Below are 48,298 nucleotides of genomic sequence, written 5' to 3' on the forward strand. Positions count from 1 at the left end.
GGGGGAGAACTCCTCCCTACGCATAAATGACGAGGGTTTCCGTTCTCCCCCTTACCAACCCTAATTTCTGATGACTAACTTAATGCCAGCTAACTGACATTTATAGTCCAGCATCTCAATTAGCTTGCCGTCAAGTATTTGTACAAAATTCTGGTTATTGCGCTTCCCAATATTTACTTTCTGCTTCCATCCCTCGTTCTTTCCCACTACTAAAATATCGAGACCATTAGATTTGACATAATTGATTATGTCACTGTGGAACCGGTGAAAAATTATTTCTGCTAAAGGCTTTTTATAGATGGCTTTAGACCGTTTATAAAGAGCTAAAAAACTACCTTTAAGCTTGTCTTTGTACTTGGGTATTTTGGGGTTAGTTAAATATTTTTCTGGGTTAATCCTCAAATTATTATAGGCTTTAAAATAACCGCTCCAAGCCTGACATACCTGCCTAATTAAAGAGCAAGCTATCTTCGTCGATCGCATTTGCTGGTAGGCATCTGAATCGGCAACTAAGTGATACAGCTTGGTGTTAGAGCATACTTGACCCCTGTGGAAGAATCCTTGCCTCATGTAATAATTACAGAGGTGATAGAGGTTTTTGGCTTTAAAGCAGATAGCATCACACTGTCGCTAGTATTTATCAGTCTTCTTGATTAGATGCCTTTCCACTAACTGCATCTCGTTTTTTCCTCTGTGCTGAACGCCGTCCGTAGATTTTTGCTGAGAAGGAAGGCATTAGTGACTTTGACCACTTTATCAAGTTCCATTGTTTATTAATTAATCTCGGATTTTAGCATAACATCAAAGAGAATTGTCAAGTTTTGTCTAGGAGGGTGGATAATTTTGTTGAACTATTAAAAGCCCGCTAACATAATCAGTTGGAATCAGGATGAATTTTTTTCACGTCAAAGGGTACCGAGCGAATATCATGGACTGCAAAACAAGTCAACTATCGAAGGCCAGAAAAATCAGAAAAAAGCAGTGGGTCGGGGTGGCGATCGCCATTCGCGCCATTCGCGTCAGCGCGATTACCACCATTCACCTCCTGACGTTCGCTCCTCTCTCGATGTCTGCCCCTCTCGCCCAACTCCCACTCCCGCAAACCCAAACTCCTACAGAAGAATCCCCCGACACTTCAGACCCCAACGCCGAATCCGCGCCCGATTCACCGGAAGAGTCTCCCCCAACCTCCAACCCTTTGGATGGATTGTTGGACTTTGGTGCGAATCCCTCCACAATTCCCCAAACTCCGATTTACCTGGACGGACGCCAACTCTTTTCTGTGGCGCTCACGGAATCCTATCGAGATAACGCCATCGAAAATCAACTCAAAGAGCTGTTAAAAAAGGATTTGGATGCCGAACAACTGCAAGTGTTCCCCGCACTGCTCAATCGTTTACCAGTCATCTATGCGAAGTGGTCGCCCCAAGAAGACCCCATCAGTCTCTTGACGGTGACTACCTTAGATGCGGAACTCCAAGGTCTGCCTCCCGAAACCCTGGCACAACAGTGGTCAGAACAAATTCGGCAGGCGTTACTGCGCGCAGAACAAGAACGCCAACCCCAGTATCTCCTCGAACAGGCATTTTTGGGCGGGGCGATCGCCTGCGGTACCCTGGTGGCGAGTTTGGCTCTCCTGCTGGTGCAAAGACAGCTCGCTCGCAAACGCAATACCATCGCCTCGGAAACCTCCCCACCGGAAACCTTGCCTGATATTCAAGCGGTTCCGACTTCCAGTTCCCCGGAACCGAATCCCGTGGAGTCGGAATCCGCCATTGAGCGACAACAAACCGAATCCATCTCTGAGTTGCAACACAAAATGTCTCTGCGCCAGCAACTCAACCTCAACGATCTCGGTCGTCGGGTGGTTCAATTCACTCAAGTTGTGGTGTGGGGCGGTGGATTCTATCTGATTGTGGGCCTGTTTCCCTATACCCGCTGGATCCAGCCCGTGATGCTCTCTGTGTTGCCCCTCCCTTTGAAGTTGCTCGTGGTTCTCTTCGGCACCTATGTGGGGGTGCGGGTGAGCGCGGTGTTAATCGATCGCTTCTTTTCTGCCCTGCAAGATGGCACCTTCCTGGATGCGGATGCCTCTCGCCGCGTTGCTTTGCGCTTTTCCACATTCTCTGCGGTATTCAAAAGTCTCAGCGCTGCTACTTTAATCGGTATCGGCATCCTCATGGCAATGGGGGCGATCGGCATCGACCTCGGCCCGATTCTCGCCGGTGCTGGAATCATTGGTTTGGGCATTTCTCTGGCGTCCCAAAGCTTAATCAAAGACACCATTAATGGCTTTCTAATCTTGTTTGAAGACCAATTCGCTGTGGGTGATGTGATCGTGGTCGGCGATGTGGGCGGCTTGGTGGAAAATATGAACCTCCGGATTACTCAACTTCGCAATGGAGAAGGTCGTCTGATTACGATTCCCAATGGGGCGATTGCGATCGTACAAAATCTCTCGAAAGAATGGGCGCGGGTAGACCTCACTATCGAGGTGTCTTATGACAGCAATGTGGATAAAGTCCTGGCGGTTCTGCAAGAATTGGCGGATGACATTTACAGCCAGCGTCAATGGCGCGAGAAAATTATCGATCGCCCGGAAGTATTGGGCATTGACGATATCGACCACGCCGGCATTTTAATCCGCATCTGGATTAAAACTAAACCCCTACAACACTGGAGTGTCGGACGCGAGTTCCGCCGTCGGATTAAAATCCTTTTGGATGACATGCAAATCGACATCGGCGTGCCGCAACAATCGGTGGTGTTCCAAAGTTCCCTGGAATTGCTCAACAATGGCCGCAATGGCAATGGCGATCGCCCACAACATCTCCTCTCAGAATCTTCCGAATCTGAAGTAAAATAACTTCCACGGTAACGCCGAGAGAACCTCCGGGCGGTGGGTTCCACTCTTGCCGGCGGTGGGCGTTGCCCACCCTACCGGTGCTACGGACTTGTTATTAAATTGACGGAACATATTGCGTTGCTTTCCCTGAAATGAGGGACTAGACTTTGCCTAATCCCCTTCTTTAAGTCGCGATCGCCAATTCAATGCCAAGCGGCTTAACTGCCCTGTTTTTGTAAATAGTCTTGCAGTGCTTCTGACCCGCCAATGTATTCTCCGTCGATAAACACTTGGGGGACGGTATTTGCCCCGCTCATCGCCCGCAAAGACCGATTGGATACATCTTTGTTCAACAGCAGTTCTTCAAATTCAATGTTGCGCTCTTTTAACGCTTGCTTCGCCCGGGCACAATACGGACATCCTTCTTTGGTGATAATCGACACGCATTTTGGCTCTTTTGCGTCGGGATTGATGTAGTTGAGCATCGTATCGGCATCGGAGACTTCATACGGATCTCCCTCAACTTCGGGTTCGATAAACATCTTTTCGATGACCCCATCTTTGACCAGCATCGAGTAGCGCCACGATCGCTGACCGAACCCTAAGTTTTCTTTGTCCACCAACATTCCCATTTTGTCGGTAAATTCCCCATTTCCATCGGGCACAAAGGTGATGTTTTTGGCATTTTGTTCTTTCTGCCATTCATTCATCACAAAGGTATCGTTGACGGAAATACAAATAATGTCGTCAACGCCATTTTCTTCAAAAACTTGCGCTAATTCGTTGTAGCGGGGCACGTGGGATGAAGAACAGGTGGGCGTAAATGCCCCGGGAAGGGCAAAGGCAACGACGGTTTTCCCCCCAAACAAATCCTGGGTTGTCACCTCGCGCCATTCTCCATCCTGACGGATTTTAAACGTTGCCTCGGGCACTTTTTGTCCTTCTCGATTTTGTACCACGATTGATTCTCCTGCGATCGACGTCAATTGTTCAAACTGTACTCACTGGGCGTTTTTTTCAAAACCCCTGCCACAAGCGTACCAGACTCAGAAAGAATTGTGGATCCTGTCCTCACCATCGCCACAATTCCCGCCTCGCCCACTTCTCGGGGATAACGAATAACGAACTGACAATTACTGCCATCCGATTAAACTTCTTTGCTCCCAGACCATCAACACGCCGGCGATCGCCATTGAGGCAAAGACGATTTGGCGAAAGGTGTTTTCGTTCATCTTCCTGAGAATGTATCGTCCGAGAAGGTTAGCCGGTAAGGCAGCTAGCCCGATCGCCAGTCCGTACAGGAGATACTGCGGCGTTAATGCACCAAAGGCGAAATATGTCAACATCTTGGCGACGTGAATCACCACCACATGGGAGGCTTTGGTGGCAATCATTTCTTCTTTAACCAAACCATATTTCAAATAAAGTGGATTCAACAGCGGACCGCTACTGCCGATCGCGCCGGAAATAAACGCATAGAAAAACCCTCCGGGCAAAAAATGCCAATCGCGCACCTGCAAGGCACTCTCTTTTTTCTTCAACCAAAAGCCGACAATGCTAATCACCAGAAAAACGCCAATTAGCAATTGCAGCCATTCGAGATCCAAATGGGTAAAGGTATAGGCCCCAAGTACCGCACCGGCGATCGCGCCAGGAAAATACCACCGATTCACCGTCCAATTAATATCCCCCCAAAATAAACCAATGCGCTGCGAGTTCCCCACTAACATCCCGGTGGTAATCACTGGCGCGACCGCTAGTGGCCCCAACATGAAATTTACCAGGGGAATCAGCACAATGGGACTCCCACCACCCGCTAAGGTACTGATAAACCACGCCACAAAACTCGTCAGGATGAGGGGCATCAAAAACATGAGTCAAATTGGAAAAAATTATTAAGCTTCTTTTTTTATTGTGACATCTTTGGTAGAGTTATAGATTAACGATTGACAAAACTCCTGGCTTCCGAGGCGCGAAACATCAGTGAAGGGAAAAGCAAAGCATCGGTACTTCAGCGCGATCGCCCTCGCGCTACTGTGTTTTTTACTCGCGATCGCCATTCCTTCACCGCCATTGGCCCTGGCGATCGCTCATTACCCCAGTGACGAAATCCCAGGCACTCAAAACGTGACTTTTCCGGCCCTCCCCAATCCGTCTTCCGCCGAAAACACTCAACCCTCTTCCCCTAACAATTCCAACCCCCTGTTTGGCGCAATTGACTTTCACGTTCATTCTGCACCAGATATCATCAACCGCAGCATCGATGATTTTGAATTGGCGCAGATGGCGGCAAATGCCGGGATGAAAGCGATCGTCTTGAAAAATCACGTCACCACCACCGCCGATCGCGCAGTTTTAGCCAGCAAAATCGTTCCCAACATCGAAATTTTTGGCGGAATCGTGTTAAATCAACCGGTGGGCGGCATCAACCCGGATGCGGTGGAAGCAATGACCAAACTCGGGGGCGATCGCGCCAAAATTGTTTGGTTGCCTACTACCGATGCCGACTATCATCTGAAAGTGTTTGACAAACCCGGCCCCGGCATCAAAATCGCCGAAAACGGCACCCTTTCTCCCCAAACCGAAGGGTTGCTCAAACTCATCGCCGAGAAACATTTAATCCTCGAAACCGGCCACATTTCCCCCACAGAAGTCATGCTCGTCATTGACAAAGCACGTCAACTGGGCATCGAAAATATTGTCGTCACTCATGCAATGGCTGATGTTCCGGGATTATCCCTCGACCAGATGCGTCACTGTGCGGAAATGGGCGCGATTTTAGAACTAGCATTCGTCAATGAATTGATGGGAGAAAATGCAGTGGCGGCGGGCCATGACAAATGGCATCGGGTTTCTGTGGCTGAAATGGCACAAGCCATTCGCGCGATCGGGGCGCAGCATTTTATCCTCAGCACCGATTTGGGTCGCCCCGGCGATCCCCTGCCGGCAGAAGGCTACAAACGCTTTCTAGAAAAGTTGCTCGCCGCCGGCATTTCTCCCCGGGAAATCCAGATAATGAAACGGGAAAATCCCGCCCGTTTATTGGGAATCAAAAGCTAATTTCAAATCGGGGAATAATTCAGAATAACGGTGCTTGACGCCCCGGATTTCATCGGGTAATTTTCCCCTTCCTTGGTTGCGGGGCGTCAAGCACCATACGGTAGGCTGATTTACTCCAAATTGGCGAAAAATTAATCGAGCAAAGCCACAATATGCGGAATAATGTGCAGATGATGAGTAAACAAATAATCCAAGCGATCGCCAATTAAACTCAGAATCAAATCCTCATAACTCATCTGGTACTCTCCCAACCCTTGCACCACCAAACTGGTAACATTTTCCGTGGGACGTTTCAAATCCGGCTTAGGATTAGCTTCCAAGACGTGCAGCACGCCATTTTCATCCGCGCGAATATCAATTCGCACCAAAGTATTCAAACTAAAATCCCAGTAAATTCGCCGCGCTAGCTCGATTAATTCTTGCTTCAATTCTCCGTCATCATTTCCCACCAATCGCATTCGATTCACGGTAATTGCCTTTTTATCCATTGAGGTAAAAATGCGTTCGTCTTTTTCCAAAACGCGCTCAATGGTCGAGAAAGCAAAGGGTTGAGGATTTTTGTGAAATTCCCCCTTTTTGTGGGTGACATAACCACACACCGACACGCAAAACTCGCGCCCAGGGAGATAGGTTTCAATCAGGGCAGTATTGTGAGTCACGCGATGAACCTGTTGCACTGCAGGGGCGATCGCCTCCACAGTATCCACCACATGGATATTTAACGAAGCGCGACCAGAAATCGGTTTAACCAGAAAAGGACCGCGATAGTCACCGAAAGTCTGGGTCAAACGCTCTTGCAAGCGGCGATCGCCCAAGTCTTGGGACGGGTGCCAGGTCATAAATGGAGCGGTTTTAATTCCTAACGCTTGCAATTCCCGTTTGAAGGCATGTTTGTTATCCAGGGTAGAGCTATTAAGCGGGTTATGTCCCACATAAGGCACCCCCAGCATTTCCAATAAAGCCGGCGTGTGTGCCACGGGATTGTAGCCTTGCACTCCCCCGGTATTCAACCATGCCAAATGGATATTGTATTGCTTCAGTTTTGCCGGCAATGTCATATCATCCGCCATGACAAAAACATGCTGAAATCCGATCGCGCGCAGGGCATTGGCAATATCATGGGCCACTGCTTCATAGGTTTTCGTAGCTCGTGGATTGTGGGTTTTGTAAATAACTGCGCCTTCGCGGTTGGGATCGCCGCCATGAATCACGGCGATTCGCAAGCGCGAAAACAGTTTTTCCAGATAAGTTGGCAGTAACGTAATGTTGTAGTCGAAGTGGGTTTTCGGCAGGGTTTTTGCAGTCATTTGCAGTTTGATTGGCAATCCTAGATGGTGGATGGTTTTTTCGGAATGAATGGGCGAAAACTCTGGGGAAAATCCAGTTTTTCGCGCGGGAGTGAGAGGAGCGAAAACTTGTGGGGCGCGCTTATGCCTTCTGGGTCGATTGGCTGGATTTGGCGAGATAAATGCCCACTAACACCACGGCAAAAGCTAAGCCATTAGAAAATGTTAATTGTTCGGCAAAGAAAATCCAAGCTAAAATGGTCGTCAGAATCGGTTCGAGTAGCAGGGCGATCGCCACGAAAGCGGCAGACAATCGCTTCAGGCTATGCACCAGCAATCCTTGGCCGATCGCTTGGCAAATGACCGCCAGGGCGATCGCGCTCAACCATCCGGTGGGACTGGCGGGAAACACTCTCGTTTCGGTACACAGGACGATTGGCAGAGTTAACAGGGTGCCGATCGCGCAGCGCCACAGCAAAATCCGACTCGCCGGCAATTTTCCGCGCAGTTGTTCCACGATTAATAAATTAATCCCGTAAAACATCGCCGACACTAATGCTGCTGCATCGCCAAGAAAATTTTCCGTGGCAATCTGCAAGTCGCTGACACCCAGGGCGATCGCCCCCACTAGGGCGATCGCCATCCCACTTAAAAATCTGCCGTCAAAACGCCTCCCCCAAATCAACCACCCTCCCAAACAGGTAAAAATCGGGGTCAGGTTTCGCAGTACGGTAGAATTGGCAACCCTGGTTTGCGTCAGGGACCAGGCCCAAAATCCGAGAGAGGTAGACGCAACGGTGCCCACTGCAATTAACAACCAGAAATCCTCTCGGGTGAGCGATCGCTTCTCTCGCGTTAGCGTCTCATCCGTCAATCTCGCCCGTTGCTGATTCAGGGCGGTCCATCCTCCCAACACCACCGAAGCAATCCACAACCGATTAAAAATGGTGGCATTCGGACCGAGTTCGAGTTCCATCCAGCGGATAAAAATAGCCGCAAAAGAAACCGCAATTAATGCAATTGATAGGGAAAGGAATGCCATCAGCACCGAGGTTGGCTTTATCTGTAACTGCGGCAATTCCAGCTTATTGGTCATCGGGATTTTTTCATTAGAAGCGCATTTCTCATCATGCCACAGACCGTGGTATTTGCGCTGATTTCCTATCGGGCAAGTCAACGCTTTTTTTGAGGATTCCCCGCAGACGCAGGAAAGCTTGCTTGCGCCGCCACTTCTTTTTGTACTGGGGCTTTTTGCGATCGCTTTTTCACCGCCCCCACCCCTTCTGTGCAGGAAACAATCGGTTTCATTGTCGGAAAATCCCTGTCGCCAGACAGGGATTTTCCCCAGGTGAATCGTTGCCAAAATTTGCCAACCCAGTGCGGTTATTTTGCTCGTCTTTCAGTTGCACGGTAAAAGCCATACTCAGGTGAACTACCCCAATGTTCATGTCGGTTTTAACGTCGATATCCTCTACGGGAATGTCGCTTTCTTTAATGCGCTCTACAACGTTTTGAACGGTGGTAATGGCTCGATCTACCCCCATTTGAACGACTTGCTCGCTCAGTTCTGCACTTCCCTGTGCCATTGCATTCGCCTGTTCTGTCGCTTTTTCGCTGAGTTTGCCGATGTCTCCTAGGTTCATTGCTCTCCATTGCGATAAGTGGTTGTTTTCTATCATAGGGGCGATCGCGTTCTTTTTTCGCCTTAGGCGCTTAATTTTTTAGCGCTTCAATATTTCCCTCTATCGGTGTAACGCTCTTTTCTCTTTCATCTTCTAGCTTGAGCCGCTTTCGCTTTCCCTAAATTTTATTGCAAATTTTATGAAAAATATCCCTTAGCATTTGGCTCCTATCGCCCCTCGAAATCCGGCCAAATTGTTATGGTTTCCCGACATTTGCCCGGACAATCCCTCTTATCCGCAGCGGCGAGGTGGAGAATTGCCGGAAAGGGGTAACTCGGCGAAGCATTCACCCACTCTCCCCACCTCACCCGCATTCAAATTGACAAATTGACTCTCTCGCTGATGAATTGAGTCTCGCCATTTGAATACCACAAAAAAATCATTTCGTCAAGAGCATAAGGGAATAAAATTAAGAAAAATACCGCAACTGAGGACTCAGTTGGTCTCCAGAATACAGTTGTGAAAAGTTTTAAATTAGCCCCCATCGGAACCACTCTGTCCGCATTTGGCTCTCCCTTTCTCCGGTGCGGCTTTTTTTGCTCGATCGCCGCAATTCAAACACAAAAAAACCCTCTCCTGGGGTGAGGAGCAGGGTTTTTCAAGGAAGGTGTACCAGCATGTTTATCTTTCTGCTTCTATTGTGCCCATTAAAATGGGTTTTGACATCAGGAAAAATACGAGTTTTTCGATTTTAATCCTTCCGTAAATATGCGGAAAAATTGCCCCTCTTCTCCGCAGTTTTACTCAGGCGTTCTGCGCGCCTAGCCCCACCCGGGTGAGGGGCTAACCCCTTGACAATGCGCGGGGAAATAGCGGATTGTATTTAACAAAATCCCGACTAACAGAGCGATCGGGCGGGCAAAACCGATAAAATAACCGCCATCACCCTTTAGGGCGCATTTCCCCTCTATCCATTTTCCACCCTAAACCTTTGAATGTAACGATGATTTATGACTATATTATTGTCGGTGCCGGTTCGGCGGGTTGCGTCCTCGCCCACCGCTTGAGTACCGATGCCAATATCCGGGTTTTGTTATTAGAAGCGGGAAAACGCGATCGCCAGCTTGCCATTCACATTCCGGCTGGATTTTCCCAAGTATTTCACAGCGAATTGGACTGGAATTATTACACCGAACCACAGGCCCACATGAATCAGCGCCAACTGTATTGGCCCCGGGGCAAAGTCCTCGGGGGTAGCAGTTCTATCAATGCGATGATTTACATTCGCGGACACCAACAAGATTACGATAATTGGGCAAAATTAGGCAATTTTGGCTGGGGATTTTCCGATTTGCTGCCCTATTTCAAAAAAGCGGAAAATTACCAAGTCAGTACGGGTGAATTGTACGGAACTCGGGGATTGCTCAATGTGGAATCTTTACGCGACAAAAATATCTTGTCTCGCGCCTTTGTGGAAGCAGGGGTAGAAATGGGTTTGCAGCGTCGGGAGGATTTGAATCACCCAGAGGCGGAAGGGGTGGGATTTTATCCGGTGACGCAAAAACAGGGTCGCCGTCATAGCGCCGCCGCCGCCTATTTATCTCCCTGTCGCGATCGCAAAAACCTGCAGATTCGCACCGAAACCTTGGTGACTCGTCTGTTATTTGAAGGCACTCGAGTGGTGGGAGTGGAATTCGTCGGTCCGGGGGGAAAATGCGATCGCGCCTATAGCAACCGCGAGGTGATTCTCGCCGGCGGGGCGATTAATTCTCCTCAGCTTCTCATGCTTTCGGGAATTGGCGATCGCGATCGTTTGCAGTCTTTGAACATTCCCGTGGTGGTACATTTGCCCGGAGTCGGAGAAAATCTGCAGGATCATTTAATCGCTGGCGTGGTTTATCAATGCAAACAACCCATTTCCTTAGATAAAGCAAATACAGCGGCAAACTGGCTGCAATATTTGCTATTCAAACGCGGACCGCTGACTTCTAATATTGCCGAAGCCGGAGGATTTGTCAAAACTCAATCGGATTTGTTACAACCAGATATCCAATTTCATTTCGCGCCGCTTTATTTCTTGGAACATGGGTTGCAAAAACCCCGGGGACATGGGTTCAGTTTGGGGGCAACGTTGTTGCATCCGGAAAGTCGCGGTTCGATTCGTTTAGCTTCCTCTTCTGCATTCGATGCACCGCGCATTCAACCGAATTATCTGGCGAGGGAGGCGGATTTACGGGTGTTAAGCGCGGGGATAAAACTCTGTCGAAACATTCTGCAAGCATCGCCGTTCGATGGCTTTCGCGGGGGGGAGGTTTTTCCGGGATCCGAGTGCCAGGAAGAAGAAGAGATTGCCGAATTTATTCGCAATAGTGCCGAAACCCTTTATCATCCGGCGGGTACTTGTAAAATGGGAAGCGATTCCCTGGCGGTGGTGAATTCGCGCTTGCAAGTGTATGGGGTGGAAAATTTGCGGGTGGTGGATGCGTCGATTATGCCTGCGGTTGTTGGGGGGAATACTCATGCACCTACTGTGGCGATCGCGGAAAAAGCGGCAGATTTGTTACGCTCAAACTATTGATAGCTGTGTCAAGCGAAGTGAAAGGAGACGGGACAAAATGAGCGAAAAAATGAAATTGTTGCGGGCGATCGCGGGGAAAAATCGCGGGTTGCTCGCTTCGCCTGAAGAAAAAATCGAAATTCTTAATGCGATCGCCGATTTAGAAGCGCAAAATCCCACGGAATCCCCCACGGAAGCGAGGGATCTCTTGGGAGGGGACTGGCGTCTGCTTTATACCACCAGTGGCGATTTATTAAATCTCGATTTACCCCCTATCATTGGGTTGGGGCAAATCTATCAGTGCATTCGCCCCGCTACTGGGGAACTTTACAATATCGCGGAAATTCTCGGATTGCCGTTTTTGGATGGAATTGTGTCCGTTACGGCAAAAATTCAACCGCTTTCGGAACGTCGGGTGGATGTGAAATTCCAGCGCTGGATTGTGGGATTGCAAAATTTAATTGATTATCGCTCTCCCGCTGAATTTGTGGCGCAAATTGAAGCGGGAAAGGATTTTTCTGCCCTCTCGTTTCCTGTCGATCGCGCGGAGCAATACAATTGGCTCGATACCACTTATCTCGATGAGGATTTGCGAATCGGGCGAGGCAACAATGGCAGCATCTATGTGCTGACAAAATCTTAATTTCACCCGGGTTAAATTAGGGGTGGGGGCAGACTGCTGTCCGCCCCCACTGAAACGCTAAAAGCGCTTAAGTTCAACAGATAATCAGTTATCAAATAACTTCTATCATTTTTATGCCGATTGGCTAAATCCTGTGGCAGTTTATCTCCGGCTTACCCAGCGATCCCCTGCGGATTTTAATCGACATTACAGCGACTTGTAGAGGGGTGGGGAAAGATTTTGGCTAACATGTATTGTGCAGGAGCGTTGCTTCTCCCAGGCGAACTCTCTGGATCTGACCCTTTTTGCGGTGCGACGCAAATACCCGTTTGAGCGATCCCCGCCATCAGATCGCTGGTTCGTTTGATGATAATTTCGATGCGCTGGGTCAGTTCTTCAGCGATCGCCATGTTCGGTGCTAGGATGAAAAACGTCTGCACGCCCGTGGGACTGGGAGCAAGCCCAAATTGACAGTCGATGAGTAGGGTCTGAATGGGACTGTCAAAGGAATCGTAAAATCGGTTAAATAGGGCTTGGTAAAAGGAGTCGGCTAGTTCGCGATCGCCAAAGCCAGGTTTAGAAAGCATGGGAGTTCTCTCAAAAAACAACGTTTCGGGGTTCGGGTGATTTCTATATCTTTAGTATCGCCGATCCCGGCAGATTTGGCTGCGATCGCTGTCTATCCTCTATGTGACTGCGATCGGCGATCGGGAGCGATCTACATCCTCAATTCTTGTGTGGAGAATTAGGGCTGGGCGTGATGCAGATCTCTGACATTTTTCTTTCTCTATGCTATAATGTGCGTCCCTTGGATTTGCCTCAGCTAGGAATCTGTCGCCTCTGTCTCGGACTCGTGCAATTCTCTGGAAAGTCCCGTAGAATGGCGCGATCGCTTGCCGACTCCCCCGCAACCTGGGGAAGAAACACCGTCTCCCCCCCCCCAACTTTTTTTATGGGTGGGTTAAGCAAAACTTTATCACAAAAAAGGGCACGTTTGACGTGCCCGAGGTTCTCGTTAATTGTCCAGCTTGAAATACCCTAGGGGAGGAAGGGGAATCACTCTAGGCGAGGGGGTCGATTCCCATATCTACCACAATCTTGCGAAGCAGGGTGATTTGTTGGTTGAATTCGAGGGAGCAAATCTTGCCAAACAAGTTCGATGCTGCATCGGATAGTTTGTAGTAGTCCGGAACCGGGATGACTGTTCCTTCTTCCATCCAAACCGCCAACTGATACCAGAATGCCAGCTTGTTGTTCGCTGAAAGAACGCCATAGGCGCGCGTCAGCGGGGTATTAACCTGGTTGGCTAAATCTTGCATGAACTTTAATTGCTCGTTGGGAGCCATTTCTCTAATCTTGTCGAGCAACCCTTGGGCGAATTGCAGACGCGCTGCACCGGTGGCGGCGGGGGTGATGGAACGCCCCATTTCGGTGTAAATCACCCACAGCAAACCCAGTTGCTCGTCTGCGCTGAGGCGCTTGATGCTCTCTACGGTGGTGCTGACTGCATCCACGGGATTGAACGTTTGGGCGGCGAAGGTGTTGTCGGTGGTAAATGTCATTCGTGAAGTCCTCGTTTGTTCGTGGTTTTCGCTTCTTGTTAACAAATGTAACGAAGAATGACGTTTTGTGAATGCGATCGCGATCGGTTTCCTCGGTGATGTCGATCGCAATCCGGTTGATTTTTCGCCATAAATCGCCTAAAACCTTTTACCTGTAAGGTTTTCACGGATTGTAAACTTTTTTGAATTTATCCGAAAAAATACGGAAAACTCGCCGAGCCGCAACTTCCTCTCCCACCCCGACTTTTTGTTGACAAAATAAAGTTTTTGTGGTAATTAACCAGGAGGCTCTGTACTGCCTAGGAGACAATTTTTGGGGAAATATCAAATTTTAAATTACCAATTAACAACTCATTTAGACGCGATCGCCCGCCAGTTGGTAAAGTTTAAATTTAAAGAATCCATGATTTAACAAACCCACATATTAATGAGGAAAGATGATGGCTAACCCAGATATGCGCGGAGAACTCTATCGCGGGTGGATTCTCTTGCCCCTGGCGGTGGATGATATATTTTTTTACGAGATCCACAGTCCCGAGGGATATCGCAATTACAATCTCATGCCCTTTGACTCCCCGGAGTCAGCTCTCGACTATGCGAGAGGGGAAGTCGATCGCATCGTCGAGATATTTGAGGTGGCATAAGCAGCGCTAGTCACTCGCCCCAGGGAATTCAAACCCCCTGGGGCGATCGAGGGGTTGGTTGAAACCGACTAAAAGCCTTGCCAGATAATGTTTTCACTCGGCTTTTAACCCACTTCAGCGATGAGGCGGGGATTTTAATCCCCGCCGGACTTTCCCGGTTTCTAGCCTCTGCAGGGAGGCCCTACAACCCCAAATCCACTGCAATCCGATGGGCGCAGGCAAATCCGGAAAACGCCACCGCATTTAACCCTTGACCCGGGAAGGTACTATCGCCAACACAGTACAGGCCCGGAATCGAGGTGCGATTAAACGGCATTCCCAACAATCCCATTAACTTGCGTTGGGGAATCGGACCGTAGGTGCCATCCGCGCGATTTAAAAAGCGGCGGTGCGATCGCGGGGTGCCCACTTCCATGTAATCTAACCGTGCATCTAACCCGGGGAAAATCGCTTCTAAGCGATCGATAATCTGCCATCCCGCCTCCTCTTTCTTCGCTTCGTACTCGCCCGGGGTCATCCCCTGCCAATCCTCGATCCAACTGGGGGTAAACACATGCAGGATATGATAGCCTTCCGGGGCTAAGTCCGGATCGAGCAGGGTGGGAATCGAGACAAAAATCGTCCCATAAGGCTGTTCCATCTGGTTCCAGGATTCCACTACAATATGGTGACAAGCGGTATCCGGCGACAAGACAGAGGCTTCCACGCCTAAGTGCAAGCTGAGGAAACTGGGAGATTTTTGGTAGCGATCGCGCCATTTGCGTTCCGATCGCGGCAGTTGGCGATCGCCGAGTAACTTATCAAAGGTATCCCAGCGCGTGGCATTAGAGACGATGCGCCGCCCGCGATATTCTTCCCCCGTCGCCAACTTAACTCCAACCGCCCGATTGTTTTCCACGATAATTTTTTCCACCCGGGCTTGATAGCGAATCTCACTTCCGGCATTTTGCAATCCTGCCGCTAAGCGGCGGGCAATTTGCCCCACACCCCCTTTGGGATAGTTAATTCCGCCATAGTGGCGATCGGAAAACACCATTCCCGCATTAATCATCGGCGTCATCTGTGCCGGCACCACGGACCAACAATAACACTCGATATCGATAAATTTCAGCAATTGCGGATCTGAGATGTACTGGCGGGCGATATCCCCCACATTTTGGGGTAAATATTTCACCAATCCCAAACAAGCGAGGGGATGCTGGAAAAACACCCGCATCAAATAACGGGGTTCTTCTAAAGACAGCAACGGCATGGCGTTGAGGCAATTAAACACCTTCCAGCATTCGTCATAAAACTTGCGAATGCCTTCCCTTTCGTGGGGAAAGCGTTGGATTAATTCTTGTAAAAATCGTTCGTAATTGCGGTGAACTTGCAGGTCTAGACCGTTGGGCAGGTGATAGTGAATTTGCACCGGGTCGGGAATGGTTTCGAGGCTGACATTCACCGCCTCGAGGGCGCGGGTGAGGAGGTTGGTGGTGCCGCGATCGCCAAATCCGAAGATCATCGAAGCTCCTTCGTCGAAGCAATAGCCGTTGCGTTCAAAAGACCCGGAACTCCCGCCGGGAATCACATAGCTTTCCAGAACCAGGACTTTCGCTCCTTTAGCGGCGAGTTGAGTGGCGGTGACCAGTCCGCCAATGCCGGATCCAATGACGATCGCGTCAAAGGTTTGGGTTTGCGGTGGGCTAAGGGTGGAAGCAGATACCATCAATTTGCTGTGCGCGCGTACTTTTGTGCCTATTGTAATTGAGTTTACCCGGTTTTCGGTTACCGGGGGGGGAGGAGACGGGGGAATGGAGAATTGCGAATGGGGTTCGGGGGAGGCGCAGGGGTGGGCCTTTGGTGCGCGATCGCCCCCGGTGAAGGGCCGGTGATGCCAGTTGTGGGGGGCACCATCGAACGCCCAACCTGCCCGGAAACCCTTGCATCCCGACCTCAAAAAGAAATACGGGACCGGTCTGCCACTGCTGACCAATCCCGCCTGCCGATCCTTTTGAGAGGAGAACACTGTAAGCAACTATAGCCTTGTTGAAAATTTTTGTCAATACTTACTGAGAATTTTTTTCAAAATTTTTTTTGACGGTAGGGTGGCTTGCCTCGAAAGCCACCCGTTATTCTCCTGGTGACTGGGACGAGGAGCGCGCGTAAGTCCTCAGCAATGATAGATCTCGATGGCCAGAAAGCAGTACAATCGGACAGGTCTCCAACCTAGAAGAAGTGGGAATCGCAGCCGAAGCTTATGACCATACAAATGCGCGTTTACGTTCCGCCCCATCCGTTAATCCAGCACTGGCTGGGGATTGCCCGGGATGCGGATACCCCACCGGCGCTATTTCGCAGCGCGATGACGGAGTTAGGACGGTGGTTAACCTACGAGGCATGTCGCGACTGGTTGCCAGTGGTGGAAACCCAAGTGCAGACCCCCTTAGCCGAATGTGCCGCCACCTTTGTGAATCCACAGGTACCGATGGTGGTGGTGCCGATTTTGCGAGCGGGTTTGGCATTATTAGAAGGGGCGCTACCGGTGTTGCCCCTTGCCTCGATTTACCACATTGGGATGGAACGAAACGAAGAAACCCTAGAAGCGAAGTGTTATTTAAACAAACTGCCGGACCAATTCGAGCCACAGACGCGGGTATTGCTCAGCGATCCGATGCTTGCCACTGGGGGTACGATAAAGATGGCAATGGAAGAGCTGGTGAAACGGGGGGCAGATCCGGCGAACATCCGGATTATTGCCGTAGTGGCGGCACCCCCGGCCCTGCAACAACTGAGTCAGAGCTATCCGAGTTTGAATATTTACACCGCTTGCATTGATGAGACGCTAAACGAGCAAGGGTTTATCGTGCCCGGATTGGGGGATGCAGGCGATCGCGCCTTTGCCACCTAGGGGATGCCTCTGGATCGGGCCTAGCAAGCGCGATCGCCTGCACTGAACGCGCTATGCAGGGAGAATGAGCAAAGGGTAAGCTGAAAGCACAAGCAGCACACTCATTCAGGCTAAACTTATGAGCAATCGAGATAATTTTACTGGTGGATTCATCGTGGGAACCCTTCTGGGCGGAGCGATCGGGGGTGCGATCGGAGTCATCATCGGGTCGAAACTCTCCGAAGAAAGCCCGCCGAGCGAAAATGGCAAACCCAACGGGGAAAAACCCAGCAAGCTGAGAAAACGTCAGCTACAGCGAGACGAGAGTATGGAACCCGCGCGTCGGTCTTTGGAAAACAAAATCGCCCAACTCAATGACGCCATTGATGACGTGCGGCACCAGTTGAGCCACGTGAATGGCACTGCACTAGAGGAAACCCAACCCCAATCGGTTCGAGAAGAATCATAAGGAATCGGTATGGTGGCTTTCGGCGATCGCGGCGCAAAAGACCCCCATCCCTGAGCGATTGTGCCTCCGGAAACGGCGGCAATAGATTAGACTGAGAATAAGGCTTTAAAGACGCTCAGTCTAGCAAATAACCACGAGCAAAAAAACGATGAATCCAGCAATTGACTTAATCGCCACCAGTTTGGCTACATTTTTGCAATTTTATTTAGTGCTGTTGATTATTCGGATTCTTTTAAGCTGGTTTCCGAATGTCAACTGGTACGACCCACCTTTTTCCATCGTCAGCCAGCTTACCGATCCCTATTTGAATATTTTCCGCTCTTTCATTCCCCCCTTAGGCGGGATTGACTTTTCGCCCATCTTGGCGATTTTGATTTTGCAAGTCGTCGCCGGCTTTTTCGGGAGCTTAACCGGAGCCTCGATGGGGATTTAGGGCACTGGGCAATTCATGGGAGACTCAGGGGAAGCGATCGCTTCCCAGGCGCATCGCCCCCTCTCCCCCCATTGCCTTAGTCGCACCATTCCCGATGTGGGAGTCGCACCGGTAACACAGCTTCAATAATTCGGGAGCAGAGGCTTGACGCGAGCGGCAAACCCTCGGGCTTTAAAATTCTCCAATTGTAACGGAGTCGGCAAATTCGCCGCCACCGAGATTCTCAGTTCAAAATCACTTTCTCCGGGGGGGACTTCCTCCAGGCTGCCCAGGCGCGTGCGGTTGGGCAGCACGTTATTGTGATTCACATCGTAGATCCGACCGAATACATCGGCATCGTAAACGGTTTCCCCCGAGGGATTGTTGGCTTTGCCGATGACGATAAAGCAATTCGCCGCACTGCTAGAGCCGCTCGTCACAGCGCCCTCGGACAATTCAGTGGGGCAGCTTTGATAGTCTAAATCATACAGTTGAATGGTGGTCATTGCCCAGGCGGGGGGTGCAAACAACCACAGGGTTATTCCCAGCATGCAGCCCAGGACCATTCCTCTAAAACTCCGCAAGCCTTTGCTACTTGCCATCAAGTTGTGCATCATCAAGTTGAGCATGAAAACACCTCTGGAAAACTCGCAGGATTGTCAACAAAAGCTTATCGTGAATTGCAGCGTTGTCGATCGCGCTTCGAGGCGTCAGGAGAGAGGCGTCAGGGGAAAGGGGGAGTGGCGATCGCTCCTTGTGGGTGGGTCACTAACTCCCCCCGCCTGGGATTTTGCCTGCCGCTATAAGCCCAAATGGTGACGCAGAGACTGGCGCATCACCTCCACCGGCACCTCCCGTGACAGCCACAGTTGCAAAGCGGCGGCACCCTGCTGAACCAGCATTTCTAACCCATCGATGGCGATTAGCCCGAGATCCGTGGCTTGGCGCAACAGTTGGGTGGGGTTGGGGGTGTAAATCAAGTCATAGACAATTGAATTGGGGGGAAGTTTCGCCATTGCGGTGGCACTGAGGGGCGATCGCTGTGCATGGGGAGACATGCCCACTGGGGTAGCATTGACGAGCAATCCCGCCTCGGGAATCAGCAGGGGCAATTGTTCCCAAGGATGAATCTCTAGCTTCGCGGGCAAGGGAGAATTCTGCCAACTGCGCTCAAATGCCTGTAACTTTTCCCAGTTGCGCCCCACCACGCAGATGCGATCGCAGCCCAGGGTGGCACAACCGGCAACCACTGCCCGCCCTGCGCCACCTGCGCCTAACACCACCGCTACTGTTTCGCTCCAGGGTTGGGTCAATTCCTTGAGGGGCGCGAGAAACCCCTCCACATCGGTATTGGTGCCAGCCCAGCCGCTTTCCGTGGGCCATACCGTATTCACAGCCCCCACCGCTTGCGCCACCGGGGAGATTTCCGCCAACATGGGGATAATGGCTTGCTTGTGGGGAATGGTAAGGTTAAAGCCGCGCACCCCAATCGCAGCCAAACCGGAAACGGCCCTGTTTAATTCTGCTGGTACTACGGGAAAAGGCACGTAGAGATAATCCACTCCCAGTTGCGCGATCGCCGCATTGTGCATCACCGGCGAGAGGGAATGTTCTACCGGATCGCCCATTACCCCGAGTAGTTTCGTTTTACCTGTAATCGAGAGCATTCCAGTTGTTAAGTTGTTCTATATCTTTCCAGAATACGATTAGAAGGGGGCATCTGGCGAGTGCCACCGACTTCTATCTCATGGCACAATTTCCAGCAAGGGCGGTGACTGGTAGGGGACTTACACCCGCTGAACGCTGACGAATCTTCCTCTATTGAGTTTGCCTCCAGGGGTTGTTGCGAGTCAGTGCAGTGCATCTGTTGCTCATGGAGGTAGAGGTTCATTTTTTCATGCAAACGCTATTTCCCAACGATGGTACCCTTGCATCCTGAAACATGCTATGAAAAGACTGACTTACATTAGTAAATTCGAGCGCAATCTTTCCTCTGCAGATATTGAAGAAATCGGCAGAGTATCGAGTCGCAACAATCAAAGAGATGGGATTACTGGAGTTTTGCTTTGTCTCAGCGGGATATTTTTTCAAATCCTGGAAGGAGAAGAGTCCAAAATCGACCGACTTTATGATAAAATACTCGCCGACCCTCGGCATACGGATATTTTATGCTTGAAAATGGAAACCGATGTTCGTGAGCGCATGTTTCCGAAATGGTCGATGGAAACGATTAATTTAGATGAAAACCACGAGGTTTTGATACAGCCGATAAAAACGTTACTGCAAACCGTTACTAACTCTCATCGGATTTTAGAGAAATATACCCAGCCGACTATTTTTAAAATTGTTCAACAGGGAATCGATCCCCTTGCGGTTCGTCCGATTAATGTAGAGAAAATAATTTTATTTGGGGATATTGTCTCCTTTTCCACCTTTGCCGAAAAACTATCTGCTGAAGAGGTCATTTCTCTGGTGAATCATTATTTTACCATTTGCACGAAGATTATTACCCAAAAAGGCGGCGAAGTGACAAAATTTATCGGGGATTGCGTGATGGCCTATTTTGATGGCGATCGCGGCGATGAAGCTCTGCAAGCGAGTCTAGAAATCCTCAACGAATTGGAAATTTTACGCAATTGTGCCCCGGAAAATAGCCCCTTGCGCGCCCTCTACAGCGGGATCGGGTTGGCTAAAGGTCAGGTGATTGAAGGCAATATCGGCTCTAGCGTGAAAAAAGACTATACGATTTTGGGAGATGCAGTGAATGTTGCCTCTCGGTTAGAAGCCCTCACCCGCAGCTTATCGCGATCGCTCCTGTTTTCAGAAGCCGTGAAAAATAGCACGCAAATGCCGTGGGATTTTATCAAAGTGGATAGCTACAGCCCGAAAGGAAAGAGTACAGCGATTGAAGTGTATTCCATCGAAAACGCGATTACGCGAAAATCCAGGAAAGGGTTGGAGATTCCCTTGGAAATTGCCGCCTATCTCGATCGCATTTCCGATCGCGAACCGACTCAAGTTTAATCCCAACCTCGGCGAAGATGAGAGGGATCCGCTGCGCGATACTCCAACCTGAAAAGGGAGGCTTTTGCCCCGAGGGCAAGTGGTACAATAAAAAAATTTGGTTTGAACGAGCAAAGAGTGGGCTATGTTATCGGTCCTCGGGAAAGAGACCCATTCACGCAATGAAGAGTTAACAAACTGGGGAATGCTTTTTGCCCGCCAAGGTTGAGGGAAGGGGGGAATCCTCAGAAATTACAGCACTTCAGTTTATGAAGATTTGGTAAAGAAGACAATTATTTTGCCACCGGATGTTATTGTGGAAGGATGAAGAAACGAGGGTTCGCCGGGGAAAGGTTCGCCCAGTATAACCGCGTAGAAATCGGGTTCGCCCATCCCTAAAAATTGGATTCGGTTCGGACAAGGGAGAGGCGGCCCGGTTTGACATTGGCAAGCAGCGTGCAACCGTAAATTGTGAATGTTGAAAAACGAGAAAACTTAGAAGACTATAACGAGCGATCGCTGCGGAAATTGAGTCGGGCGATGCAGCTATCTCAGGGGAATTTTGCACTGATTCTGGTGCGGTGCAACTATCAACACTTGCGCGCGCAAATTTTGCCTCAGGTGCGAGAACAATCGCCGATGAAGCTGAAAGAAATTCGGGTTAGTGCGGAGGAAACCCAACTGCTACCGATGTTGCAAGAGGCGCAGACGCCGGAAGACCCCACCGCGTTCATGGTGTTGGGTTTAGAATCGGTAAGGGAATTGGAAGAGATGCTCAAGCAAACGAACCAAGTGCGCGATCGCTTTGGCAATTTGCCATTTCCATTGGTATTGTGGAGTACCGATGAAGTCCTGCAAAAGCTGACGCGCTTCGCACCGGATTTCAAAAATTGGGCTGGTCCTTCGATTAAGTTTGCGATCGCCACCGATGAGTTAATTGAGTTTGTCAAAGAAACCACCGAGTCCATCTTTGCTCACCTGCTGGAAGAACCGCCCGGGGCGCTGTTTCGATCGCCGCAGGGGATGGGATTGTTTCTAGATGCGCCAAAGCGATGGGAACTTCATGCGGCGAAACGAGATTTAGGCGATCGCGGCATAAAACTGCCGCCGGAATTGCATGCCAGTTGGGAGTTTATTCTCGGACAATACGAAAGAGCCTGTGACGCGGTTGAGAATGCTTTAACCCACTATCAAAACAGTTTAAAAGGCTTTCAAGAAATTAGCCACTGCCAAGAGCGAGAGCAGCCCGAAAGCCAAAAAAAGCTCGCGTCCGAGCGCTTTTCCCTGCCCCAAACTCCCTCAATTTGGAATCGAAAATCCTCCGGGTTACATCCCGATACATTACCGGGAGTGGTCTGCTTCCATCTTGGCGTATGCTATCGCGAAAAAGCGCAGAGCCAACCCCCCTTACAACAGAACGACTGGGAACAAGCCAAAGCATATTTTAAAGCCGGAATCGAATGGTTCGATCGCGCCGGACAGTTTGACATAGCGATGGAATTTATCCAAGCACTCGGAGAAACGATCGACGCCTTGGATATCGGGGAAGAATTGCAGGCGATCGCCGCTAAAGCACTCAACTTAAATCAACCCGAAAGCGATGGCATTGGGCGCGCATCCGACACCGCACAACCCGATGAAATCGACCCCAAAATGCGGGAAACCTCTAACGCGATCGAAAACTGGACCGATGCGCTGTAAGCGATTAAAATAACGGCTGAATAATCCCCCCAGGGGAAACCCATTGCCCTCCTAACTTTACCATCACCCGTACCGATTCACATCAGATGAAACGGACTCCTCGGAGGCATCGCCCTCGAGGAAAAAGCCCGCGATCGCCGTTGGCTCACCTCACAAATAACCAGTGCCTCGATCGCCTTTTTCAAAAATAATCAGAGCGAGAGGTTATACCATTTTTCGATAAGGAGGTTAAAGGCGGTTGAAGTGGGATTCCCTTAAAAACGCGCGCTTATCGCATCTCTACAATCCGGGGATGGGTGAGTCATCTCTAACCCGAATACATGAAAAACGGGATTAGAATTTGGATACTGCGCGTGAGTTCCTCAGAGACCTGTTGCGATCGAGGTTTCTAGAAGAGGGGATCGGGGAATCATCTCTAACCCGAATGCATGAAAAATGGTATTGGTGTGCCTAGGCGTAAGGATTGCTATGCCCGTAGACCCCCGAAAGGCGGCTGAGTGCAGGGTAGAGTTATGATAGCCTGGGTGGAGTGCCCTGAGACTCACCCTTGATTGCCACGGCGGGATTTCAATCGCCCGCCTTGCCGGCTCTAGATCTGAGTGCATATGAGGAGAAACGCGGTGGATGAATGGGGAAGAGGTGCAAATCTCATCTGGCTTTTTCTAATATGAATTGCGGCGAGACAAAGCAGTGCGGTGTCCCTAGAAATTGACGAAAGCCGAGGATTTTGGCAACCGAAACTTAAAATTCGGGGTTGACAAAAGAAGAAAGAAATGGTATATAACCGGAACTTGCTGGTGTTGCGTGACTGTGGGGAGGCGGATCCTCGGGATGGGGCGTTACCCGCATGAGCCGGGAACGAGTGAACGCCGCGATGCAGGTTTTTGCCGCTTTTGAGGGAAGCACCGCAAGGCTTAAGTAGCACAAACAGAAGAGTATAGCAACCGATCGCCGGTGGGGCTTCCGTAAAAATGCGGGTTGTCGAAAAAAAAGGAGTATGGTAATATACCAGGGAAATTTAAAACCCCATAAAAAATAAAGACAATTGAGGGTGGTATGTTAATCAGGAGCGATCGCCCTTGTGGGAGGGCAAACCCAGATGTGGAAGCGATCGGCCAAATTTTGACCCGTTAATTTTACGCGAACTGCGGCGGGTGGAAAAACCGGGCCTTTGAAAGTCCCACTGGCGAGTTCCCATCGGAGGGATTCCTGGGTGAAAATCCAGGTCAAAAGCAGCGATCGGCGAATGTAGGGGGGTTGGCAGGGGTGGACAACCCGCGAGGGGGAATCGCATAACCTGCATCGATAGGGTGCATAAGGTTATCTGCTGGGATGAGACCGAGAGCAAAACCGTGGGGATCGAAGCCGAGGCAAGGGATTTGCGGCAAGAGGGAATTTCCCAAAACCAAGTCTCTCGGCGATCGCGGGTGCAGCCGAAAAAATTTTTTGATTGAATTCAACTCAGCAGCGCAAAAATGGGGAAACAACTGTGATAAATTTTTCCTCAAAAGAATAAGAACCAGTAAATCTGTTGTGCGCCAACATTCTCTGTCCGGTTGAGTCATGTTTTCCGACCCTTGTCCGGATCCAATTCACCGAACAGAGCAATGTAGCACAAATAACAAAGTTAATCCGTGGGTTTAACAGCCCCAACAGGGAGAGAACATGTGTAAAGTCCTTCGGCATGGGTGAACATGGTTAGCGGACATTCATTTTTTTCCGGAGTCAGCGCGGGGAAAAAAAACCGAGTGCGACTGCAACGATCGGTGGTCTTAATGCTGACGATCACCGGTTTGATGAGCGTATGCGTAGCGCGTCTCGCTCAACTGCAACTGATGGAGGGAGAGTATCATCGGCAACGCGCCGAAGAAAATCGGATTCGTCAGGTGCCGATTCCGGCAGCACGGGGCAATATTGTAGACCGTGATGGGAGATTATTAGCGGCCAATCATCTAGCAAGGTCGGTGTATTTGTGGCCGCGCGAGCAAAAACCCGAGGAGTGGAAAAAGAGCGCTGAGCGCTTGAGTCAGATCCTCGATATTCCGCCCGAGGAGGTCGTCGCCAAAATCCAAGAAGCCGGCTATACCTCCGGGATGCCAGTGCGGATCGCCCAAAATCTAGACCAGAAAGCGTTTGTGGCTTTAGCGGAGCAACTGGCGGATCTGCAGGGCATCGAAGTTCGAGCCGAATCGAGCCGATATTATCCCACGGACGGCTATGGATCCCACATCGTCGGATACATCGGGGAAGCCACCCGCGAGGATCTGATGGAACATCCAGAATATCCGATGGGAATCATCATCGGCAAGATGGGGATCGAAAACAGCGCCAACAAAGCGCTGACCGGGGTCTGGGGAAATCGGTTGGTGGAGGTCAATTCCAACGGAGACGAACTGCGCGAGTTAGGGGTGCGATCGCCCATCGCGGGAGACTCCATGCCACTGACCCTCGACCTGGAAGTGCAGAAAGCCGCCGAAAACGCTCTGGGGGGACGTCGGGGTGCGGTGGTGGTTCTGGATGTCAACACCGGCGGGGTGGTTGCCCTTGCCAGCGGTCCGAGCTTCGATCCCAACATCTTCACCCGCCGGGTAGACGATGAAGAATGGGAACGCTTGCAGGCATTAGAAAATCCGTTTCTCAATCGCGCCTTGCAAGGCTACCCCCCCGGGAGCACCTTCAAAATCGTCACCGCCGCGGCGGGGATGGAGTCGGGTAAATTTCCCCCCGGCATCTACCTAGGCACCTCCTCCTATATTGTGGTGGGCGGAATTGCCTTTCACGAACATAGCGGCGGATATGGATATATTGGATATCGCGATGCCCTTGCCTACAGTAGCAACACCTTCTTCTATCAAATTGGCATGGAAGCCGGACCGGAAGAAATTGCCAAGTGGGGGCATAACATGGGCATTGGCGAATCCACCAGCTTAGATTTATTGGGACTCGATGGCGGGATGCACGGTTCCATCCCCACCCCAGAAGAGAAACTGCGACTCTATAACGAACCCTGGTACGCCGGGGATAGCGTGACGATGGGGATCGGTCAGGGGTTGGTGCTGTGTACTCCGCTCGAATTGGCGGTGATGGTGGCGAGTATCGCCAATGGCGGGTATCGCGTCAAGCCCCACCTGCTGGCAGAGTTGACCGATACCCCGAAAACCAAACCCGTCCCCACGGGGATGAAACCGGAAACCGTGGCCACAATTCGCGATGGATTGGTGGCGGTGGTGCAAAAAGGCACGGCCCGGTTGTTGAACGATGGTTCGATTCCGCTTACGGGGGGGAAAACGGGTACCTCTGAGGTGATCGGGCAGCCGTCTCATGCCCTGTATGTGGCATTTGGTCCTGCCAAGGATCCCGAAATCGCGATCGCTGTGGTGGTGGAAAATGGCGGGTATGGCGGTATGGCGGCAGCACCGATCGCCCTCCAGGTTTTCCGCAGCTACTTCAATCAAAGCAAATAACCCGAGGTGGGGGTTCCACCCTCGCCTCATCCTACTTTGACAGAAAAACCGGATGAATGGTTCAGTCCGAGGCGCACTTTCCGCCCCCATTGCGGCTGACCACCAGCCGGTTTTTTTGTTGGCTCGATTTGCCAGCAGCAGGGGTGAAAAACCCGGTTGGTTCGCCCAATTTTCCCTGATTCGCAACCTCTGACAGACAGCAAACCGATGTCTTGTCCCCGCCCTCGATTCGGCGGAGAAAGGTTTTCCATCCCCCCACAGGGCAAGCCGATCGCCCCAGGGAAAGTGTTACGTTTTCCGTACAAATACCCCGACGCGCGCCCATTAATTGCCCGCAAAAGCCATGCCTGCGATCGCTTCGATGGGGTAGAGATAGCATCGCGGGGGAGGGGAAATACTCGCGATCGCTTAACAATTAAGAAACCCTACATTCCTCCCACATCTGCACAATTCTAAGCTTTAATAGGGGAGAGTGCAAACTCGGTAGAGAGCAAAAAAACAACCGCTAGATGACCCGATCGCGAGTAGGCAAACCACCGAACTTTTCACACCCGCGATCGGATCTAACACCCTTATCGGGTAAAACCGGGTACATCCCTTCCCATTTGATTTCCTATGGTGAAACCCATGCGTATAATTCAGAAAATGTGGAAATGGTTTGCAATCGGCTTGAGCCTCGCATTTGCGATCGCCGCTTGTAACCTATTCCAACCCGACACCACCGTAAAGCAACTCCCCGCAGTTGCGCCAATTCCCACACCGGAACTTCCCAACTGGATCGAAGAGATAACGCCCACGGGAGAAGCACAACCCCTAGCACAAATTCGCATCCGGTTTAAAGACCCGGTAATTCCCCTAGAAAGTCTAGATTCACCGGAACAACAAGCCAAACTCGACTTGTTTGAAATCCAACCCGAACTTCCCGGGCGGTTTCGCTTTTTAACCCCCCGGATGGTGGGATTTCAAGCCGATCGCGCCCTTCCGGAAGCCACGCGAATTCAAGTCACCGTCAAATCCGGATTAGAAGACTTAAACAATCATCAACTCACCGAAGACCTCGCCTGGACCTTCAACACCGAACCCATTAAACTCACAAACTTACCCAGCAGCAAACCTCCCTCAGAATATGCCGAACCGCGACCCATCGATATCGAACCCGAGTTAAACGTTACCTCAAACGTGGAATTGGATCTCGGTTCCGTAAAACAGCACGCCAAACTCATCGCACAAGAGAGCGATCGCGCCATCTCCGTCAACGTAGAACCCGTCGCCGACGACGAACAGATGCGATCGCCGGGGGAACAATTCAACCCCGCCACTCGCCAGTGGCAATATACCCTCACCCCGCAACACCCCTTAGAAAAAGCCACCAGCTATACCGTGGAATTTTCTCCCGGAATTCGTCCCGCGCGGGGAAACATGGCCAGCCAAACCCCCTTCACCAGCGAAGTCAAAACATACCAACCCCTTGCTTTTGAAGAACTAGAATATTTCGGGCAACCCGATGCAGGCGCAGCATACGGACGCTTCCGCAAAGGAGCCGCTCAACTCAAATTTACCAACGGTCTCATCGCCGAATCAGCCCGAAACCATATTACCATCGATCCGCCCCCCAAAGAAGAACCCGAACTGATTAAAGCCTATGACAATTCCAACAGCGTCGAACTCAATCCCTGGGCATTAGAACCCGCCACCACTTACACCATTACCATCGAAAAAGGTCTGGAAGATAAATTCGGCCAAACCTTAGAACAACCCATCACTTTAACCTACAAAACCGGAGATGTAGCCGCCGAGATTTGGGCCCCGGCGAATTTTAACATTTTTCCCAGCGGAAAAGACCTGCAACTGAACATTTCCGCCGTTAATTTGCCCCAACCTGAATATAAAGCCGCCTATCGCGTGGTTCAACCCACCGACTTAGTTTATAGCGACTCCGCATATCCCAGAGGAAACGGCACCGACTTATTGCCCGATCCGACAAATTGGGACAGCTTTTCCATATCGGAAATGCCCCTAAACGAAACCGTAGAAATCGCCGTTCCCCTGCGCGAAAAACTCCCCGGTTCTGTGGGCACCCTCGCCTATGGCATTCAAGCGCGAACCAATCAATACAGGGACAAAAATCAGCAAAAATGGCGCGAACCCACCTATTATGGACTCGTGCAACTTACCAATTTAGGCGTATTTGCCCAATGGTTTCCCGACCGAGGACTCGTCAAAGTCAATCATCTTTCCGATGGGTCTCCCGTCGCCTCCACCCCGGTAGAAATTTATCAATCTCAAACCAATGCCACAACCCGGGGAAATCCCACCGCTTGCGTCAAAGGAACCACCGATGCTACGGGTGTTTTTACCCTCAATTCGCAGCAGATGCAGCGCTGCCGGCAAAGCGCCGAAAACGCTCCAGAATTACTGGTAATTGCGCGAGAAAATCGCGACTGGGCATTTACCCGCACCTGGCAATATAGCGGCGCATATGGCTACGGAATCGAGGCGGATTGGCAAGGGGAAAAACCCCTGGCGCGCGGGACGATTTTTTCCGATCGCCAACTTTACCAACCCGGAGAAACCGCCGAATTTACTGGGGTTGCCTACTATCTCGATGAGGGCAATTTGGTGCAAGATAAAAATGCGTCCTATGCTGTTACCCTGCGCGACCCCGATGGCAACGAAACCAATCTCGGCACTCAAACGACGAATGATTTTGGCACCTTTTCCCTGGAATTGCCCCTTGACAAAAGTCAAGATTTGGGGTATTATTCCCTGCGAGCAAAAGGAGAGAATGGAGTAGAAATTTCTGGAGAATTTCGGGTCGCTGAATTTAATCCGCCGAATTTCCAAGTGGAGTTAAACTTGGATAAAGACTACGTGCTAGGTAACGAAAAAGTCCAGGCGACAACCGACAGCGACTACTTATTTGGTGCCCCGGTTTCCGGCGGTGAGGTGAAATATTATATTACTCGCACTCGGCGGGAATTGTCTCCCAAGGGGTGGGATGAATTTTCCTTCGGGCGACAGTGGTTTTGGCCGGCAGAAGCACCCACGGTTCCCAGTGACGTGCTACAGCATCAGAACCAACTCAACGATAGCGGTACCGATACTCTCACGTTTACGGTAGAGAGAGACTTGCCCTATCCGATGACCTATCGGGTGGATGCGGAAGTGACCGATGTATCGAACTTGTCCGTCGCCGAGAGTGCCAGCGTCACGGTGTTACCCAGCAAACAAGCGATCGGGTTAAACAGCAATTATGTGGCGGAGGCGGAGGAAGAATTTCCGGTGGAAGTCATCGTCACCGACCCGGAGGGGAATGCGATCGCCGGACAGCGGGTGCGCCTGGAACTGCAAAAAATGGACTACAGTAGCGTCACCCGGGTGGTAGCTGGGAGTCGCACGCCGCGCAATCAAGTGGAATATAGCACCGTGGCGGAAACCACGGTAAAATCGGGCAAAACCCCGCAAACGGCCACTCTAACCGCCCCAGAATCGGGGGCTTATCGCATCCAAGCGAACTTTGTGAATGCGAAAAGCGAAGCCAGTGCCACTGACGTGCAGATCTGGGCGACGGGTACACAGGGAGTGAGTTGGGGACGGCGCAGCGATCGCGAGAACTTCCTGGAAGTGAAACTGGACAAAGACACCTATCAACCGGGGGAAACTGCCACGGCGCTGATACAGTCTCCCTATTCCGAGGCGGAACTGTATTTTTCCGTAGTGCGCGATCGCCCCTTGTATCAAACCACCACCACCGTCACTGGCGGCGCGCCGCAAATTCAATTTAAAGTCACCGAGGACATGCTGCCAAATGCCGCAGTAGAAGCGGTGTTAGTCCGTCGCGGCGAACCCCTAGACCGCGTAGAATCGGGCAATATCGAAGACTTGGTGAAAATTGGCTTTGTGCCGTTTAGCACCAGCTTGCAGGACAAATACTTGCAAGTGCAAGTGACCCCCACACAAGCGCGCGTGGAACCGGCGGCCCAGGAAACCGTAGAACTACAAGTAACCGACAGTGGCGGTAATCCAGTGCGCGGACAATTCACGGTGATGGTGGTCAACGAAGCCATCTTGCAACTCACTGGGTATCGTCCCCCGGACTTGGTGAAAACCGTGTATGCCCAACAACCGATTTCCACGCGCTGGAGCGATAATCGGTTTGAGGTGGTACTCGCACCTTTATCCTCGCCTTTAGATAAAGGATGGGGATATGGCGGCGGATTCTCTGCCGGTGCGGCTAGCACGCGGATTCGCACCGAGTTTAAACCCTTGGCGTATTATAATGGGTCGGTGGTGACCGATCGCAACGGACGCGCCCAAGTGAGCTTTAAGCTGCCGGATAATTTAACCACCTGGCGGGCGATCGCGGTGGCAACCACAGAAGATATGCGCTTCGGTCAGGGTGAGAATACCTTTGTCACCACCAAACCCCTGATGGCCAATCCCTTGTTACCGCAATTCGTGCGCCCGGGCGATCGCTTCTCCGGTGGCGTCGCCGTCACCAATACCACCGGCACCCAAGGTCGGTTGGAAATTGAAGCCGCTGTGAGCAACAATCTGGAATTTGCCAAAGATTCCAGCACCAACCAACGGTTGCAAGCAAAAGCAGGTGAGGGAACCAGCGCCTATCGCTTCCCGATAGAAGCCTCGCAAATCGGCGCAGGCAAGGTGCGCGTTGTCACCCAACTGAACGATCGCGCCGCCGATGCGTTTGAAGTGCCCCTATCGGTGCAGCAGCTTCCGGTGAGCGAAAGTGTGGTGGAAACCGGCACCACGGAAGAGCGAGTCAGTATTCCGTTAAATGTGAATCAGACTGTGGTACATAATGTGGGGGGATTGCAAATCGATTTGGCCTCCACCTTGATTCCGGAGATTACCGCCCCGGCGCGCAAAGTGCTAGCAGAGGATACCCTGCCGTTTTTGGAACCGGCTGCGTCCCAGTTAACTATCGCGTCGAATTTGCAAGTGTTAGGGAATAAATACGGTCAGGCATTCTCACAGTTCGACCCCCCGCAACAAGCGGCGATCGCCCTGGAACGGTTCGCACAATTGCAGCAACCCGATGGCGGATTTGCCTATTATCCCGGCATGGAACGCTCGGATCCGTTTGTGAGTGCCTATGCGGCAGAAAGCCTTGCGACGGCGAAAGCGGCGGGAATTGCGCTGGATGAGGCGATGGTGTCTCGCGCGCGCGGATACTTGCAGAAAATCCTCGCCAATCCGGGACAGTATGAGTATTGCCAAGAGAGCTTGTGTAAAAATCGCCTGCGCTTGGGGGCGCTGATAGCCCTGGCGGAACTCGGCGATCGGCGCAACGAGTTCCTGGCGGATATATATGCCCAGCGCGCCGACTTGGATCGGGTGGCGCGCACGAAGTTGGCGCGGTATTTATACCAGTTCCCCGAGTGGCGAGATGAAGCGCGATCGCTCTCGGAACAGTTGTTCGAGACGGTGGCGGAAACTGGGCGATCGGCAACGGTGAATTTGCCCCAAGGATGGGCATGGTTGAGTTCGCCGACCACCGCACAAGCGCAAACCCTGCGACTGGCGATCGCGCGCGATGCCAGCGCTGAATTGCGCGATCGCTTGTTGCAAGGGTTGTTGAACCTGCGCCGCGATGGCACTTGGGAAAATACCTATGCCAACGCCGAAGCATTATCCGCGTTGGTGGCCTATAGCAATACCCAACCCACCCCCCCGAACTTTGTGGCTACGGTGAGTTTAGCGGGCGAAACCCTCGACTCTATGCAGTTCCAGGGATATGACAATCCCAGCCAATTTATTAACGTGGCAATGGATAGCTTGCCCAAAGGGGACAGCGATTTGGTACTGACCAAGTCCGGCGAGGGGACGTTACATTATCTGGTAGACTATAGCTATCGCTTGCCCGGAAATCAACCGGGTCGGTATAATGGCCTGCGCGTGGAACGCCAAGTGCGCCGGGTAGGTGAGGATAATCTCCTGGCTACAATGGGATTAGCTAAACCGGACAAATCGGTAAGGGTGAATGCGGGTCAGGTGTTTGAAATTGGCTTGGAAATTATTAGCGATCGCTTGGTGAATCGCCCGATCATTGCTGACCCCTTGCCCGCCGGCTTTGAAGCGGTGGATACTCAATTTGAAACGGCTACCTCTGCGGTAAAAGCGCAGCAAGATAGCTGGCAAATTGGCTATCAAACCATTTATAAAGACCGGGTAATTGCTTATGCAGAACGCTTGAATCCCGGGGTGTATTATCTGCGCTATTTGGTGCGATCGGTAACGCCAGGAACCTATGAATGGCCCGGCGCGCGAGTGCATCTGCAATATGCACCGGAAGAATTCGGGCGATCGGCTTCTTCTGTGTTAGAAGTACAAGAATAACCCGATGTTAGCGAGGCGGAGTGGCAACCCCGCCTCGCTTTTTTAGGGGCATAACGCAGAGAAAATTATGATAGAATAAACTCTAGGTTAAACAGGAGGTTTATCATGTCACTGACACCGATTGAGGAAAAAATGTGGGATAGCGATCGCGCAAAAGATAGCGATCGCAACACCGCTGCAGATGTAGAGGGCAAGTACGAATCCGGCGAACAACGCATTCTGACTGAAATCAATCGCGAAAAGCTGCCGAGTTTTGTCGAATCCTTAAAAAAACCCGGGTATATGGAATTGCAGCCGTTTTTTCAAAGAAGACGGCGATGGGATAAAACGATGCAATCGCGACTGATCGAGTCGTTTTTGATTAATATCCCCGTCCCCCCCATTCTTCTTTATGAAAAAGACTATAACGCCTATGAGGTCATGGATGGTCAACAGCGAATTACGGCAATTCGAGAGTTTTATGAAAACAAGCTGACCCTGACAGGATTGGAACTTTGGCCCGAACTGAATGGATTGACTTATACGACCCTTCCCCCAAAAATTCGAGCGGGAATCGATCGCCGTTCCATCTCCTCAATTGTGATTATCACCGAGTCCGCACCTACTCCCGAAGCTGCATTGTTTCTCAAGCAGAAAACCTTCGAGCGTCTCAATACAGGCGGCGTGAGTTTAAGTCAGCAAGAAGTGCGAAATTGCTTGTATCACGGCAAGTTTAATTCCCTATTGCTAGAACTCTCGCGTTATCCAATCTTTGTAGAAGCCTGGGGGTTTCCGCGAGAATATCCTAATTTGAAAACCCCCAAAAAGGCTTACCAAAAAATGGAAGATGTGGAGTTAATTCTGCGGTTCTTTGCCTTGAGAAACGTGGAAAATTTTCGAGGCGGTCTGAGAGATTTTATGGATTCATACATGAGAAAAAGCTTGAAATTTTCTGAGGAAGATATCCGAGTTTTAAAAGAGATTTTTATCAACAGCATCAACGTGGCGCATGGCATTTACGGAGAGCATTTATTTAAACCGTTCGATCCAAAATCGGGAACCTGGAAAACGCGGCGCTATAAAGACTACTACGATGCCGTGATGGTGGGGGTGAGCCGACATTTGTCCGAGGCGGAGTTATTGCTAAGTCGGAAGGAAAAAGCGATCGCCAAAACCAAGGAGTTGTTTGAAAAGCCAGAATCTCGCCTGCTCACAGGGAGTGGCAAAACCAAGGGGGACATTCAGGAGAGAATTCGGCTGTTTGACGAAATGCTCTCTGAGGTTATTGGCGAGTAACAAAGATGTTCAAACAGCTTCTCGACACTGTTACCGCTAATATTACCACGATTCGTGCTGTTGTTCAGACGAATGAAACCCTAAGAGCGATCGCATTTAAAAAAAGCAGCACTTTCAGCGCGCAAGTCCAAGACAACAAAGAAGACCTTAGCACTCTCCTTAACGGCGTCCCAGATAGAACACAATGGCGAATTTACGACCATTGTGCTGTGGTGATTCGCTTATATGCGATTTACGAACGCTTCGTTGAAGATTTAATTTCCGAGTGGTTGAGAGACTTACCAAACCTCGTGCCAAATTATTCCAATTTGGAAGACAGAGTGCAAAACACGCATCGGGAAGGCGTGGGACGGTTGTTACTCGAACTCCGCAAGAATAGATTTCAACATCTTTCTATGAAGGACATCTTGCACGGGCTATATCAGGGAATGGCCGGCGATCGCGACTACCAGCTAATCCCAGAGGCGTTTCTCTTCCACGAGCAAAATTTACGAAAAGAGGTGTTAGATAAAATGTTCGCCGATGCAGGCATCCCGAATGCTTGGACATGGGTAAAAAATTATCGAACAATCAAGCAATTTGTGGAGAAGAGTCGGGGAAGTCAGAACACTGCAGAAGCCGAACTCAAGCAACTGATACAGTATCGCAATGACGCAGCACATGGAGCGGAAGTGTCTCAAATTTTGAGTTCTCAAGAACTCCTAGATCTGGGTGAATTTGTGACGGCATTGTGTGAGGCATTAGCCGAGCTAGTCACCTATCGCGTAGTAATGCAGCAAACCACCACGAAAAAAGCCAGAGAAATTGGAACAATTGGAGAATAGTTTAACAAACCTCGAGCCGCAGTCGCCACCCTTCAAAAAGTCACCTTATCTTTAGGAAACGAGGTTTTTCTGGTGAATGAAAACTTAGCTTACTGCAAATTGGCTAGGATAGAAAGCCTGAAAATTAACGACATTTCGCAAAATGAGGTAAAAATCGAAAGCGAACAAGAGGTGGGTATTCAGTTTAACACTGATGCGAGAAAAGGATTAAAAATGTATGTACGATCGCCCCCGGAGGAATAGCTTGAATAACTACCTCTACCAACTTCCTAAAACGCGATCGAGAACCACCGCCAGCAGGCCCAGGGCATTCCCAGTGCCTGCATTTCACCTGTATCATTCCTGCATGAAAAACGGGATGACTCAGCGTAGGTGGAATTAGCCTCTCTAAGACTAATTTCGATCGCCCCCTTTTTACGCTTCCCGCTTGCGTTTGCGGAGCATACCCATACCGAACAGACCGACTCCGAATAGACTGAATGTCGCCGTAGGTTCGGGCACCGAAACCGCACCATCATCGGCATGATTTCCATCCGCGATCGCCTCTGTATCGGTACTGTTTGAATCGCCCGCCGCCACCATACTATCATACCATGCCAAAGCTAATTTATTATAACCTTCTTCGGTTAAATGAACGCCATCGGATAAATCGTCGTTACTCCACAAATCCCGAGTATCTACAAAATTAATATTTTTGCCTCCCTCGCGCTTTTGTGCTACCAATTCCGGGATGAGATTATTGAAATCCTCCACTTCATCCGCTGACTTCGCCCACTTATACTCTAACGGCGGAAGGGCACTGACAAACACTGAAGTATCCGGCGAAGCATTGTAAATTTCATCCAGCAGTCTCCCCATTTCATTGCGGGTTTCTTCCGCAGTGGTTTCTTGAAAGATAAAATCATTCGTACCTGCCATGAAAGCGATCGCATCCGGATTCGCAGCACTTACCCAGTCGCTGACATTGGGAAGAAGCTGATAATCTGGCTCGTAAGTCGCCCCTTCGATCGCATATCCGCCATGACCCTCGTGATTGCGGTCAAAAGCATAGGGTTTATCCCAATCATCGGGCGGATTTCTTCTCTCGCTTCCCACAAAATCTACCGCATAGTCGTTTTCATTAAACAATTCCCACAAATCGTCCCGATATCCGGCGCGATCGCTTCCTTTACCCCGGGTGTTTGAGTCCCCCAACGGCATCAGTTTTAGGGGATTTGAGCTATTTAAAGAAAAGGCGATCGCGGGAGATTGAATCATCCCGACCCCAGCTAAAATGGCGCAAGCGGCTGTTAGGGCTTTGTGAAGTTTTTTCATGTTTCAATACCTCTTTCAAAATTAAAATTAACGACAATCTATTCACCGATCGCAGCTTGGCATAAATTGCGATCGCAGTGGGTTTAAAAAATAAGTAACCAGCCACCTTCAATGATGGCGGATTCAGGAATTAACCACAGGTATCGGCGCTAAGCGCGATGCCCAGTGGCGAGTTTCCCACCCGCACTGCTTCCTGGCTTATACATCAGTGTGGTCTAGATTGGGTACTCGTTGCATCTGTCTTTGTGTGGAATTGCCAGAAATTGTCCTTTTCCACAGCATCAACCGATAGAAAGGGATCTGCGAAAATCCCCTACTGATTTCCCAGCCATTTCCCGCCCCGCACAAAACGCCCTGACTGTCAATGTTCTCCCGAGGTAAAAATTCCTTTGCGTTTGACTCTCCATAGAAAGATTTTTCCCCGCTTTCCGGTGGACTGCATCCGGGAAACCGCCCCGTACATCAATCGCCGTGGCTGGGATTTGTTCCCCTCGCACTTTAAAGTTTTGATATAGTTTATCGGAAAAATTGGCGATCGCTTCACATAAACTTTAAAAAACTTGTCAGAGGTGTGAAGCACAGAGATTGAAAATTGAGAATTGAGTCACTTTGGAATGGTGAGTGCCCCTCTCCTCCCCCGCGATCGTCCAACTCCACCCGCCCCCAGGGCCACGCCACGCCACTGACACTGTTATCCCAGACTGAACCAACCACAAACCCCCAGTCAGACATTGAATCTGGGAACCCGAGAACCTTCTCAATCCTCAATTCATAATTCTTAATTGCCCTGTGGCTCCAGAACGGGTAAAATTAGGATAGGCGATCGCACCCCTGCGAACCTTCCGTACTTTTGTCTCCCAGGAATCTCAACCCAAACCATGAAACCCGAAACTCCCCTAGTTCAAGACGCGCAAAAACTGCTAGAACAATCGATTATTTACTATCAAGGGCACCCGGTGGGTACCGTAGCGGCCCGCGATCCGGATATCGCACCCCTCAACTACGATCAATGCTTTATCCGCGATTTTGTTCCCTCTGCGTTGCTGTTTTTAATCCAGGGAAAAACCGAAATCGTCCGCAATTTTCTCGCCCACACCCTGGCGTTGCAACAACGGGACAAGCAAATGGACTGTTACGAACCCGGACCGGGTTTGATGCCCGCCAGTTTTAAAGTCATGGGTAAAGAGTCCGAACAATATTTAATTGCCGACTTCGGACATCACGCGATTGGTAGAGTTCCCCCCGTGGATTCCTGTTTGTGGTGGATAATTCTCCTGCGCGCTTATGTGAAAGCGACCGGCGATACCGCCCTTGCTCATCAACCGGAATTTCAAAAAGGGGTGAAATACATTTTAGAAATGTGTTTGGTGCCTCGCTTTGAAATGTTTCCCACTTTGTTAGTTCCCGACGGTGCATTTATGATTGACCGTCGGATGGGAGTTTACGGGCATCCTTTAGAAATTCAATCCTTATTTTATGCGGGACTGCGGGCCGCCCGCGAATTGATACTTCCCGATGCGGAAGGCAGTGATTATATTTCCGGCATTAACAAGCGGTTGGGCGGGTTTGTATTCCACATTCGCGAATATTATTGGCTCGATATCAAGCGCTTAAATCAAATTCATCGCTTCAAGGGAGATGAATTTGGCGCAGTGGCGGTGAATAAGTTTAATATATATCCCGAGTCGATTCCCTACTGGGTCACGGAATGGATTCCCGATAAAGGCGGGTATTTGGCGGGAAATCTCGGTCCGGGTCAGTTGGATTTCCGATTTTTTACCTTGGGAAACTTGATGTCTGTTATGGGGTCTTTGGCTAGCGATCGCCAAATGCAAGCCATCATGGACCTCATCGAACAGCGGTGGGGCGATTTAGTGGGAAGAATGCCGATGAAAATTTGCTTTCCCGCCGTAGAAGATATAGAATGGAAAATCATCACCGGTTCCGACCCGAAAAATCCACCCTGGTCTTATCATAACGGAGGCAGTTGGCCGGTTCTCCTGTGGCTGTTAGTCGCCGTCGCACAAAAAACCGGCAGAACTCATCTGGCACAAAAAGCGATCGCGATCGCCGAAAAGCGCCTGCAAAACGACGAATGGCCCGAATATTACGACGGGAAAAACGGTCGGTTGATTGGCAGAGAAGCGCGATGCTATCAAACCTGGACGATCGCCGGCTATTTATTAGCCAAAGCCCTGATGGAAAAACCAGATTATCTTTTGTTAGTTAACTTCGATGAAGATACCGAAGCCCAAGCTTGTGCGATTTAATATCATGTCCGGTCAATTGCCAATCAAAATAGCCCGCGCAGGCGGGCTTGGGCTTGGTTGGTTTACCACACCCTTGGTGCGGGGCTTTTTATACCTTACGCTCCAGTCAATCCACCAAACCCGATCGCACCGTTACTCTCATTTCTGTAGCATCAATTTCAAAGTTTACAATCTTCTGGGAATCAAAGCTGCTGTATTTAGTTGCCGCTCTATATTTATCCTCGCACACAATTTGAAAAATTCGATTAACATCTATATCTAGATTGGCCAATAAATTAAACGCCTTGAGCGGCTGGGAAAATCGGCTTTGAATCTCGGGAAACGCTTGGCTAATCCCTTCCAGGAATTTTGCTTGCGGGACCGAGCAGTTGCTCACCCACACATCGGAGACGCTCAACTGCAATTTACCCTCGCCGTCGAGGCTCAAGTCAAAGCTGTAGCGCAATTTCCCATCAACATCCACCCACTTCAAATAGTTCCCTTTCTGGTAAATCTCTTTAGGAAAGATGAGTTTAAACGGACCTCGCAATGCCCGGGGCACATCCTCTCTAAATTGCCCTTTCCAATTCGCCGAAATGTGCAAACCGCCATCGATCGCCACCTCGGAGATTTCCTCAATATAGATGCGATTGTAATCCGTACTTTTCACCTGGAGCAAATGCGGTGGATTTTTCGGCGATCGCTGCTTTAATTTATCCTTAATCCGCCACTGAAAATCACTGGCAATTTCCAACGTCACGTTCTCCCCACCTTCTGTGAGACCCTGGTTCTTGTCTTGGTGGTAGCCTTTCTTCATCAAGGCAGGCATTACCTTATGCCACTCTAGTTTTTGACCGTTGTTGCCAGACTTACCATTGCCATTCGGATCCGCTTCCATGTCTAGGTCTAAAAGATCCTTAAGCCCAGGATACAGATTGCTTGACAATGCCGTTCTCACCGTTCCGGCGCTGCGGTGGGTTTCCTCAGCTATTTCTTTGGAGCTATAGCCCACCAGCAGCAAATAGAGATAGAGTTGTTCCGTCTCGGACAGTTCTTTGCCCCTCACTTCTCCTAAGTCAGTCAATAGCCGTTCCACGTCCCATAACTCAGAGGCTTTTTCCTCATAAGAGTCGAATAAATCTTCCTTGTGGTTTGTCATCACACCAGACCTGCGAAATGATTAGCGAAATCAGAGCCTTTCTCAAATGGAAGCGACCCGTGGAGTGATAAACCCCATAACGGTTCGAGCGTCAATATTGGCTGCGGGTTCGGGATCCGCACCGCATCACCTGGAATTCCAGGGGGTGGGGCGGATTGGCGCTCCGTTTCCCGGCAACACTGACTTTTCCCCCTCCGGCTCGGTCCAGTTTAGCAAAGTCAACTAACACTTGTCACGGAAAAAGCCAAAAATCCCCGATCGCTGTCAGTTCCCGCTGAGCGCTTCTCCTCAGTACGTTGGAAATGTGGAAAACACAGCAGTTGGCCAACTCGCTTTTCCCAGGTTTAGCTCTTTAGCGAGGAGATTGCATGATGTCCCTGAACAAGCATCAAAAACCCGCCCGTCCCCTACTGCAAAAGTTTGCCAATCGGGCAAAAAACCTCGATTTCGGCCCGATCGCCTATAAACTGATGGCAAACGGATGGACCCGAGAACAAACCATTAAAGCGATCGGCCTGTATCTGATGTTTTTGGGTTTGATTTACCTCTATCCCAATCGGCAAATCATCCCCACCCCAGAAATCGATGCCGTCTGGCACCAGCATATCCTTGATACTAGCAAATACGCCGAAGACTGCGATCGCCTTTTTGGGCGCTTCGTTCACCATTTTCCCTACTTTGGGCAACGCGGCGAGAGCGATCGCGACAACCTGTACCTGGCGTTTGCCGAAACCAAAACCCTCTTCCAGGAATACTTCGGCGTGGAATTGCTCGCGCAAACCCAGTCCAACAGCGACGAGGAAGAGACCACTCCCCAACCGGCGGATTGCGAACCCCTGGGCGACTCCAAGGCGGATCGTCCCCGAGTGGAACTCGACTTCGCCGAAGTCTGGGCCGCCTTACCCGGCGATCGCGGTGAATTGGTGGGATAAAGTACGTTACTGTAGGGTGGGCATTGCCCAGAAGCTTGCAGATAACCAGCTAGCTGTCAGCCGCAATGCCCAGCCCACTCTACTGACGCATCCCACCGAGTAATTCCTGGGTTTCTTTGGCTTCGGTTATCATGCCTAAATCCTGGAATGTTGCCAAGGCTTTGCGGGCGAGGTTTTCCGCTTTGAAGGAATTGCCCCGCCCGGATTCTACCTTAGCGATCGCCCGCTGACAGAAGGCAATCCGGCAATTATCTTTTTTTTCTCTGGCTACAGCCAGACATTCTAATAATAACGATTCAGCGCGGTCAAAATTTTTTTCTTGAATTGCCACGTGAGCTAACCAGTCTTTAATTAAAAATTCCGCTCGCTGCCAGGAAAGAGAGAGAGCTAAATCCAGTGCGGTTTGAAAGGTAGTTTTGGCGGTTTGGTACTGATAGATTTTATAATAAATTTCCCCTTCACAATATAAAAGACGAATCCGGAAACGGGTGGCGTCCCGTGGTGTCAAAGTAAGGTTTCCTGTAGAGTCGGGGATTCCCTTTGCTTTGTCGAGCAGTTTTTCACCTCGTTCGAGCCAGTGTAAAGCATTGTCAAATTGCTGCTGTTCCACCCGCAAAGCGGCAATGCAGATTGCTAAATCTAACTGTTTGCTTAATTCGCGATACTCTCGCAATTCCCAAGCGCGGGCAAAAATGGCATCAGCAGCTTCTAGATGTTTTTTTTGACCTTTGAGGACCAGTTTCCAGCCTTGCTCGCGCATCACCTCTACCGCTGTAGACCAGTCTTGATGCTGTTGGGCAGCTTGGACCAGCCACTGTTCCCATGCGAGGGGGATTCGCCAATAACTGAGGCGATCGCTTTGGCGTCCTTGGGTATAGTTATAAGATTTTACCTGTCGCCAAAAATAGAGTACGTCCGCATATCGCTTTTGGGCGATACACCATTCGATGACCTCGATCAGAGTGTCCCATTCCGCCTCTATCTCGGAAAAATCCTCCCATTCCTTGCTATCTTTGCCCCCGTAGTCGGCCACAAATTGCCGATACCAGCTAACCCAGCGACACCGGGATTTTTCCTCGAATTGGGGACGGGCTTTCACTTCCGCCAGGGCATACCCCCGGGTCAGGGGCAGCATCTCGTATCGCTCCAGGCGGTTTTTTTTTAACCAGAGAAAGTTGCAGCAACTTCGCGAAACTTTCGCGGTCTGCCACCGAAGCCACATAACAAATCGCCTCGAATAACGCCGGTTTCGAAAAGATAGCCGCCGCCATCAGCAGGCGATGGGGGGGCTGTTCTCGCAAAGGTGCCACGGAGCTTTCAAAGCAAAAACGAGTCAAATCGTCCCGGTTGCCCGTATCCAAGCGCGCCAACACATCGGCCAAGAAATAGCCTGCCCCCAGTTGACCGATGGTATAGACGATCGCCCCAGGAATACCGCCGGTTTTTTGGTATAATAGTTCACAGTTTTCGGGATGAAGGTGGATGTTTTTTTCTGTGGCTTGCTGGAGGATGAGTCGCTTGGCATCCGCTTGAGAGAGGGATTCCAGATGGAGGGTAAAATCCAAGGGGGCATGTTCCCGGCTGGTGACCACCACTTTGACGCTGGCCGGCAGCTCGTACAAGAACGAGCAAACATGTTCCAGGTCTTCGAGGGTTTCGAGATTATCTACGATTAACAACACTCGGCGATCGGCCAAGCTCTCTTGAATTTGCTCGAATTGACCATCGAAATCCGCTTCTAGGATATCGGGACGCTCTAGGACCCGGCAAATCTTGCGGAAAATATCCCCCAACGTGCGCTCTCGCTTCAGACGGGGTAAAATGCGATCGCCCGCCAGTCGATAGGGTTGCGCCGAGGTAAACACGATCGCCTCAAACTGATGGGTATTTAAGCAGCGATAGGCGGCTTCTAACACCAGGGTGGTTTTGCCCACCCCCCCGATTCCTTCGACACTGATACGATAGACCGAATTATGGGGCGAGAGGAGGTCGAGCAAGTACCTTAGTTGTTCTTCGTAACCGAAAAAGACCCGATGCGAGGGTGTGGGTAGATTTTGATAGCAGATAGGATCCGGCGGCGGAGACTTCCCGGGGGGAGGTTCCCAGGTGAGGGCGAATTCCTGGGAATTCCTTTCCACATTGGGGATATTCTCTGGGGAGAATATCTGCAGGAGATATCGAGAAAGCTCCTTTTTTCGCAGGTTGTTCGCCTTGGGGCGGAGATGGCCCGCATCTTTGAAGGTTTGCGTGAGTCGCTTTCGCAGTTGATAGGAGACACATCGTTTGAGATAATCTACATTTTGGCCGATGTGAAAGCGATCGCGGATTTCCTGGTAGCTGAGGTCTTCCAGCATCCCTTGGAGAAGCAATTTTTCCATCTCCTCTAACCCTTTACCGGTCTGAGTTTCCATAAACTCATCTGTGAGCTTCACAAGTCGGCAGGCGGCTTCAGTATCCATAGGTCATTGAGGGCACAATACGGTGGACGAACGTGACAGTCGATGGCACTACATCCATTCACTCTCCCCTCTCCCTTTCAGATAGACGGTTCCTCCCGCCCCCACGGAAAGTCAGATAGTATTTATCCTCGAGGAATTGTGAAATGGATGATATCCACCCACTGAAGAACATTATGACCCATCGAAACCAAAAAATAAACCCCTAACGTCGAAACCTCGGCAACCCCCCAACGTGAGTCCAGGAGCGGACGGGTGACTCCCTGGTTCCCACCCATTCGCTCCCCCCACCCCGAACCTTCTGCCTCTCCAGGATTGACCTTTTGACCCGATCGCCCTGCGGAAGGGGGCAGATTGGATGAACTATATGAACAATATGAACTAAAAATTGGCGGAAATTGTTGACCTTTATGAATTGACAGGGGGGGTGGGGGGGTTTAGATTAGAAGTCAATGATTTGTTAAGAAACCGCCAGTGAAGCACCAAAACATCAGAGACGAGATATCGGTTAGCCAAGGTTCCGCCAAGGCAATCTACCGCTTCGGGCCTGTGGGCTACCGTTTCGATTTGATTCTTCACTGGTCGGAAGGGGTCATCAGAAAGGAAGTGTGTGCCCCATTCGAGGTGGCTAGTTAAGCTTATTGGATAATGTTATGGTCAGCATCGGACTCTTTCTATGGTTTTGGCCGAGGGTGATACAAGCTTAATAGCATTAATCGGTCTATCGGGGCGATCGCTGTCACTGGCTGTATCGGCGATCGAATTGATTGCAGTCATTCATTTATGGAGAATTTGAGAATGAAGTTCAAATCTATTGCTACGGCTTTATTGGGAGCTGTTGCCGCTTGCAGCACTATGGCGTTTAAAGCCGAAGCGCAATCAGTGAGCTTTGCGTGCGAAAATATAGGTGGCGAATGGCGCACTTATGCCGATGTCAATGGTCAAATGGCAAACAGTCCGATGATTCGTTGGACGACGACCCTTGGCGGCGGACAGTGGGATCCGGCAAGACGATGTCAAACAGTTACCCGGAAATTAAACTGGGAGGTTCGACGCAATGGAGGGACGATGGACGGCTTGTTTTGGAATGTTGGCCTCGTAAATAATAGTTTAGCCGTTTGTTTTGGTAATGTGCGAACGGGCCGACGCAGTTGCAATAGCAGAAATATGCTGTTCACTCTTAAACCAGAGAATGCGCGTGATGCAGGAACAGTCCTCACCAAATTGTACGGCGCTATAGAGGGATGGTCTACCGGGGCAATTACGGAAAGTAACAGTGATGCGGGTGCTGTGAACGCCTCAGACACATTAGGGTTTTAAGCATTGTAGTTTTCGTTCTTCTGCTCGCTGCTTTCATTAGCAGTGGGCAGAAGAGAACGGGCGTTGGACTCTCCAAATACGCCGCCCCATTGAAAGTGAGTAAAACAGTTGCAATTTATGACGGTGGGTTTATTCTCCAGCATTGTTTTTGTTTTGTCAGCCCCAATCGTTGTGTCGATTTTGAGTGGACTGTTGTCAAGCGCTTTCTTGGTTTCGCTCGACAACAAACAAACTCTATTGAACTCAACCTCTAGGCTCAATCCTGAGGAGTATCTTGCAATGCGAGATCGAGAAATTTCCTCGGTTCCAGTTATTGCACGGCAAGTCACTGTGCGGATTATTAGCTCTGGGGATGCGGGTTCCGGTGTAATTGTAAAACGGCAAGGTCAAACCTATACGGTTTTGACGAACCATCATGTACTCGCCTTTAATGCTGACAATCGGTACCGGGTTTTAACGGCTGATGGTAATACACATTCTGGGCAATGGAAATTTTCTGTTGATTTTGGAAATAGAGACCTAGCACTGTTGGAATTCACCAGTAATAATGATTACCAAGTTGTTGAGCTAGGAGATTCTAATACCGTTTCTGTTGGTGACTTGGTTTATGCTGCGGGATTTCCCAACTGGGCAGGTTCGAGTCCAAATTCGAGGAGACCCACTGAAAACACTCGGGATTGGGGGGAAAGAGCTTATGAGTTGACAACTGGCAGAGTGAAAATTCTATTAGAACTATCTCTTGCTAGAGGCTACCAAATGGGTTACAATAATAACATACAAAATGGAATGAGTGGCGGCCCGGTACTCGATCGCAGAGGTAGATTGATTGGAATTAATGGCCGTGCAAAATATCCCGTGGCTGGGATTAATGCCTATCGGTTTGAAGATGGCAGTCTACCATCAGCAGATTTATATCGAGACATGGAAGTATTAAGTTGGGCGATTCCCGTTGCTACATTCAAGGATGTAATCGAGCGATCGCTTGACTCTCTATCGTCAATTGGGGAGAAAGAGGGAATCTGGCAAAACGATTGGGAATAGGATTGCTACAGTCCCTTTTTTCTTCTCATCACCGTTTGATTGACCACATCAGTAAAAGCAACGCATTATCATTTATGCTAGACCTCAATACTATATTTGACGAAAGCTATTATCTCGCCCAAAACCCCGATGTATCGCAAGCAGTAGCAGTCGGTGCTTTCAGCAATGCACTAGAGCATTTTCTGAACTTCGGTCAATTTGAAAGACGAGATCCTAGCGCTCTGTTCGATACAGATTTTTATCTGGCATTGTACCCAGATGTGGAAGCCGCCGTGATGCAAGACGAAAGCATAACGGCAATCGACCATTTTCTCCAGTTTGGGCAGAGAGAGGGACTCGATCCGCTTGCCGAATTCGATACTCGATATTATCTGGACGAAAATCCAGATGTTGCAGCAGCCGTTGAGCGAGACGAACTCACGGGAATCCAACACTTCTTGTTATTCGGGCAATTTGAAGGTCGCAACCCTAATGATGAGTTTGATACGGCTTCTTACTTCCAACAAAATGGAGATGTTGCAGCAGCTACTTCAGGTAGCTTAAGTGCGATTCAACATTTCCTGGTCTTTGGAAAAAATGAGGGACGCCGATTCGAGGCGGTAGAGAACAATAAAGATTTATTACGGGCTGAAGATTTAGGTACGCTCGGCGAAACACCAATCTTTCAAAATTCCACTCCTGACTCTAGCAATATCTATCTTTTCACGCTGCCGAACAGTCGTAAGGTTACCATCGATTTTGATGGATTAACCGAGTTGGACAGCGTAAGTATTGGTCGGGATTTGGATCGGGATTTAATTATCGATGATTCAGAATTTTTGGCTGGTGAGATTCAACCACCTTTCAATAATGACGAAGAACCTATCATCAAAAAAATTGACACTACTGTGCTACCAGCAGGTACTTACTTTCTGCGAGTGAATACACCACCAGAAGGGGAAAATTCTAACTATAGCTTGAGTTTATCGGCTCAACCAGATAATCCGACTGTGGATTCCAATTTTGACCCAAACTTTGGTAAGGGTCTGGTGGATGCTAAACAAGCAATCGAGGGAGCGATCGGCAGTTCGATTTCTAGTGCCGAGCCGTTAACGTCGGCAAATGGAGAGAATTTTGAAGATTTGAACCGAATCAATGTGGCATCAGCGTGGGCTAATGGGTTTACAGGACAAGACATGGTAGTTGCCGTTATCGATAATGGCGTGGACTATAACCACCTTGATTTACAACGGAATATCTGGACAAATCCGGGGGAAATTTCCGGCAATGGAATCGATGATGACGGCAATGGCTATGTGGATGATATTCGGGGCTGGGATTTTGCTGATAATGATAACGACCCCATGCCGAAAGACTCGGAAAAAATTCACGGCACTCATGTTTCCGGAACCATTGCAGCGGGGAGAAATGGCGTGGGAACCACTGGAGTTGCTTATGAAGCACAAATTATGCCGTTAAAAACCGCATCTTCCAATCCAGAAGACTCCAACACTGGTAATTCTGCTATCCCTTCACTCGATGTGCCCGCCGTTTCAGAGGCAATCCGTTATGCTGCTGATAATGGAGCGAATATTATCAACGCCAGTTTGAGCTTGAACGATAATCATCCGGAAGAAGAAAGAGCCGAAATAGAAGATGCTATCGACTACGCTGTCTCTAAAGATGCGGTGGTTGTTTTAGCATCAGGCAATCAAGGAAGATCTGATACGAGATTTCCCGCATCCTTAGCCGCTTCCATCCCTGGAGTCATTGCTGTCGGTGCTGTAGATAATGAAGGTTTACAGGCGCAAATAAGCAATCTTCCTAGCATTAATAGAGAGACGAATTCCGATTTGAAATTCGTAGTCGCACCGGGAATAGATATTTTATCTACGAGCACAGGACGACAGTATGAAACTCTGGATGGTACTTCAATGGCAACTCCCCATGTTGCAGGTGTGGCAGCCCTCATCCGCCAAGCCAATCCCAATCTAACTCCTGTAGAAGTTGTCGATGTTCTCACCGGAGCCACCACCGTAGCAGGACTTACTCCTTTTGACCCTAGTCCTGATGAAGGCAGCATTATTGTAGCTTAGGGTAAAAGCATCGAGCGTTCTGCGTTCTAGTTTCATTCCGCTTTACGGAACAAAGGGTGCTTTTCCACCACTGGAAAACTTGCAGGCGATCGCTTTCATCGAGCTACTCAATGAACTCCATTGAGTTCCTCGTTCCATCTCCTTTAATTACTAACAGCCAATGACTTTTAATTTCACTTCCATCAACTTCTTGTCCCGTACCTTCGCCGGAACTGCAACCCTAGTGGCCATGTTAAGCATCCTTCCCGGAGTCGGGCAAGCCAAAACCACTCTACCCACTTCATCGGGGCAAAATTTCCCACAGGAAAACCCATCTCTGATTGACGAAAACACAATTGCCCAAGAAGGGTCAGAGTCCCTCTTAAATCAACTGGAAGAACCAGGAGAAATACTGGAAGAAGCAGCATTCTACGAGATGTTGGGCAATATGTACCTGGAAAACGAAGAGTATGAGAATGCTATTGGTATGTACAACAGCGCAATTGAAAGTCAATCGGAATATGCTGAGGCTTATATGGGTCGTGGAATAGCACGGGCGCGACTGGGAGATAAGTCAGGAGCGATTGAAGACTTGCGCCAAGCTGCCAGTTTGTTCCAGGACCAAGGAAACACCGAAGCCTATGAACAAGTTCAGCAGCTACTCAGTCAAGTCGAGTAAAATCCCTAGTGCTGGATAGCTTTTTCCCAGACATAGTTTTTCGGAGGGGGATTGCAAATCAATTGGTAGACTTGAAAAAGTCAGAAGGCCAATTTTGGTTTTGTAAGTAATTGGATGCATGAAACTAAAAACGATACTTTTGAGTTGGTTGGGTGCAACAGCGATTTTCGGTGCTGCATTCTTGCCTTCAAACGCCCAAAAAACCCCCTCTTTTACTACTCAGCCAATCGGTTGAAAAAAGATTTGAATGTGAATTAAAGCAGGGAAATTATTATACGGTATTAAATCGAAACGAGCGGAATTATCCAATTATTCAATGGACGAATAAAAACCTCAGCACTGACGTTCATGGGCTAGAATATAATTTAGATGAACGAACCGGTCCTCAGCCAGTGCCAGACCCAGAGCATCTCATCAATATGGTAGTGGGAATGTTTTGGCAAACGAGCGGGGGATTCCCTATCGAATTTCAGCGTTTGTGGTTTGTGTGGATGGAGAGCTTTGCGATCGCGAAAGTAT

Annotated in this window: 39 protein-coding genes; 23 read left to right on the top strand and 16 right to left on the bottom strand. The window is 50.0% G+C overall.

Annotated features, from left to right (window positions below; genetic code table 11):
- Positions 1 to 60: 60 nt before the first annotated feature.
- A complete protein-coding gene (locus LKK83_RS21175; protein WP_324633320.1) occupies positions 61 to 570 on the bottom strand; it encodes an IS200/IS605 family accessory protein TnpB-related protein in 510 nt (169 codons plus the stop codon).
- A 358-nt stretch (positions 571 to 928) separates the two neighbouring features.
- On the opposite strand from LKK83_RS21175, the gene LKK83_RS21180 reads away from it, so the two are divergent.
- Complete coding sequence (locus tag LKK83_RS21180; protein ID WP_324633321.1) at positions 929 to 2,866, top strand: mechanosensitive ion channel family protein; 1,938 nt, start codon at positions 929 to 931, stop codon at positions 2,864 to 2,866.
- 197 nt (positions 2,867 to 3,063) lie between these two features.
- On the opposite strand, the gene LKK83_RS21185 is transcribed toward LKK83_RS21180, so the two are convergent.
- Positions 3,064 to 3,804, bottom strand: coding sequence for a glutathione peroxidase (locus tag LKK83_RS21185; RefSeq protein WP_324633322.1), 741 nt, complete (start codon positions 3,802 to 3,804; stop codon positions 3,064 to 3,066).
- Positions 3,805 to 3,978: 174 nt separating this feature from the next.
- Entirely contained in the window at positions 3,979 to 4,719 is a 741-nt protein-coding gene (locus LKK83_RS21190; protein WP_324633323.1) for a sulfite exporter TauE/SafE family protein, read from the bottom strand.
- 109 nt (positions 4,720 to 4,828) lie between these two features.
- On the opposite strand from LKK83_RS21190, the gene LKK83_RS21195 reads away from it, so the two are divergent.
- Positions 4,829 to 5,905, top strand: a complete 1,077-nt coding sequence (locus LKK83_RS21195) for a DUF6282 family protein (protein ID WP_324633324.1) — start codon at positions 4,829 to 4,831, stop codon at positions 5,903 to 5,905.
- Between the two features lie 131 nt (positions 5,906 to 6,036).
- On the opposite strand, the gene LKK83_RS21200 is transcribed toward LKK83_RS21195, so the two are convergent.
- The 4 genes from LKK83_RS21200 to LKK83_RS21215 all read right to left on the bottom strand — a co-directional run bounded on the left by LKK83_RS21200 (position 6,037) and on the right by LKK83_RS21215 (position 8,834).
- On the bottom strand, positions 6,037 to 7,212 hold the full coding sequence (locus LKK83_RS21200) for a D-alanine--D-alanine ligase family protein (RefSeq protein WP_324633325.1): 1,176 nt from the start codon (positions 7,210 to 7,212) through the stop codon (positions 6,037 to 6,039).
- A gap of 121 nt (positions 7,213 to 7,333) precedes the next feature.
- The gene (locus tag LKK83_RS21205) at positions 7,334 to 8,287 is read right to left on the bottom strand and encodes a DMT family transporter (RefSeq protein ID WP_324633326.1); all 954 of its coding nucleotides are present in this window, start codon (positions 8,285 to 8,287) and stop codon (positions 7,334 to 7,336) included.
- A 77-nt stretch (positions 8,288 to 8,364) separates the two neighbouring features.
- Positions 8,365 to 8,499 (bottom strand): hypothetical protein, encoded by a 135-nt coding sequence (locus tag LKK83_RS21210; RefSeq protein ID WP_324633327.1) that lies wholly within the window; start codon positions 8,497 to 8,499, stop codon positions 8,365 to 8,367.
- Positions 8,496 to 8,834, bottom strand: a complete 339-nt coding sequence (locus tag LKK83_RS21215; protein ID WP_324633328.1) for a hypothetical protein — start codon at positions 8,832 to 8,834, stop codon at positions 8,496 to 8,498. The genes LKK83_RS21210 and LKK83_RS21215 overlap by 4 nt, the downstream gene beginning before the upstream one ends.
- Before the next feature lie 970 nt (positions 8,835 to 9,804).
- Between LKK83_RS21215 and LKK83_RS21220 the strand changes: the two genes are divergently transcribed.
- Positions 9,805 to 11,391, top strand: coding sequence for a GMC family oxidoreductase (locus LKK83_RS21220; protein WP_324633329.1), 1,587 nt, complete (start codon positions 9,805 to 9,807; stop codon positions 11,389 to 11,391).
- Positions 11,392 to 11,428: 37 nt separating this feature from the next.
- Positions 11,429 to 12,013, top strand: a complete 585-nt coding sequence (locus LKK83_RS21225; protein WP_324633330.1) for a PAP/fibrillin family protein — start codon at positions 11,429 to 11,431, stop codon at positions 12,011 to 12,013.
- A gap of 176 nt (positions 12,014 to 12,189) precedes the next feature.
- On the opposite strand, the gene LKK83_RS21230 is transcribed toward LKK83_RS21225, so the two are convergent.
- Positions 12,190 to 12,579 (bottom strand): hypothetical protein, encoded by a 390-nt coding sequence (locus LKK83_RS21230; RefSeq protein WP_324633331.1) that lies wholly within the window; start codon positions 12,577 to 12,579, stop codon positions 12,190 to 12,192.
- Positions 12,580 to 13,053: 474 nt separating this feature from the next.
- Positions 13,054 to 13,554: an orange carotenoid protein N-terminal domain-containing protein gene (locus LKK83_RS21235; RefSeq protein ID WP_324633332.1), complete on the bottom strand. Its 501-nt coding sequence runs from the start codon at positions 13,552 to 13,554 to the stop codon at positions 13,054 to 13,056.
- A 437-nt stretch (positions 13,555 to 13,991) separates the two neighbouring features.
- On the opposite strand from LKK83_RS21235, the gene LKK83_RS21240 reads away from it, so the two are divergent.
- Positions 13,992 to 14,198, top strand: coding sequence for a hypothetical protein (locus LKK83_RS21240; RefSeq protein WP_324633333.1), 207 nt, complete (start codon positions 13,992 to 13,994; stop codon positions 14,196 to 14,198).
- A 181-nt stretch (positions 14,199 to 14,379) separates the two neighbouring features.
- On the opposite strand, the gene crtH is transcribed toward LKK83_RS21240, so the two are convergent.
- Positions 14,380 to 15,906 carry a carotenoid isomerase gene (gene crtH, locus LKK83_RS21245; RefSeq protein ID WP_324633334.1) on the bottom strand — a complete coding sequence of 509 codons (1,527 nt, stop codon included), beginning with the start codon at positions 15,904 to 15,906 and terminating at the stop codon, positions 14,380 to 14,382.
- A 531-nt stretch (positions 15,907 to 16,437) separates the two neighbouring features.
- Here crtH and upp point away from each other — a divergent pair.
- The 3 genes from upp to LKK83_RS21260 all read left to right on the top strand — a co-directional run bounded on the left by upp (position 16,438) and on the right by LKK83_RS21260 (position 17,969).
- Positions 16,438 to 17,088 (top strand): uracil phosphoribosyltransferase, encoded by a 651-nt coding sequence (gene upp / locus LKK83_RS21250; RefSeq protein ID WP_324633335.1) that lies wholly within the window; start codon positions 16,438 to 16,440, stop codon positions 17,086 to 17,088.
- A 118-nt stretch (positions 17,089 to 17,206) separates the two neighbouring features.
- Positions 17,207 to 17,536 carry a hypothetical protein gene (locus LKK83_RS21255; protein ID WP_324633336.1) on the top strand — a complete coding sequence of 110 codons (330 nt, stop codon included), beginning with the start codon at positions 17,207 to 17,209 and terminating at the stop codon, positions 17,534 to 17,536.
- 148 nt (positions 17,537 to 17,684) lie between these two features.
- The gene (locus tag LKK83_RS21260) at positions 17,685 to 17,969 is read left to right on the top strand and encodes a YggT family protein (RefSeq protein WP_324633337.1); all 285 of its coding nucleotides are present in this window, start codon (positions 17,685 to 17,687) and stop codon (positions 17,967 to 17,969) included.
- A 122-nt stretch (positions 17,970 to 18,091) separates the two neighbouring features.
- On the opposite strand, the gene LKK83_RS21265 is transcribed toward LKK83_RS21260, so the two are convergent.
- On the bottom strand, positions 18,092 to 18,514 hold the full coding sequence (locus LKK83_RS21265) for a hypothetical protein (RefSeq protein WP_324633357.1): 423 nt from the start codon (positions 18,512 to 18,514) through the stop codon (positions 18,092 to 18,094).
- Positions 18,515 to 18,604: 90 nt separating this feature from the next.
- Here LKK83_RS21265 and LKK83_RS21270 point away from each other — a divergent pair, with 90 nt between their 5' ends.
- Complete coding sequence (locus LKK83_RS21270) at positions 18,605 to 18,754, top strand: hypothetical protein (protein WP_324633338.1); 150 nt, start codon at positions 18,605 to 18,607, stop codon at positions 18,752 to 18,754.
- On the opposite strand, the gene LKK83_RS21275 is transcribed toward LKK83_RS21270, so the two are convergent.
- Positions 18,749 to 19,615, bottom strand: coding sequence for a shikimate dehydrogenase (locus LKK83_RS21275; protein WP_324633339.1), 867 nt, complete (start codon positions 19,613 to 19,615; stop codon positions 18,749 to 18,751). The genes LKK83_RS21270 and LKK83_RS21275 overlap by 6 nt on opposite strands.
- A gap of 280 nt (positions 19,616 to 19,895) precedes the next feature.
- Between LKK83_RS21275 and LKK83_RS21280 the strand changes: the two genes are divergently transcribed.
- The 8 genes from LKK83_RS21280 (at position 19,896) to LKK83_RS21315 (ending at position 34,818) form a co-directional block, all read left to right on the top strand.
- On the top strand, positions 19,896 to 20,972 hold the full coding sequence (locus LKK83_RS21280; RefSeq protein ID WP_324633340.1) for a BLUF domain-containing protein: 1,077 nt from the start codon (positions 19,896 to 19,898) through the stop codon (positions 20,970 to 20,972).
- A gap of 450 nt (positions 20,973 to 21,422) precedes the next feature.
- On the top strand, positions 21,423 to 22,652 hold the full coding sequence (locus LKK83_RS21285; RefSeq protein WP_324633341.1) for a hypothetical protein: 1,230 nt from the start codon (positions 21,423 to 21,425) through the stop codon (positions 22,650 to 22,652).
- A 1,694-nt stretch (positions 22,653 to 24,346) separates the two neighbouring features.
- Positions 24,347 to 26,116 (top strand): penicillin-binding protein 2, encoded by a 1,770-nt coding sequence (gene mrdA / locus LKK83_RS21290; RefSeq protein ID WP_324633342.1) that lies wholly within the window; start codon positions 24,347 to 24,349, stop codon positions 26,114 to 26,116.
- A 207-nt stretch (positions 26,117 to 26,323) separates the two neighbouring features.
- Positions 26,324 to 26,572: a hypothetical protein gene (locus LKK83_RS21295; RefSeq protein WP_324633343.1), complete on the top strand. Its 249-nt coding sequence runs from the start codon at positions 26,324 to 26,326 to the stop codon at positions 26,570 to 26,572.
- 171 nt (positions 26,573 to 26,743) lie between these two features.
- Complete coding sequence (locus LKK83_RS21300) at positions 26,744 to 32,476, top strand: alpha-2-macroglobulin family protein (protein WP_324633344.1); 5,733 nt, start codon at positions 26,744 to 26,746, stop codon at positions 32,474 to 32,476.
- Positions 32,477 to 32,581: 105 nt separating this feature from the next.
- Positions 32,582 to 33,751, top strand: coding sequence for a DUF262 domain-containing protein (locus LKK83_RS21305; RefSeq protein ID WP_324633345.1), 1,170 nt, complete (start codon positions 32,582 to 32,584; stop codon positions 33,749 to 33,751).
- A 5-nt stretch (positions 33,752 to 33,756) separates the two neighbouring features.
- Positions 33,757 to 34,575, top strand: coding sequence for an MAE_28990/MAE_18760 family HEPN-like nuclease (locus LKK83_RS21310; RefSeq protein WP_324633346.1), 819 nt, complete (start codon positions 33,757 to 33,759; stop codon positions 34,573 to 34,575).
- Between the two features lie 72 nt (positions 34,576 to 34,647).
- Positions 34,648 to 34,818: a hypothetical protein gene (locus LKK83_RS21315; protein WP_324633347.1), complete on the top strand. Its 171-nt coding sequence runs from the start codon at positions 34,648 to 34,650 to the stop codon at positions 34,816 to 34,818.
- Positions 34,819 to 34,989: 171 nt separating this feature from the next.
- Here LKK83_RS21315 and LKK83_RS21320 read toward each other — a convergent pair whose 3' ends face one another.
- The gene (locus LKK83_RS21320; protein ID WP_324633348.1) at positions 34,990 to 35,889 is read right to left on the bottom strand and encodes an SGNH/GDSL hydrolase family protein; all 900 of its coding nucleotides are present in this window, start codon (positions 35,887 to 35,889) and stop codon (positions 34,990 to 34,992) included.
- An 878-nt stretch (positions 35,890 to 36,767) separates the two neighbouring features.
- Here LKK83_RS21320 and LKK83_RS21325 point away from each other — a divergent pair.
- Entirely contained in the window at positions 36,768 to 38,159 is a 1,392-nt protein-coding gene (locus LKK83_RS21325) for a glycoside hydrolase 100 family protein (RefSeq protein ID WP_324633349.1), read from the top strand.
- 106 nt (positions 38,160 to 38,265) lie between these two features.
- Here the strand turns inward: LKK83_RS21325 and LKK83_RS21330 are convergent, their stop codons facing one another.
- Complete coding sequence (locus LKK83_RS21330) at positions 38,266 to 39,297, bottom strand: hypothetical protein (protein ID WP_324633350.1); 1,032 nt, start codon at positions 39,295 to 39,297, stop codon at positions 38,266 to 38,268.
- Between the two features lie 368 nt (positions 39,298 to 39,665).
- Here LKK83_RS21330 and LKK83_RS21335 point away from each other — a divergent pair, with 368 nt between their 5' ends.
- On the top strand, positions 39,666 to 40,229 hold the full coding sequence (locus tag LKK83_RS21335) for a glycine-rich domain-containing protein (protein WP_324633351.1): 564 nt from the start codon (positions 39,666 to 39,668) through the stop codon (positions 40,227 to 40,229).
- Between the two features lie 79 nt (positions 40,230 to 40,308).
- Here LKK83_RS21335 and LKK83_RS21340 read toward each other — a convergent pair whose 3' ends face one another.
- Entirely contained in the window at positions 40,309 to 41,364 is a 1,056-nt protein-coding gene (locus tag LKK83_RS21340) for a tetratricopeptide repeat protein (protein ID WP_324633352.1), read from the bottom strand.
- Positions 41,279 to 42,688 carry an NB-ARC domain-containing protein gene (locus LKK83_RS21345; protein WP_324633353.1) on the bottom strand — a complete coding sequence of 470 codons (1,410 nt, stop codon included), beginning with the start codon at positions 42,686 to 42,688 and terminating at the stop codon, positions 41,279 to 41,281. The genes LKK83_RS21340 and LKK83_RS21345 overlap by 86 nt, the downstream gene beginning before the upstream one ends.
- 795 nt (positions 42,689 to 43,483) lie before the next feature.
- On the opposite strand from LKK83_RS21345, the gene LKK83_RS21350 reads away from it, so the two are divergent.
- From LKK83_RS21350 to LKK83_RS21365, 4 genes are all read left to right on the top strand, one after another.
- Complete coding sequence (locus tag LKK83_RS21350; RefSeq protein ID WP_324633354.1) at positions 43,484 to 44,005, top strand: COP23 domain-containing protein; 522 nt, start codon at positions 43,484 to 43,486, stop codon at positions 44,003 to 44,005.
- A gap of 117 nt (positions 44,006 to 44,122) precedes the next feature.
- Entirely contained in the window at positions 44,123 to 45,046 is a 924-nt protein-coding gene (locus LKK83_RS21355; protein WP_324633358.1) for a S1 family peptidase, read from the top strand.
- Positions 45,047 to 45,120: 74 nt separating this feature from the next.
- Positions 45,121 to 47,121: a S8 family peptidase gene (locus LKK83_RS21360; RefSeq protein ID WP_324633355.1), complete on the top strand. Its 2,001-nt coding sequence runs from the start codon at positions 45,121 to 45,123 to the stop codon at positions 47,119 to 47,121.
- A gap of 160 nt (positions 47,122 to 47,281) precedes the next feature.
- The gene (locus LKK83_RS21365) at positions 47,282 to 47,779 is read left to right on the top strand and encodes a tetratricopeptide repeat protein (protein ID WP_324633356.1); all 498 of its coding nucleotides are present in this window, start codon (positions 47,282 to 47,284) and stop codon (positions 47,777 to 47,779) included.
- The last annotated feature ends 519 nt before the right edge of the window (positions 47,780 to 48,298 follow it).

The sequence above is a fragment of the Phormidium sp. CCY1219 genome (assembly GCF_035615515.1).
Classification (GTDB): domain Bacteria; phylum Cyanobacteriota; class Cyanobacteriia; order Cyanobacteriales; family Laspinemataceae; genus CCY1219.

Coding starts and splice junctions, on each gene's coding strand:
- LKK83_RS21175 (WP_324633320.1), bottom strand. CDS start 570: ATGAGGCAAGGATTCTTCCACAGGGGTCAAGTATGCTCTAACACCAAG.
- LKK83_RS21180 (WP_324633321.1), top strand. CDS start 929: ATGGACTGCAAAACAAGTCAACTATCGAAGGCCAGAAAAATCAGAAAA.
- LKK83_RS21190 (WP_324633323.1), bottom strand. CDS start 4,719: ATGTTTTTGATGCCCCTCATCCTGACGAGTTTTGTGGCGTGGTTTATC.
- LKK83_RS21200 (WP_324633325.1), bottom strand. CDS start 7,212: ATGACTGCAAAAACCCTGCCGAAAACCCACTTCGACTACAACATTACG.
- LKK83_RS21205 (WP_324633326.1), bottom strand. CDS start 8,287: ATGACCAATAAGCTGGAATTGCCGCAGTTACAGATAAAGCCAACCTCG.
- LKK83_RS21210 (WP_324633327.1), bottom strand. CDS start 8,499: ATGAAACCGATTGTTTCCTGCACAGAAGGGGTGGGGGCGGTGAAAAAG.
- LKK83_RS21215 (WP_324633328.1), bottom strand. CDS start 8,834: ATGAACCTAGGAGACATCGGCAAACTCAGCGAAAAAGCGACAGAACAG.
- LKK83_RS21225 (WP_324633330.1), top strand. CDS start 11,429: ATGAGCGAAAAAATGAAATTGTTGCGGGCGATCGCGGGGAAAAATCGC.
- LKK83_RS21230 (WP_324633331.1), bottom strand. CDS start 12,579: ATGCTTTCTAAACCTGGCTTTGGCGATCGCGAACTAGCCGACTCCTTT.
- LKK83_RS21235 (WP_324633332.1), bottom strand. CDS start 13,554: ATGACATTTACCACCGACAACACCTTCGCCGCCCAAACGTTCAATCCC.
- LKK83_RS21240 (WP_324633333.1), top strand. CDS start 13,992: ATGATGGCTAACCCAGATATGCGCGGAGAACTCTATCGCGGGTGGATT.
- crtH (WP_324633334.1), bottom strand. CDS start 15,906: ATGGTATCTGCTTCCACCCTTAGCCCACCGCAAACCCAAACCTTTGAC.
- upp (WP_324633335.1), top strand. CDS start 16,438: ATGACCATACAAATGCGCGTTTACGTTCCGCCCCATCCGTTAATCCAG.
- LKK83_RS21255 (WP_324633336.1), top strand. CDS start 17,207: ATGAGCAATCGAGATAATTTTACTGGTGGATTCATCGTGGGAACCCTT.
- LKK83_RS21260 (WP_324633337.1), top strand. CDS start 17,685: ATGAATCCAGCAATTGACTTAATCGCCACCAGTTTGGCTACATTTTTG.
- LKK83_RS21265 (WP_324633357.1), bottom strand. CDS start 18,514: ATGGTCCTGGGCTGCATGCTGGGAATAACCCTGTGGTTGTTTGCACCC.
- LKK83_RS21275 (WP_324633339.1), bottom strand. CDS start 19,615: ATGCTCTCGATTACAGGTAAAACGAAACTACTCGGGGTAATGGGCGAT.
- LKK83_RS21280 (WP_324633340.1), top strand. CDS start 19,896: ATGAAAAGACTGACTTACATTAGTAAATTCGAGCGCAATCTTTCCTCT.
- mrdA (WP_324633342.1), top strand. CDS start 24,347: ATGGTTAGCGGACATTCATTTTTTTCCGGAGTCAGCGCGGGGAAAAAA.
- LKK83_RS21295 (WP_324633343.1), top strand. CDS start 26,324: ATGTCTTGTCCCCGCCCTCGATTCGGCGGAGAAAGGTTTTCCATCCCC.
- LKK83_RS21300 (WP_324633344.1), top strand. CDS start 26,744: ATGCGTATAATTCAGAAAATGTGGAAATGGTTTGCAATCGGCTTGAGC.
- LKK83_RS21305 (WP_324633345.1), top strand. CDS start 32,582: ATGTCACTGACACCGATTGAGGAAAAAATGTGGGATAGCGATCGCGCA.
- LKK83_RS21310 (WP_324633346.1), top strand. CDS start 33,757: ATGTTCAAACAGCTTCTCGACACTGTTACCGCTAATATTACCACGATT.
- LKK83_RS21320 (WP_324633348.1), bottom strand. CDS start 35,889: ATGAAAAAACTTCACAAAGCCCTAACAGCCGCTTGCGCCATTTTAGCT.
- LKK83_RS21325 (WP_324633349.1), top strand. CDS start 36,768: ATGAAACCCGAAACTCCCCTAGTTCAAGACGCGCAAAAACTGCTAGAA.
- LKK83_RS21330 (WP_324633350.1), bottom strand. CDS start 39,297: ATGACAAACCACAAGGAAGATTTATTCGACTCTTATGAGGAAAAAGCC.
- LKK83_RS21335 (WP_324633351.1), top strand. CDS start 39,666: ATGATGTCCCTGAACAAGCATCAAAAACCCGCCCGTCCCCTACTGCAA.
- LKK83_RS21340 (WP_324633352.1), bottom strand. CDS start 41,364: ATGCTGCCCCTGACCCGGGGGTATGCCCTGGCGGAAGTGAAAGCCCGT.
- LKK83_RS21345 (WP_324633353.1), bottom strand. CDS start 42,688: ATGGATACTGAAGCCGCCTGCCGACTTGTGAAGCTCACAGATGAGTTT.
- LKK83_RS21350 (WP_324633354.1), top strand. CDS start 43,484: ATGAAGTTCAAATCTATTGCTACGGCTTTATTGGGAGCTGTTGCCGCT.
- LKK83_RS21355 (WP_324633358.1), top strand. CDS start 44,123: ATGACGGTGGGTTTATTCTCCAGCATTGTTTTTGTTTTGTCAGCCCCA.
- LKK83_RS21360 (WP_324633355.1), top strand. CDS start 45,121: ATGCTAGACCTCAATACTATATTTGACGAAAGCTATTATCTCGCCCAA.
- LKK83_RS21365 (WP_324633356.1), top strand. CDS start 47,282: ATGACTTTTAATTTCACTTCCATCAACTTCTTGTCCCGTACCTTCGCC.